Genomic DNA, 57,671 nt, shown 5'->3' with positions numbered 1-57,671 from the left:
ACCACTTCCTTATAAATTATATCGAAATTTACCAGTAATCCCTCTCTCTTTAGAAATCCCATTAACTTTGCGGAATTCTTCTACTGAACCTACCTTAGAGGAAATCGGTCATTATCTTTGGTACTCATTTGGTTTAACACAATTATGTCAGCCTACTACTAACCTAGAAAATAATAAAACAACGACTCTATTTCGAAGATTCATCCCTTCTGGGGGTGCTTTATATCCAAATGAATTATATATGTATTTAAAAATTGATCATTATCCAGACGGCATTTACCATTACGACGCCGCGCACCACCGTCTTATCTTACTTCGTGAAGGAAATTTTGATTCTTATCTTACAGAAGCACTCGGCAATCGTTGTAACATACATTCTTGTTTTGGTGCTGCATTTGTATCCACTATGTTTTGGAAAAACTTCTTTAAATACAATAACTTTTCGTATCGTCTTCAAGGATTAGATAGCGGTGTTCTCATCGGTCAATTACTTGAATGCGCAAAACAATTTGGTTATACAAATGGTGTATATTTTCAGTTTCTAGATCGGGCAATGAATCATTTACTTGGACTGTCAGAAGGTGAAGAAAGTGTGTATGCTGTTATTCCTTTAAGTACAGAACCGAATACAGATTGGTTTCATGATGATCATCGTAAAAATAAAACCATTACTTCTCATGACTTGTTGCAGCAAATCCCGCCGTTAACACATGAGCATTTCGTTCGCTCAAAATATGTAGATGAATATCCGATGATAAAAAAAATAAACGCGGCATCTATGATTGAATCAACAGAACACTTCCAAACATTTACCTGTGAAGAACGACAACAATATAGTGCACACGCTATGCAGCTACCTAAAGTGGAACGTTTATCATATGATTTTTTACAACTTTGTAAAAAACGATATTCACCTGATTCTGACTTCATTTTAACGAAATGGGATGCAGCCGAGCTCGCTACTTTACTACAAGAAGCGAGCCTCTCCTTCCCTTATTACAACGACCTTGATGGCAAGTATGTAAATGAAAACGCACGAGTCTCACTATATGGATGCTTTTATAACGTAAAAGACATAGAAAACGGCGCTTACGCTTATAACAGTAGGACACATTCCATACAGCCACTTCGGTACGGAGACCTTCGTTATTCTCTGCAATCCAGTATGACGATGGATAACGTAAATCTTTTTCAAGTACCACTTTGTCTACATGTAATCGGAAATAAAGATTACTATAAAAATAAATTAGGTTATAGAGGATATCGAATTCATCAAATGGAAGCTGGCATGCTCGTTCATAAACTCGTTTTTGCAGCGACTGCGATGGGAATGGGTGGGCATCCTTTACTTAGTTTCGATACAAATTCATGCGATCAATTGTACGGGATAGATGTTGGAAAAGAAACGTCACTTATTCAAATTCCTGTTGGGGCGTATCGAGCGCGAAATTGGCTAAAAGGGTCCTTGCATAATTGAAATTGCACCCTTTGTTCACACAAAGGGTGCAATTCAAATATACACGCGTTCAAAATAATTTTCTTTATTAAACTCTAAAAAAGAATCGAATTTAACATGTGCATGGTTAAACAATAAGTTTTTCGTTAATTTTGTTGGTATCACAATACAATTTAATCCGGCCCTATAAGCTGATTCTAAACCTATTGGAGTATCTTCAAAAGCAATCGTATTAGAAGCAGAAACATTTAATTCAGATAAAGTTTTTATATAGACTTCAGGATTAGGTTTAAAATTCGTTACATCATTTGCAGTATTTATAATATCGAAAAAATCTAATAATTTTAAATGCATTAAAAAACTAAGTACCCAATCTATGTCTGAGTTAGATGCTAAACCTATTTTCACGTTGCTAGCTTTTAACGATATTAGTAAATCTTTCACACCCTCTCTAGGTTTTTCATCGCTTAATAAAGAATAGAACAACTTTTTACGTTCCCTATGTAATTCTTTTATATTTACATTGTAACCTAATTTTTTTTCTAAAAACATATAGGGATTAGTTTTGTGACGTGAGCCTATATTGTTTAACCATAAATCTTTTGGAAACTCTTCATCAAAACATTTATATAGCTCTTTAAAGCTTTTATATTCATGTTTTTCCGTATCAAAAATAATACCATCAAAATCAAATATAACTGCTCTTTGCATTTCTATTCCTCCACAGTTTTTAAATTCATATAATTATTTAGTTCTTGATAGATAGATTGAGAAGTGGCTAATACTGAGCTTTTATTATTGATAGTAAGTTTCTTACCATACGCTGTTGTTATAATACCCCCTGCTTCTTCAATCAACAATTTTCCTGCTACAAAGTCCCAGGGTTGTAACCTGTCATATAAAAATATATCTAATCTACCAGCCGCAATATAAGCTAATTCTAAAGATGCACTTCCTAATTGCCTGATTCCTCGTACGTTAAATGGTTGTTTAAATGGATTGTTTTTTTGATTCCAACAAACATTAAGCAAGCACTCTTGTAGCGAGTTTTCATGTTTCATGAAAATTTTTTTATCATTTAAAAATGCCCCTTTATTTTTAATAGCATAAAAAAATTCATCTCTAGAAGGATCGTAAATTCCCGAAATCATAGGTTCATTATTTTTACATAAAGCTATGGCAATTGTAAAATTTATTTTTTGATGTACATAGTTTACTGTTCCATCTAAAGGGTCAATAATCCAAGAATAATTAGAATTCTGTACCACACTCAAATCTGTATTATTCTCTTCTGAGATTATGTTATGATTTGGATAATACCTATTTATGCTACTCTCTAAAAAACAATTAATATCTCTGTCCATACTCGTAACAATATCATTCAGCCCTTTATTTGTTACTTCTAAATTTTTTTTAGTTTCTAATGACATTTTTCCTGCCTTTTTAATAATTCTCCTTATAAATTCAATAAATTCGATATACTCCATACTTCTCCATCTTCCTTACTTATAAATTTTATAGCAGTATTATAGAGTTCTTGGATAAATTCAATTGACTCACTTATTCTGTTTGGGGTAGATAAAATTAATAGATACGCCAATTCCAACTTATATATTTGCAAATATATAAGCATGTTTTTTTGAAAAATTTCAGGATTTATACCATATCCTCGATAAAATATTTCTTTATATTTAAATTGAGGAAAGATAAACATTTCCAGAACTCTAAAGTCATATATAGGATCTCCAATTAAGGACCATTCAAAATCCAAAATACCTATTCTTTCTTCCGAGGCAAAATCAACTACGATATTATTTGGATAAAAATCCCCATGTAAGAGAGCTAAATTATTAGATTCTCTCATTTCATCTATTAAATAATGAAAATACTTTCTAAGAACAACTAAATAATTAGACATACCATTTATACAAATTCTTTGTTTCTTTATTTCACATATCCATTTATCTATTCGTATCCTTAGAAAATCTTTCCAGTTGAATACTGTAGAAGCATTTATATAACCGATTTTTTCATTTGTCCTAATAGAATGAATCTTTTTTAATGTCTTCCCCATCTTAAAAAAGATTCTTGGTAAGTTCTCTACATTATTTTCTAAATATATTCCTAAATTAGATCCTTTCATCCCTTCTGTAAGTATGAATTCAGTAGATTGATTATTATATTGAAAATTCCCATGTTGCAATATCTTAGGAACAATTAGACCATTTTCACCTAAGATCTCCAACATGAAAATTTGGCGTTTCTTTTTATGTGAAATATGATACTTATTTAACCATAGGTAGAGAATTTTATTTTTTAACTGAATTTTAAAAGCTTGATTTGAATAACTGCCTTTAGCTAATTGAATAGATTCTATTGGTTCATCTACCATTCCATTTAATAATTTTTTTAAGTCGTCAATCATCTTATCCCCCTTCTAAAGAATAAATAAAGTCCTCCCATTTCTTTTTGTAATACTCATGGTGCTTGTATATGGTTAGAGTTATCTTTATTTGGTTATTTATTACCCTTAATAGTACATCTACATTTTTATCATTGAACCATCCTTGCTCTTTTAAACTCTTATTAACCTCTAGTTCAGCTTTTCCCTCAATTTTTTTTTCTATTTTATGAATTTCTTTCACAGTTAAATACGGTTTGTATTTGATAGATATATATTGACTAATTGATGTTTCAATTAAATTTTTCACTTCTTTCGGTACCCCTGGCAAGAAAATAAGCATCGTACTATTAATAAAAATTGAAAAAGCTGGCGAAGTTCCTAAATCATTTAAGAATATTTCTGCTTCTTTTGGCACTACAAGCTGTTTAGAAATCCCTCTAGGCCACCTACAATTCCATTTTGAATAACATTTTTTGATTTGATCCCTATACATTTTCCCTAAAATCTTTGGTGGCGTATTAGATAGTTCCAAAGCCACTTGTCTTGTAACGTCCAAATCACTCCCTCCCATCCCACCTGTAATAATCACGAAATCGTTACATCTAGAAATATCAATTATAGTTTTTCTTATTAATTCAATTTTGTCATTAATAATTCTAATTTCTTGACACTTATAACCGCAGCCTGAAAAATAGTTCGTTAACCAATAACCATTTTCATCACGTACTCCAGTAAACAATTCTTTCCCCGTAATAATTATTGAAAAATTCATCATACTAGTTCTAGCTCTCTACTACTGTCTGATTGTATTTTAATTAAATGTTCTATGGCCTTTTCTAATGTATTCCCTACCACTATCTCACCGTGATCTCTAGCAATGGCAAAATTACTTTGCAGGGATTGCATTTTATGTATAATTCCTTTCCCAAATTGGAAAGTTCCATATCTTAAATATGAATTGCTTCGATATCTATCTAAAAAAGTTGCGTATGTTAAAGACGGACAATGACTATGTATGACAGATTTCATCTCAGTATTAGCATAAACTTCATAGTGCAAAGGTGTTTCACTCGAAGGTGAATTAATGCCTTTCCAATATACTTCATTATTTAAATGATCTACATGTTGTACCCATACAAGTTCTTCCATTTTAATATTTCCAAGCTCACATCCTGAGGAAGTGATTACAAATCCTTTTTCTACTCTTTTACTAATACACCCCTTTGAACCATTAGTTAAACCATACGTAACTAATTTTCCACCTACTTCTTTAAATTCTTCATATACATTCTTTATGGTACGATGCCAAGTGAAAGATTCATCTGTATCATCATTCAATACCTGAATTGATTTAAATCTAATTTTATTAAAATCATATATTATACTATCATTTACCTTTTCACCGAACGCCATCGTACAGTAAGACCCTTCTATTCTAGGATGGATCATTTTCACACCAATTTTAATTAATTTTTGAAGATTTTGTTGTAAAATTGGACTTCTCCATAGATCAATATTCATTGAAGGCGCTAAATAAATAGGTGTATTTCTTCCAATTGCTGCTGCAATACAAGAAGTAGCAAAATTATCAGCAATTCCTCCTGCTATTTTGTTTATTGTTGAATATGTTGCAGGTGCAATAACTATTAAATCTTCAAGCGGAAGTGATTCACCGTCTTTTTTATCAAATGAATCTCTGATGAAGTTTCCACTGGCCTCTTTTAACAACTCTAAATCTACCATCTGATGCGCAGAAGGAGTTAAAATAACAAATACATTCGCACCTAAATCCGATAACTCCTTTATATATCGATAAGACTCCTTAGATTTTCTAGCCCCAGTTAAAATATAATATATATTTTTACCCTTAATAGACACTGTTCTCACCTCTCCCAAGTTCTAATCCCCCATTAGAAGGAATATATAATGTATTCCCTAAAACTTCCTCTATTTTTTCAGTCCATTCTATTGAACCACCCGGTATCCAAAGACTATTAATTAGGCTGTCTCGAAATTTAATTATATTATTTTGATTCAATTCTCTATATTGACTTTCAATTGACCTTGCAATAAAGAATGCTATGAGTCTTGCTTCAGAATATTGGTTTTTAGTTCCAATTAATTCCTGGTAACTCCATCTCATTTCATTTATATCCTGATTTACTAGCAGAAATTTAAGATCATTTTCAAATTTTATTTGATTTATATTCTCGCCACCATTTTCATATATCTCAATTTTAGTCATAACTGCTGAACAGATGCGCCTAATAAATAATAAATAGTACTTATTCCATATTTCAAGGGCTTCATAATATTCATTTTCACTTAGTCCTATATAATGAAGTAAAAATTCACGACTCTTAGCCAGGGATTCTATTGTTTGTGCCATCCCTTCTGTAAAGGCTGTACTTTCTCCTTGAAATAAGAAATTATCATACCTTATATATTCTGCATGAAGGGCATGACCAAATTCATGAAAGATAACTTCTAGAATATTTAGATTTTTCAATGAAGGGTTTATTAATATTTTAATCTCAAATTTATTCTTAAACATTGTGACCGCAGGAAAATTCGACTTACCCAAATATTCTATTTGAATATTTGATTTATTTTTCAAAAATCCATAATCAGATAAAAAGTTTTTTATTTGTAATATTATTTCTGTTGAATCTATATTTAGTAATGGGTGTTCAAATTCTTTTCTACTAAATAAATGCATCAAATCAAAATGTCTTACTTTTTTCAAGCCAAGATTATCAGATTCTTTTTTATAATAATAGGTATATAGCTCTCGAGTCCGTTCTTCAAAACTCATTATTAACGCCTTGAGTTTTGGGATTTCCATCCCCTGATTTTCTAATAATAAATTAGAATAAAAATCGAATTTATTCTCTTTTGCTATTTGATTTTGAGTCTGAACTAGCTCTTTAATATGCTTCTCTAATTCTCCCCCCATCATAGGTAAATTTCCATATAAGCATTTTCTTTTTAAAGCGCTGGCTTGAAATCTCATCTCGTTTTCAAATTGATTTACAGTAAGTTTTATTTTTTTATAGTGATTACTAGCTATTAAATTTATTTTTTTTTCTACTCTAAATAAATATTCAGAGTTCAAAACTTGCTGTTCAACATATAACCTTTTAAGTGCCTTTACTTTCTGTTTCACATTTACATCTATATTACTAAATTTACACTCTACTATATTTTTATAAAAACCACTTGAATTAATTAATTCGGCTTTAATTTTTTGTAGTCTTCTTGTTTTTTGAATATCAACTTCCTCATCCTTAGCAAAATTATAATAAATATCAATATGAGCTTCTTTAATTTCAGAAAGTAAATTTTCCACATGATCAACATAACTATATAATTGTTGGTGACTATTTGGTGAGAAATCTAATAACTCTTTATATGGCATATGCATTATTTTATTATCTTTCAACAAAATCATTCCTAACTAATTTTCATATTATTAGTAGTAGCTGCATCCAAGCTTCTAAACAATTTAGAGATAACTCTTTCAATATTTTCTTCTGAAACCTCCATTTCTTGTATAATATTTCTTTCAAAGAAAGGTATTAAAACATCAGATATTTCTAAATCTTTTTTAGAATAAAAAATTTCTATATTATAATTGGATTTTTTATTAATTTCTAAAACATCCCTAAATTCATCTGGAATGATAACAGGGTTTTGAGTAATTAAATTTATAGATTTCATCCCCCCGTATAGTTCTTTAAGCTCATTTTGACTACCGTCAAAAAATATTTGTCCATCATCAATAAACATAATTCTACTACAAAGCTTTTCAATATCTGACATATCATGTGTTGTAAGGATAACAGTGACCTTTTTTTCACGATTCATTATCTTTATAAACTCTCTGATTTCCTCTTTTGCTTCAATATCTAATCCTATTGTTGGCTCATCTAAAAACAATACCTTTGGATTATGTAGCAAACTAGCTGCTATATCACAGCGCATTCTTTCGCCAAGACTCATAAGACGAACCGGCTTATTTAAAAGCGACTGCAAGTTTAAAACATCATCAAATTGTGATATTTTCCTTCTAAATTCTTGTTCCGATATTCCATATATATCTCTTAAAAGTTTGAAAGAATCTATAAGAGGAAGGTCCCACCAAAGTTGTGTCCTTTGACCAAAAACAACTCCAATTTCTGATGATATTTTTCTTCTGTCAATGTAAGGGTCAAAACCATTAATCTCAATAGCACCGTTTGATGGCATTAAAACACCTGTTAACATCTTAATAGTCGTAGACTTTCCTGCCCCATTTTTCCCAATGTAACCAACTATTTCTCCCTGTTCAATATCAAAACTAATATTTTTGACAGCATCAATTTGATTATACTTTCTATAAAATAAACTCATTGCTTTTTCAATTTTATTGGTTGTGGGTTTTGGTACCTTATAGCTTTTACTCAAGTTCTTCACTTGAATGACCTTCATAGTAACACACTCCTCTTTTATACTATGATCCTGTTGCATCGTATTTTCGTAACATTAAATTCCATATTTTCCATGTGAATATTAAATAGAAAAAACCCAATCCTGGAGATATACCAATTAATATATCGGGAAAATCTACCAATTGTTTTCCTAATATAAAGTGAATCGGTATGTACGCTACTATCCCATATGGGATTAATAAAACAAGAATCCATTTCAGATACCAAGGATATATCAACAGTGGAAATCTACTCATTTCTTTTGATACCCCAATTGTATTCTCAAATGTTTCAGTAGTATCTATTTGTTTAAAAGCCATACTAGAGTTTAAAATAAATGTACCTGCAATTGTAGCTGCTCCACCGATAGTACTATATATTAAGAAAATAACATCTATTATTGTAAAATTTATACCTATAGATAAAGCTCCCCATATAAACATAATGATAGAGGATAAAGCAACACCAATCGTACTTATGGGTAAATTACTTGAAATATAATAATAAAGTGGTGAAATTGGACGAATTAAGTATTTTATAAAATTGCCATCTCTTACTTCAAAAATTAAAGTTGCCACATGAATACAAAAAATCGAGGCTATTGCCCATGACATATAGAATAATGAAATCAATAACAATATTTCCGAAAATTCCCACCCTCCAATTGTTCCATACTTAACCATCGCAAATTTTATGCCAAATAACCAAACACTTACTGACGAAAATACCCCTATCAGCTCAAGTATAAAGTTAAAATGAAATGAAAATCGGCCTTTCAAGTGAGCTAGTTTCAATGTAAAAAACAACCTTAAATGATACCTCACATTACTATCCCCCTTGAATTATCAACTTTTTAAACATTACTCTCCATAAAATTATATTTGTAATATATAACACTACTATCCATATAAATCCTGTCACTAATTCTGAAAGTACGTCCTCTTGCGATATAATTCCATTAAATATACTTGTTGGAACATAGTATAAAAATTTAAGTGGTAATAGTTGTATTACATATTGTATTTTTTCTGGATATATCCAAATTGGAAAAGGCATTCCTCCCAAAAAAAACGTCAGTGAATTAAAAAGTACCCAAACTCCACTTGTTTCAACATATTTCATCATAAGCAGACAAAAATTAATATTAATAAAGAAACCTACAAGTATACTAATTATTGTAGCTACTAAAAAAGATAAGAATACTTTAGCTTCCGGGATATACCCAGTACTTAAAAACACTACAAAACTATAAATTGGAAGTACAATAAAGAAAAAGAAGATTAAAACTGTACCTATTCTTTCAAAAAAAAGTTTCCTTATAAAATTACCTGGTCTTAAAATATCAAAGACAATATTCCCATTTCTAATTTTCTCATTAAATGGATGTCGCATTCGCATACTATGTAATTGTGGAATTAATATTGCATATGATATTGCCATATACGTAATCATCTGACTAATTGAAATTCCATCGATTTGTTCTTTTCCTTGATATAATCCCTTCCAAAAAAAGATCCAAAGGACAAAGGCTATTATCATCCCAAATACATTTAGCCAAAGATCACCTTTATATACTAACTGTTGCTTTATTCCTATTTTTGAATAAGCTATATACTTTTTCATAAACTTCACCCCATGTAACCATTGTTTTAATTAGTTACATATTCTCTTTTTATCTCTTGATATTTTTCTAAGCTATGTATAAGAGCTTTTTCTTTTCCAAGAAAATACGTATTATATTTCATGAAGCTTTCCCATACACTATCTAAAACTTCAAATTGTTTTATTTCGTGTTCTTCTTCATCTTTTAGTTGTTCGACTATATAACTTAAAGTTTCTACTGTAAATTTAGCTAGGTATTTATTCCACTCTATTAATTTCTTTAACTCTTCATGAGATTGTTGATGATTTGGATTTTCAGAAATTCGCTTTAAGCAACTAGTTCTATATTTTTGATTAATTAATATTTGGCGTCCTATTTCACCTCGAACAAGTCCACATGCATGAGCAATTGTAGCCAATTTAGAATTTTGATAAATAAAAGCTTCGCTATGATTTCGCTTTAGAGCATGTTTATCAACATTTTCAATATGTTCAGCACTTTGGTTATACAGAAATCCCTTTTTTGTGTATTCAAGATGGGATGGTGTTCCTTCAGTAACAAAAAGCACCCCACCTATCAATTTTTCAGGTTTAGAAAATAGCCATCCTTTAGTCTTACAAATTTCTTTAAGATTCACAATATTTTCTTCTAGTTCTTCAATGGTTGTTTCAGCATCAAATAATATAAATCCAGGATGTATATATATATCATATTTCTTACAAATATCAATCGCTCGCATATTAGTTTTTACTTTTGTTCCTTTGGTATATCTGTTTAATTGCGTTTGGCTAAATGATTCTAAGCCTAACAGTATGGTAGTTAATCCTGCTTCTTTTAGTATTTTGATTGTTTCGTCATCTACAGTATCAGCACGCGCGTAAAGGAAAAATTTGACATCTATATTTCTCCTCATAATTTCTCGCGCAATTTCTTTTGCGTATTTTTTCCCCTTTTTTCCTGGTCCAATAAATAGTGGATCACCAAAGTAAAAAAATTTCACACCATACTCTTTATTTACATTTTCTATCTCATCTACTACGCGCCCTGGTGACATAATTCTCCAATTATAACGTTCGTAAAAATCTGCGAAGGACTGGACCTGACAAAACGTACACTTCCCATAACATCCATAGCTACTTCGAATAAGACATAGTAAATTGTTGAATGGCTTCTTTTCTTTCTTTAAGTTTTCAAATTGATATCTTTTGTAGTAAGGTAGCTCATTCAATTCTTCTTGGCTTGATAATGGTAATGGCTTATTAATTTTAATAGATCCATTTTGTAAAAATACAGTGGCTGGAGAATCTTTCACACAATTCTCCAAAACACTACTGACATATCTCACAATTGATTGTTCTTCACCAATATTACCTAAATATAGAGAATCTACTATTCCATCTATAAGATATTCATGAAAATGATTTGGGCTTTGGATCCAAAGAGAGAGATGTGTCTCTTTAAAAGCCTCTTCTTTACTTATTAATTCAATTAATTTTTTGTTAGGTTCCCAATCATAACTATTTAGATGTGTAAATACAATAATTAGTTTGGGCTTCTCATTAATCAAATCTTGAATATTATATTCTTGAGGGTTCAAATTAAAATCATATACTTTGACGTCATAATTATGCTTCTCTAAAACTGCAGCGCCAAAAGATAAATAATGATTTTCTACTTGGAACACCTCATTTTCTACATAATGTCTCCCTGATACAAGCATTAAAATATCAGCCATTCCCTATCACCTTCCATTCCTTATTTTAACAATTTATTGATATTAATTTCTTAAACATCGTAAGCCACAACACACCTAAAACTCTCCTTATGATGTGGCTTATGATAATTTATGAATTTATGTAAATCTCAATTGATTACATAGATGTCATTTCACCCGCTAATACAAAGGCTAAAGTATGCATTGCTGTTGCATCTTCTAATGACAATTCTTCTTGACTATTCGTTTCTACTTCCTCAAGAATCGATTCTAAGTACTCTTCCATTTCTTTCACCTCCCTTCACTTAGAAGATACAACACTACATAGATGTCATTTCACCCGCTAATACAAAGGCTAAAGTATGCATTGCTGTTGCATCTTCTAATGACAACTCTTCTTTACTATTTGTTTCTACTTCTTCAAGAATTGATTCTAAGTACTTTTCCATTTCTTTCACCTCCCTTCACTTAGAAGATACAACACTACATAGATGTCATTTCACCCGCTAATACGAAGGCTAAAGAATGCATTGCTGTTGCATCTTCTAATGACAACTCTTCTTTACTATTTGTTTCTAATTCTTCAAGAATTGATTCTAAGTACTTTTCCATTTTTTCACCTCCTTTCAATAAATAAATAGTTTTATGAATTTGAATACGCCACCAATACACATTAAACGCATGTGTATAATATGAATTAATTGTACATATATCTCTTTTTTATCATTTTTATAGTATTTATGGTAATAATAAAAGACGCTAATAAAAAACCCTTCTCTAAATAAGGAGAAGGGTTTTTTTATTAAAAATACTTCTTCTTATTTTTTAGGATATACATCCTACAGGAATTAGCACCTTCTTTTAAACACAAGGTTGCTGAGGTGTCATAGGGCCAGTCCCTCTACCTCTCTTAATAAGAATTAATCTTTATATTCAATTTTATAGCTTACAAAATTTAGTATATACAAAATATAAAGAAATTGCAATATCTTTAGAAAATTATTTTTAAATAAATTTTCAGATATATATAACCTATGAAATTTTATTTTTTTATTTAATAAACTCTACTCACTCATTATTCCAGGCATTATAAATCTAACGTTAAAACTTAATACCATTTCATTTACTTTTAGGAAACATTTGTTCGAAATCGTTACTTATACCCTGAAGTATTATCAGCACTTGTTTCTTTATCTACAACCTAAAAAAGCAGCCCCCTTTGAGGCCTGCTTTTTCACTAGATTACTTTAAAAATACTCTTAATTTGTCTCGCAAATAACCAATTTTTCGTACCGTAGTTATCATTTAAACTATCTAAATTGATAGATTGTCCATTAGCAAACTTTAATTCTAACGTTGTATTTTTGTCATTTGTTTTTAAGTTGCTATTTGTAATGTTATCATACTTTAATTTTTCAATCTCAATATACTCTTCCTTCTCTTCTCCGATAACGACGTGATCTTGGAAGAAGAACAATACTTCTACTTTCTTACCGAAACAAAATACGTTTTTCGTATAAATTAATGTCGCGTTATCAAGTCCGACACATACTTCTTTCATCTCTTCAACAACGTTTCCTAAGTCTTCTTCGTTTCTTGCATTTGATTCAGCAATCCATTCTTCGATTGTATTCATGTTAATTGCCATACTGTGCCCCCTGGTTCGTTCATTGCTTTATTAAAAAATAAATACTATATGACAATATAAGCGATACGCACTATGTTTTCAAGGGTGAACGGTATATTCACAATAAAGTGAAACTTTATTTATTCCCCTTTCACAAAAAAAATAGCACTTAAAAAAGTGCTATTCCGCTCTCCTTGCTGCTTGTTGAATTGGATCCCAAACGCTGTTATATGGTGGTGCGTAACTTAAGTCGACATCTTCTAAATCGTGAATACTCATTTTATTGAAAAGTGCCATTGCGATAACATCAATACGTTTATCTACACCTTCTTCTCCAATTACTTGTCCGCCTAATAATTGTTTCGTATCGGCGTGATATAGTAATTTCAAGTGAAGTGGCGAAGCACTCGGGTAATAGCCTGCCATATTTGTTGAATCTACTTTGACCGTCTTATACGGGATGTTTAGCCCTTTTGCTTCTTTTTCATTTAAACCTGTTCTTGCGAGCGTCAGATTCATAAATTTAATAATGCCTGTGCCGAGAGTGCCTTTAAACGCTCTTCGTTTATCAACCATATTGAGTCCAGCAAGTCGCCCTTGTTTATTCGCAGTCGTTCCAAGCGGGATATGGTCATGAATTTCCTTTATTACATGGTAATGCGTTGCACAATCCCCTGCTGCATATACGTCTTGTACATTCGTTTGCATATAAGCATTTACTTCAATTGCACCTTTATGAGTTTTACGTATATTTGTCCCTTCAAGAAAATCAGTATTTGACTGTACACCGACAGATACTAAAACGAGATCTGTTTTATACGTACCTTTATCTGTTTCAATTTGTTCCACTCTCTCTTTTCCTTTAAACGCTTTTACATTTTCATTTGTTAAAATTTCAATATTATGTTTATCTGCTTCTTTATGTATATATTCCGCCATATCCGCATCATAAATTGTGCCAATATGATCGTTTCTCTCAATCATTCTTACTTTCTTTCCTAGTTCTACAAATGTTTCTGCCATCTCTAGACCAATTGCACCGCCGCCAATAATAGTTACATCCTTAACTTTATTCGTTTCTAGCGTTTTTAATATGCGCTCAGCATCCGGAATTGTTTTTAAAAGATGAACGCCTTGCAAATCTCGCCCTTCCCATTCTGGCATAACAGGACGCACTCCAGTCGCAATTAATAAACGGTCATACGGAAATTCAAATACATCTTTTGTCTTCGTATGCTCCGCATACACAATTTTCTTTTCCGTATCTACTTTCGTTACTTCATGACGTACTTTCGCATCAATTCCATATTTATCACGAAACGTCTTTACATCGCGTGCAATTAACTTTTCAGTAGAAGCAATAACACCACTAATCACATACGGTAATCCGCACTGAGCGTATGAATAGATTTCACCTTTTTCTAACGTTACAACATTTGCAGTTTCATCGTTTCTAACAATTTGCATTGCTGCACTCATACCAGCGGCATCTCCGCCAATAATGACATAGTTCACTTTACCACTCCTTCTTTTTTACATACTCTTTACGATTTCCATATTTTATAGAAATAACACCTACTTAAATTGTAAAGAAAAAGAATTTAATCTACAAGTTTGGTGCACAAAACTATGCCTTAATAGGTATCCGTCGTGTCTTATAAACAAGATGTTTAATATGCTATAACAGCAACTATTGAAAGTAGGTGAAATATACATGTGCGCCGGCCTTCTCGTCCAGCTTCCAGAGGAACCGATAGAACCGGGACCCGCCCTCCCGCTTGAACAAGAGTTTACCGTTAGTGTAACTTTATACAGTGCACGTGCTTGGTTATCTGATAATGACACTTTCTCACAAACTATTTGGAAATCGACTCGCTTTGCTTCTGCCTCACACGCTCGCAAATCCATCTTCCCAGTTGGTACTGTTAAAATTGTGAACTTTTCTGAGGATACAATAACGGTTACTATATCATCAGAATCAGATGATGCACTCAAAATAGTCGTTCCCCCTCGTTCTGAAGCTGCTTTAACGTCTAGTTCTTTATCTGATGTGCAAGCAAGTACATCAGGAGGAGCAAGTAAAGTCACATTCCTCTTTCACATCTTTTTCTCAAGGGATCCTGGTCCAGCTAAACAACCATAGAAAAGGTACAGTAATATACACTGTACCTTTTTCATGCACTCTATTCTCTTGATTTAATCAGTTCAACATTATAAGATTCCACACTCGTTAACGTTCCTGTAAAATACGGATTTTCTCTGTACCAAGACTGTTTTAAAAAATACGCTTGCATATCTTTCGTTTGAAAGCAACGTCGTATAATACGTCTTCGCTTTCAATTTATACCGATCAAATAAAAAGAAATACTTCCCGTCTTTCGTTAAAGAAAAATCTGCTCTTTCTATTCCATCCCCTCGTTTTTCACCTTGCCTCAAATATTCGTTCAATTCATTCACTTGAGACTCCCACGACTAAAGTCGCAAGCCCGAATCCTTATGGAATTACGGGTGGGATTCTTGAATGACTAAACGTTCGCAGTCCATTTCTGTTTTGAACAGCCTTCAAGATGAGGGCATCTCATTGCCCCTCCTAAACCAGACCATATAGGTGCTTAGGCTGATTGACTGTTACCATCAATCACAGTTGCATAGCGAATATTCATCGCCCCAACGATATCACGATGTGTCTCAAACCTACATGGACACTTGTATTTTCTGTCTTGTGCCTTATTCTTTTCAGCACATTTCGGACAGCTTTGACTTGTATAAGCCGGATTCACATATTCAACCTGAATACCAACTAATGCTGCTTTGTATGCAATAAATCGTGATAAACGATAGAATGACCAAGTGTGTAGGTTTTTTTCGTTTTTACGGCTTGTTCTTGCCGTCTGTCTTATATTCGTTAATTGTTCTAATCGAATGACAGAAATATGATTTGCAATCGCAAAATTAATAATTTCACGACTTATTTTATGATCTTTATCTTGCATCCATCTTTGTTCTTTATCATCCAATCGCCGAATCGCATTCACTTTTTTGTCTTTTCCTAACTTCTTACGCACACTACGAAACTTACGCTTCCTATATTTGTTTTGCCTACCATTTCCAAAGAAACGAACCTTGTCATCATCTGTAATCGCTACCGCAGGGACTTTGAGGCCTAGGTCTACTCCTAAAATTTTCGTCCCTGCTCTTTCATTTGTAGGAACCATGACAGATATTTGGGCCATCCACTTATTCGATTTCTTTGTGATGCGAAGTGTACCTAACTTATGTTTTAGCAAATCCAAATTGCGATTGTTTTTATCGATTAATAAAGCTCGGACCTTTAAACGAGTGGCCTTTCCATTTACCTTAAACGGGATTGAAATATGAGTGGCGTCAAACGAATAATTTTGATTGTTCCATATACAAACAGGCCTCTTTAAAATCGGAATGATTTTATAATTGCTTTTCTTTACTTTTGTAGCAAACAAACTTTTCGCGTCTTTGATTGCTTGATTCTTCACCGCACTTGGGATATTTGCTTCAATATCTTTTGTGCTTTTTTTCGTACTTGTCTTTGCTTTAACCATTTCCGATACAAGTGTATTTATAACTTTGATATATTCATGACTACTTTGTTCTAATAAACGGATTTGCTCTTTTGTTGGAATCAATTTCACTTTCACTGTTAGGGTCTGTGACATGCGTTTCATCCCCTTGTTTTTTGATTTTCAACATCGTGCATTTGATACATTTCTAGCAATAGAAACAAAATGAGAACGTGTCCATAAACTTTACAACTACATGAGGTGAGGAGATTTTCCTCTCAAACACTTTGAAACGTACTGCTATCATCATTGATTCTAGTTACAATGTATCATTTACTTTCGAAAAATTACAACAAAAAGACTCGAAGAAACTCCCTATATTTTGGATACTTAAAGTACCACGAACCTTGCGATTTTTAGTGGTACTCCGTATCCAACCTCACTTTCATCCCATGCCTAAAGGCAATGCTTTCTCGTTCGGAAAGGGCTGTAAGATGGATTTTCTTTTATATATGAAAATAGAGGCGTTACACTCTCTCTTGTGACAATAACGGCTGGATCATCTGCCGTGGTGATCTCAGCTAATTTCTCCCCGTCCCTCTCTTGTAAAACAGTAATAATTCTCTCTACTTGCGATGATTGTGAGTAATATGAAGATCCATACGCATATAATCCGCCCAATACTATAATAAAAAATGTTAAAAGTGTAATTCCAATTATTGTCCCTTTGCTCATTTTCTGCTTCTTTACTACAGGATCCCGCCTCTTCGTCCCGCAGTTTTGACAAAATTGCACACTGTCTTCAAAATGAGTCCCGCACTTTGTGCATACATTCATCCGTTCAACCACCTTTTCGTTAGAAGCCTGTTAATCCCCCGATAAAGGTTTGGATTATCGTTTTAATGTAAGACCAAAACACGATAAACGTTGCAATTCCGATTAAAACATTTGCGATAATAAGTGTGTACACAGGATCTAATCCGCCGTTGTCTAGTTTTAATATAGCTACAATTATACTAATTACCATATACGTTGTAGCTATCCATAGTAATATTGGTAAGAAAAAGATTAATAAAAAACTAAAAAGAAAAGAAAGAACTAGTATAGCAATAGCTGGCGTCGCTATCGTCCCCCATATACCGAATGCTTCAAGAAAAGAAAAAGATGATTTCATCATCTTACCACTTACAAAAATAATAAATCCGACAAATAAAGTTAAAATTAATAAAAAGAAAAAGACCATTACAGATTCTCCAAAGAAAGTAGGAGTAGATACATCTGGCACTAATGTCCTCGTAACAGTCGCCGCTGCGCTCATCATTCTATAAAAAATACACGCTCCTAAAAAACAAATAAGCACAAGACTTACAATTCCATTTCGCACTTCAATATTTCCACTTTCCATAATGGCCGATGGTGATTTAAAAGCATTTTTAAAGAACTGAAAATAGCCACTTGCAAATTGTTTCGCTTGCTCTACCGTTTCATTCGGACGAGTTTCCTTTACTCGTGCCGGGCGCGATAGCTGCCCTTCTTCCTGCCCACCACTCGCTACCACTTCTTCCGTTAACGAATGTCCACAATTCCCGCAAAACCTTGCTTCCGCTGCATTTTCAGTATTACATGCCGGACATTTCATTCTCTCATCCCTCCTTAAGCATATACCTTATAGGGTGTTACAAATTCAATATATGACTTTGTACATAAAACATGACTACAAGAAAAAGAATATGAAATCCTTCTTTTAAACGAAACTATGTGTGCTAGTATTATAGAAAAATAATGGTATTATGAAACAGAGCAAATAAAGTGAAACTTTAAACAGATTGGATGAAGACAGTGGAATTTGTAAACTCGATTTTTCAAACACTCCTTACAAGCGTGATCCAATTATTTTCTTTAATTGGTGTCATCATTGTAATTGGATTTATATTAGGTTATTTAGAATCTCTCACACGAACGTATTGGTCGAGAGCTTTTGGTAGGAAAGGCTTTCTTTTGACTGCGTGGATTGGTGTTCCTATTCATGAACTTGGACATGCAATTATGTGTCTATTATTCCGCCATAAAATTGTAGCAACGCAGTTCTTCCCGACAGATACAAGTCAAGGAGCTTTAGGTTACGTCCAACATCAATACAATCAAAAAAGCGTATATCAACGAATCGGTAATTTCTTTATCGGCATCGGTCCTATTATTTCTGGTATTACTGCCTTAATACTTTTAATGCGCTATTTCGTACCAGAGTCATATTATTTATTTAATACGAATCTGGAAAAAACTGTTGCATCGACTTCTATTAACTTAGACATGATCCAAAACATGCTACTATCGACATTTGTATTATTGAAAAGCTTATTTACATTTAACAATTTATTGAATCCTTCATTTTGGTTATTTTTATTTATCGCTATTTGTATTTCTGCACATATCGCTTTAAGTAAACCCGACATTAAAGGATCAATAGACGGTGTTATCGTCATGTTTATCATGTTATTTTTATTCAATATAATTGCAGGACTTTTTCAGTACGATAGTAACCAACTCATCGGAAAAATGATGAAGTATAATATGTATCTCATCGCATTTTCTAGTGTGGCGCTTCTTTTCTCTTGTATTTCTACACTTGTGAGTTTTGTGTTTTATAAAATAAGAGGAGGGCGTTCATTGTGAACGCCCTCTTCCCATCAATTATTTCTCTTATAATCACAATGCTCAACCGGAACACGAGCATGCCCTTCTTCATCCGTACACCATGACTGTGACTGAAAGGCAAGAAAAATACCAATCCACTCTTCCTTCTTCTCAAAGTGAATCAATATCCCACCGTCTTGCCATTTGCCATCATCACCTTGCCATTTCTCTACATTCCCTTGATTCATATGAATATCGTGTATACCGTTTCCAGGTGTAAAGTGGAAATACGAATCCGGAACCTTTTCTTCTGGTCCCCACCTTTCACCAAACGCATAAATAATCGCCTTTTCTTCTATTGCTCGCTTTATATAACGCTCTATCTTTTCATTTAAATCATTATCAACTCCTGCTTTTTCAGCAGGTAAAGGAATCATTTGCTTTGAATCAAATAAATTACCTCTTACATAATCTAAAGCTATTTTCGGTTCATTATTTTTTATTTCTGTAAAACCGAACGGTAATGTCGGTAAAATATGAATCGCCTCTGATCGAATATCGTCGCTCGCAAAATATAAAACTTCCGATGGATAACTTTGCGATTTCACGTTAATTGCAATGCGATAATCTACTCCTGCTTCACCTTGTAAATGAACTTGATAATGAGGTGTTTTGCCTTTTCCAATCTTAGATTGTATAACTGTACCTTTTAATACACCGTAGTTTTTTAAGGGCATACCTTTCATCTCCTATTCATTTAGTAGAAGCTTTTCATATTTAAAACATTATCCAGTCATAAAGAAAATCCTCCTATGTTAGGAGGATTTTTAATTTCTCAATATATACCAAAAGAAAACTTCCACTACTACAAGTAACACCGCACCAAAAATCATTAACGTCGTCTTCTTTAATAGTTCATTTTCACGATACGGGATATTGCATAAATACGCGCCTAGTGTAATCCGTGATGGACAAGCGATTGTCGCTACTGATGATGCGGTGTTTTGGAGCGTTGTGACGTATTGCCACGGGAGTGCTACGTTTTGGGCTGTTTGCATTTGTAGCTTTATAAACATCGCATTTGATCCTGCGTTACTACCAGTTAAAAAACCGCCAATTCCGCCTATGAATGGAGCAACGAAAACGAAAAAGGTACCAAAGGTTTCACCAGCTGTTTTTGCGAGTAATGAATGCATACCAGATGCGCCCATTAGTTCTGAAATTGCAATGAACATCGTCGTTGTAATAGCGAAAGGAATCCATTGTTTTATCGTTTGCGAGAGTGATTGTTTAATAACATTAGATGGAATGCGGAAGAAAATAATTGTAAATAAACAAGTCATGGCGAGCCAAAATCCTGGCGAATATAGTAGCTCTAGTTTGTAAGAATATGATTTTAAATCGAGAACTGCATATGACCTAAGAAAATCATGTAATGCTGGAACGAGGCGAGAAAGTAAAATACAAACTGTTAAGAATATATAAGGGCTAATAATTTTTATAATCGATACTTCTCTCTCCGTAGCCGCCGCATGTTCTGTTAAAAGGTTTTGCTCATCTTTTCCTTTTAACTTAATGATTAAAAAACCAAATGAAATGGTAACGATAGAACTTAATATCCCTGCTAGTTCAACACTTACGTATGCGTTAGAAAGATAGATTCCGAGAGAAAATAATAGAAAGAATCCTACTCCTTCCTTCCACTTTTCTATAACTGCCTGCCAGCCACCGACAACGTATAAAGAAAGGAAGATAAAGTATGCGAAAATCGGGATGCTTAATAATGCTGTATTTGTACCAAGAGTTGTGAGCGGCATGTTAATAAGCTGAGAACCGATAATCGTACCCGTTGCCATTGCGCCCCATGAACTTGCAAGTAAACCGATAAACGATAGTAGCACAGCTTGAAACGGTTTATAACCGAGCGAAAGAAAAATAGGTGCTGCGACCATAAAACCAATTCCGAATCCACTCACTGATTCAATAAGTGGACAAATACCAAAACACATAAGAAGCATTTGCAATAATCGATCGCGCGTGACTTGTTCTAGAAATCGTGCTACTTGATCGATGTATCCCATTTTGTTCATGAGGTGAAATAAAAAAATACCGAAAAATAAAACGTATCCGACAATGAAACAAATTAACCACCCTTTAATTGTTGCGTGTACAGTTTCACTTATCCCTAATTGAAACGTTGGCGAGAGTAAAACGATTCCGACAGAAACGGTATAAGAGATTAATGAGGCTCTTAATGACGTTTGTTTAAACAAAAACAAACAAATAAAAATCATCATAATCGGGATAAGTGCCAACAATATGGCCATGCTATCATCTCTTTTCGTAAAAATTGCAATTTTTAACTATTATATAACAGATGTTATGATTTTCAATTATTTTTATAACAGATTTAAAAAAGGAGCCGCTTGGCTCCTTTTTTGAATAACTAATATTTTATCTTTTATCCTGAAAAACCGTCTGCTGTCCAATCATTTTTTCTAGCACAACAAACACAATATAAGCACATATTACTTGCAATACAATATTCCCAAGTTTTATTAATTCAAATGAATGGATCCATTGGAATAATTCACTTAATAATACAATCGAAACGATACTAAATAGTTCTATACTAACCGAAAATATACATACTTCTAAAATAGATTGCTCTTGTATTCGATTTAATTGGGAAAAGATGAATACATATCCTAAAAACAGAGCCATCAACTCTATTTTCGTCATGCTAATGAGCCAAGCGTATAATGGTACAGTTAAAAGAAGATATAATAGTTTACGTCTTAGCATGCCTTCTCACCCTCTAAGTTATAAGTATTTTCTGTATATTTTAACATTTATTACACAAAAGAAACAGAAGAGACTTAAGCCTCTTCTGTTTCTTTTACTGCATGTATTAACTCACAAATTTCTTCTCGCTTTTCATTTTCTAACAGCTCAATGACTTTACTTCCAACGACAACGCCGTCACATATTGTAATCATTTCTTCAATTTGCTCTCGTGTTGAAATACCGAATCCTGCGACTACTGGTAAGTGGACGTGTGCTTTTACTTTTTCTAAGTAACTACGAATCTCATCTTTAAAGTTTTGACGTACTCCCGTTACGCCCGCTACTGTAACGGCGTAGACGAATCCTTGTGATTCACTCGTAATTTTTTCGATTCGTTCAATAGGGCTCGTTACGGTAACGAGTGGAATTAAAGCGATATTCGCCACGCGAAGGAGCGGTGCAATAATGTCTTGTTCTTCATACGGTAAGTCTGGAACGATAATACCGTCCACCCCTGCTTCAAGACAGCTCTCAATGAAACGTTCCTTTCCGAATGCGAGTACTGGATTTAAATATGTCATAAGTACAAATGGAATTTGAACTTCTTGCCTCACCTCTATTAATGCTTGAAAAATACCTTTCAATGTTACACCGCTATCTAATGCTCTTTTTCCTGCCCTTTGAATAGTTGGACCGTCTGCGACTGGATCTGAAAATGGGATACCAATTTCAACGATGCTTGCTCCTGCTTCATCAAGAAAACGAATTCTTTCTTTTAACTTTTCAAGTCCACCATCTCCGCCCATTACATACGGAATAAATGCTTTCTTGCCATTTTCAAACGCTGCTATAATTTTTTCTACTCCCATTTTTTACACCTCTTCCATATAACGTTTTATACTCTCTACATCTTTATCACCGCGGCCGGATAAACAAATGACAAGTCCTTCGTCTTTCTTCATTTGCGGCGCTAGTTTTAAAGCGTATGCAACAGCATGTGAACTTTCTAATGCCGGGATAATCCCTTCTTTTTTCGTTAATAATTGAAATGCTTCTAACGCTTCTTCATCTGTAATGGAATGATAAGAAACGCGGCCAATATCTTTTAGCAAGCTATGTTCTGGCCCAACACCTGGGTAATCCAGCCCTGCCGAAATAGAGTGTGCTTCTTGAATTTGCCCTTCTTCATTTTGCAGAAGGTACATCATCGATCCGTGTAAAACACCGACACTTCCTTTCGTTAAAGTGGCTGCGTGCTTTTCTGTGTGAACACCTTTTCCAGCTGCTTCAACACCGTAAAGAGCAACTTCTTCATCGTGTACGAACGGATAAAACATTCCCATTGCATTACTACCACCGCCAATACAAGCAACGACTGCTTCTGGTAATTTTCCTTCTAACGCTTCGTATTGCTTTTTCGTTTCTTTCCCAATTACACTTTGGAAATCACGAACAATTTGCGGGAATGGATGTGGCCCGAGAACTGATCCCATAATGTAGTGCGTATCGTGTACATGTGAAACCCAGTAACGAAGCGCCTCGTTTACCGCATCTTTCAACGTGCCGCTACCTGCCGCAACGCTTTCTACTTTTGCTCCGAGTAATTCCATTCGAAACACGTTTAATTTTTGTCGTCTCACATCTTCTTCTCCCATGAAGATGACGCATTCTAAACCGAAAAGTGCACATACAGTAGCTGTTGCAACTCCGTGTTGTCCTGCTCCTGTTTCAGCGACAACTTTCTTCTTACCCATTCTTACCGCAAGAAGTGCTTGACCGATTGTATTGTTAATTTTATGAGCTCCCGTATGGTTCAAATCTTCACGTTTCAAATAAATCTTTGCTCCGCCGCAATACTTCGTCATATTTTCAGCGAAATAAAGCGGTGTTTCTCTTCCAACGTACGTTTGTAAATAATGATCTAATTCCTTTTGAAACGCTTCATCTTGCATCGCTTCTTTATATGCTTCTTCTAGTTCTAATACGGATTGCATTAACGTTTCTGGAACGTATCGTCCTCCGTATATACCGTAATGCCCTTTTTCATCTGGATATGCATAATTCATTTGGAACACTCCTTCGCTTTTTTAATAAATTGTTTTATTTTCTCCAAATCTTTCTTTCCTTCTGTCTCTACTCCGCTGCTCACATCGATCATATATGGCTGAACGGTTCGAATTGCTTCTTCTATATTAAGGATGTTTAATCCGCCAGCTAATATCGTTTTCTCTCGCAATGCTTTTGGCATATGTGCAAGTAACTCCCATGAGAATGTCTTTCCGTTTCCTCCGTGGAACTTTTCTTTCGGGCTATCAAATAACAAATAATCTGTATCGTATTTTTTCGCACATTCAATATCTTTCTCTAAAGCTACTCCTACCGCTTTTATAGACGGAATATTCAATCTTACGATTTGATCATTGTCTTCATCCCCATGTAGTTGCACATGCGTTAACCCGCACTCCTCTGCAATTTTCTGGATCACTTCTACTGATTCATTTACGAAAACACCGACCTTGAAAACGTGGGCTGGAATTTCCCCAATAATTTCTTTCGCTTGCCCTGGAGTGATTTGGCGTTTACTTTCTGCAAAAACAAATCCGATTGCATCTGCGCCATATTCACACGCACTTTGCGCTGTTTCCATATCAGTGATGCCGCAAATCTTCACTTTCATATGCTCACCTTACAGTCTTCGAAAAAGTTACTTATAGAAGATGATGTCATAAGCGCTTCTCCGACTAATACGCCTTTTGCACCAGCTCGTTTGACGCGAATGATATCTTCTTTTGAATGAATGCCGCTTTCACTAATCCAAAGTAGGTTTTCCTCATTCAGCCGTTTTCCGAGCTTTTCAGTTTGGCTTAAATCTACTTCAAATGTTTTTAAATTACGGTTGTTAATACCGATAACGTGCGGATTTAATCGGATTGCAATTTCTAATTCCTGTTCATCATGAACTTCAACAATCGCTTCTAATCCTTTTTCTAGCACGTAGTTATAAAGCTCGTTTAATTTCTCTTTTGACAATGCTGCAACAATTAATAAAATAAGATCTGCACCAGCTTCATACGCTCTATCAATTTGGATTTTATCGATTATAAAATCTTTACATAAAAGCGGAATGTTACTTTCTGCTCTTGCCGTTTGTAAGTCGTGAAACGACCCTTTAAAAAATTGACCGTCTGTTAAAACCGAAACTGCTCCAGCACCGCATTCTTCATATGTTTTCACTTGTTTTGGCACATCAACGTGTAAATTAATATCGCCTTTTGATGGAGACGCTCGCTTTACCTCTGCTATTACAGTAAACTGCTCTAAAGCTTTTACAAGTGAGTGTGTTTTCCTTTTTTCTTTCACTGGTGAATATGTTTCATATAACTCCGCAACTTCTACTTTCTTTTGCACTACAATTTTGTCTAAAATCGTCCCCATTTTAATTCACCCTTTCTAATTTTTCATGGCTTGCTGCAATTAATAAGTTTAGTTTGGCTAATGCTTTTCCAGAGTCAATGCTATGTGCCGCTAGTATAATTCCTTCTTCAATCGTTTCTGCTCTTCCATTTGCGAAAAGGGCTAGACCTGCATTTAATAAAACAGTATCGCGATAGACACTCTTTTCTCCGCTTAATACTCCGAGCGTAATCTTTGCATTTTCTTTTGAATTCCCACCTCTAATTTCTTCATTTTTCACTCTTGAAAAACCATACTTTTCTGGATCAATACTCATTTCTACTATTTCATTATCTTTTAAAACGACGACATGATTTTCTCCCTGTAATGATGCTTCATCTAAAAAGCCACTTCCGTTTACGACGAGCGCTTGTTTTCTGCCAAGTTTCTGCAATACTTCCGCTACCGGCAATAACATATCTCGCTTATAAATACCGACAAATTGTGTTTCTAAATTAACCGGATTCGTCAACGGTCCAATTAAGTTAAAGATCGTCGGAACGTTTAATTCTTTTCTTATTTTCATAATGCGTCTTAATGCTGGATGCATCGCTGGTGCGAATAAGAAGGCAATACCTACATTCTCTAATAAATAGTCAATCTCACCCGGCGTGCAGCTTATGTTTACACCGAGTTCTTCTAATAAATCAGCACTTCCTGTTTTACTAGAAACAGCGCGGTTTCCATGTTTCGCAACCTTTACACCAGCTCCGGCAAGTACAAATGCCGATGTTGTACTAATATTGAATGTTTGTGCACCGTCACCACCCGTTCCGCAATTGTCCATCGCGCCTTTTATATGATTTGAAAACGGTAATGCCTTTTCTCGAAGAGCACGAACGAGACCGTATATTTCTTCTGCTGTTTCGCCTTTCGCTTTCAACAATACTAAGAAAGCTGCAACTTCACTTTCCAATATGTTGTCACTTAATAAAAGAAGTCCCGCTTCATACATTTCTTCTTCTGTTAAATGTTGTCCCTCTACTAATTTTCGAAGATAACTGTTCATACTCTCTCCTCCTCTTTCACTTCTGCTAAAAAGGCACGTATTAACTTTCCGCCTTCTTCTGTTGCAATTGATTCTGGGTGAAACTGTAATCCGAAGAGCGGATAATAGTTGTGACGAACTGCCATGATTTCTCCGTCATCCATCGCTGTCGCAAGTATGTCAAAGCATTGTGGTAAACTATTTTGCGCTGCGACGAGTGAATGGTAACGCATTGCCGTTAGCGGCTGCGTAACGTACGAAAAGATTGACGTTCCGTTATGTTTCACACGCGACGTTTTTCCATGTTTAATGCGCTCTGCTCTAACAATTTTTCCTCCAAATGCGGATATGATTGCTTGATGGCCAAGACAAATTCCTAAGATGGGAACGTTCTTATAAAAGTGACGAATAACATCGATACAAATTCCAGCATCTTCTGGTTTCCCAGGTCCTGGTGATAGCACAATTCCTTTCGGCTTCATCTCCTCTAATTGTTCAATTGTTATTTGATCATTTCTTACGACAACAATTTCTGCCTCGTACTCGCCTAACAGTTGATACAAGTTATATGTGAATGAATCATAATTATCGATAAGTGCAATCATTTCATAACCTCCAAAAGCGCTCTCGCTTTATTTAATGTTTCTTCATACTCAGCAACCGGGTCTGAATCGTAGACGATACCCGCTCCTGCCTGAACGTACGCTTTCTCATCTTTCACAACCATCGTTCGAATTGCTAGCGCCATATCAAGATTTCCTGAGAATGAAATATATCCAACTGCTCCGGCGTATACATTTCTTTTTTCATGCTCTAACGTATTAATAATTTCCATCGCTCTAATTTTCGGAGCACCTGATACTGTACCAGCTGGTAAACAATACGCTAATGCGTCAAATCCACTCGTTTGTTTTCGCAATGTTCCGTAAACTTCAGATACAATGTGCATAACGTGAGAGTATTTTTCTACTTTCATATATTTATCTATCGTCACAGAGCCAATTTCACTTACTCTGCCAATATCATTTCGTCCTAGGTCCACAAGCATCATATGCTCTGCTCGCTCTTTCTCATTTCCTAACAGTTCTTTTTCGATTTCCTCATCTTCCTGCTTCGTTTTCCCTCTCGTCCTCGTACCGGCAATTGGGTTTGTCATCACCTTATCGTCTCTTACTGATAGTAAACTTTCTGGTGAAGAGCCAAGTACAACATAATCTTGAAAATCGATATAGAACATATATGGTGATGGATTTGCAATTCGAAGTTTCCGGTATAATGCAAATGGATCTCCAATACATTCACTTTGCAAACGCTGGGATAATACAACTTGAAAAATATCTCCGGACCGAATGTATTCTTTCGCTGTTTCTACCATTTCACAAAATTCTTTTTCAGTTATGGACGAAGTGAATGATAACGTTGATTGTATTTCATTTACTTCCGCTTCTTCTCCCTTTAACACTTCCTCTTTGTATACTTGCAATCTTTCGTATACTTCTTCATAAGAAGCTGAATCGTCTTCCCTGCATACATATACAAACAACAACTTTTGGCGTAAATGATCGTAAACGGTAGACTCACGATATAGTAAAAGGTGTACTTCTGGAATATTTAATGGATCGTGTAAATCTGCTCCAATGTTTTCATACTGCCGAATGACATCATAGCCAATATAACCAACTGCTCCTCCGCAAAATGGGAACGGACTGTCTACTTGCAATGGTGCGATTACCTCTTCTAACACTTGCAGTACGTTAGCTTGCAACTTTTCTGTTTGCCCATATGTCGTTCGTTCGACTTCCATACCAACGCTTTTCACTTCTCCATAAGGATTACACCCTAAGTAAGAATAGCGCCCTTTATCTTGATGAAGCTGCGAGCTTTCTAGTAAAAACTTTTTCTTCCCCTTCATACGTCTATATAAAGAAATTGGCGTAATGCTATCTCCTTCTTCTTCAGCGATTACTAAAAATGTGTTTCTTTGTTCTTTTTGCTTCATAAATTCCTCTTTTGTCATCATGCCTTTCACCTCACTCTGAAAAATAAAAAAGTCCCCTACATATCGAAATATGTAGAGGACGATAAATTTACCGTGGTACCACCTCAGGTTGGACGCAAAAGCATCCCGCTTTATTCAGGTACAAAATATATACCTTATCCTTTTAACGGCGGAACCCGGGTTGCCTACTGAATAGAAATTGTTCAGCATACCTCTCGTAAGCCCATTCCGTATATGGCACCGTACCGGGCTCCCACCTGCTCCCGGCTCTCTGTAACGTCTCCAAATATACGTACTCTTCTTACTTAAACGATTTAGCTTATTTAATTTTTTATACACAAAAAGGGAGTACTCATCCTATAGAAAGGACGGGTACTCCCGTGGTGCCACCTTAATTCGTTACGAATGTAACGCACTTTGCCGTATCAAAAATAATACGTGTCTCTTATATCGATGAGATCATGTCGCCAAAGCCTACTTCTTTCGTTTCGGTTTGGAAGCTCCGAAGCCCATTCCACATCAATTCCATACTGATTCGCACCAACCATCAGCTCTCTGACATGTTCATCATGTGTACTCTTCTTCATCAACGCTTGCATTTTTTTAAGTTGCACTCATTATAGACCTAACTTTTTTCACAAGTCAATACTTTTTTCAAAAAAATATTTCTCTCTTCTTTCAATATTATATTGACAAAACAACGTGTTTTTATGTAAATATAATAAATACTCTATTAAAATTAAGGTTTTTTTGTCTGAAATTTATATATTAAAAAAGTAAAAAGATGTCAAAAAACGCTTACATTTCTGAAAATTCGTATTTCTGTATGGATTTTTCAGAATAATCATGATAGATTATAAATATGCATAACGCATCAAAAGACATGACAAAAGGAAGGGGAACTACATGAGTACGCAGATGTTAACTTTAACTTCTATCTCTATTTACATGCTCGGGATGTTAGTAATCGGCTATTTCGCCTACAAACGAACGTCCAACTTAACAGATTATATGCTTGGCGGGCGCACACTAGGCCCCGCAGTAACAGCATTAAGTGCTGGAGCATCCGATATGAGTGGTTGGCTTTTAATGGGATTACCCGGTGCAATGTTTAGCGTTGGATTAAGTAGTAGTTGGATTGCGCTCGGCCTAACACTAGGCGCATACGCAAACTGGCTTTATGTCGCTCCTCGCTTACGTACCTACTCTGAAATGGCAAACAACTCTATTACTATCCCAGAATTTTTGGAACACCGCTTCCACGACAAATCTCATATGCTACGCTTAGTATCCGGACTTGTTATTATGATTTTCTTTACTTTTTATGTAGCTTCAGGACTAGTTTCAGGTGCTGTATTATTTGAAAATTCATTTGGTATGAACTATCATGTTGGATTATTCATTGTCGCAGCAGTTGTCGTGGCTTACACATTATTTGGTGGTTTCTTAGCAGTAAGTTGGACAGACTTCGTGCAAGGAATCATTATGGTAATTGCTCTTATTCTTGTTCCTATCGTAACAATTATGAATTCGAACGGACTTGGACCTGCGTTTGATACAATTCGATCTGTAGATCCAACACGTTTAGATATTTTTAAAGGTGCCTCTACTTTAGGAATGATTTCTTTATTCGCATGGGGCCTTGGTTATGTTGGACAACCTCATATTATCGTACGCTTTATGGCTATTTCGTCTGTAAAAGAAATTAAAAGCGCACGAAGAATTGGTATGAGCTGGATGATTTTCTCTGTTGTCGGAGCTATGTTTACTGGTCTGATCGGTATTGCTTACTATTCACAACAAGGGTTGACATTATCTAATCCAGAGACAATTTTCCTTGAACTTGGAAAAATTTTATTCCATCCACTTATTACTGGATTTTTATTAGCAGCGATTTTAGCAGCGATTATGAGTACAATCTCATCTCAGCTTCTTGTTACTTCTAGTGCTATAACAGAAGATTTATATCGTACATTCTTTAAACGTTCTGCTTCTGATAAAGAGCTTGTATTTGTCGGTCGTATGGCTGTACTTGTTATCGCCTTAGTCGGGTGCGCATTAGCGTTTAAACAAAATGATACGATTTTAGCTCTTGTTGGATATGCTTGGGCTGGATTTGGTTCTTCATTTGGACCCGCTATTTTATTAAGCTTATATTGGAAACGTATGACGAAATGGGGCGCACTTGCTGGCATGATTTCAGGTGCAGCCACAGTAATTATTTGGACACAGTTTAAATTCTTAAAAGATTTCTTATATGAAATGATTCCTGGTTTCGCTATTAGTTTAATAGTGATCGTAATTGTTAGTTTACTAACACAGCCTTCAAAAGAAGTTGAAGAGAAATTTGAGGATTTTGAAAAACAACACCGTAATAATCTATAAAAAGAAAGCTCTGCTGTTATCGCAACAGCAGAGCTTTCTTTTTACAGTTCGACAATCTTCTTCTCAAATTTAACAAATTCTTTATGTTTCGTTAAATTTAATATAACACTGCTCCTTTATAGTATTAGTATCAGCACTTATACAGAAAGGGGACTCCAACATGTTAGCAGCTTTCCAGCAACAACACATAAGAAAATTTTCACCTATTACAAATACTTCTGCTTCTCGTTTAAACATTCAACCTAATCCATCCAAAATTTCAATTGCTCCTTCTGTTATATCTGTAATTGGTATTCATATACAGAAAAATAAGCTTAAAATAAAAACCGGACAAAGTGCCGATTTATCAGCTTCCGTTTTGCCAATGCAGGCAAAGAATCAAGAGCTTATTTGGACAAATATGAACTCCGACGTCATCACCATCTATCCGAAAGGTGAGACAGTAACGATTACTGGAAAAAGTGCAGGAAGAGCAGTCGTAATTGTCACAACTGCTGAAGGAAAATTCCGCGACTTATGTGTCGTTCACGTGCAACCTTATATGACAAATCCAAAGTAACATAAAGAGAGTAGATATGAATCCACTCTCTTACTTTATTTCAATCCCAGGATTTTTTCTTTTTAACAACAAAATAAATTCTTCTTTATTTCTTGGAGAAATAAGTTCTGTTTCATATGATCCGTAAACAATTTCTAATCGATCGAATGATAAAGTGAAACTTTAATCAGTGGGGGGGGTGTTCATCCCCCACTGATTATTAGTTGAACCAATCGGGCGTTTACGGGGCGTTTACGGGCAGTTGACCTCACACCTAACTTCTTTGCTTCAGCCGAATTTTGAGGTGGGAGTTTTACTGCTCGTTAATGCGGGATAATGCACGAGCTGCTATTGGATTTTTCGTATTTGAAATTTGTTTTATATCTGGTTCTGGTGCAAAAACTTAAGGACAATTGCAATGAATCTATAAATCTTGGACATACTGTTACTATTACTTTAAAAAGGGTACGTGATTGGTATGGAAAAGGAAAATGTATTCAAATGGAAGCATTATCTGCCTGATATTATTTTGTTAACAGTAAGATGGTACCTACGGTACAACCTCAGTTTTCGTGATTTGGTGGAAATGCTAGAAGAACGGGGGTTATCCATTTCTCATACAACGATTATGCGTTGGGTTCATCAGTATGGTCCTGAATTGGACAAACGAATCCGTCGTCACCTCAAACAAACAAATGACTCTTGGAGAGTCGATGAAACATATATCAAAGTAAAAGGTCAATGGATGTATCTGTATCGTGCTGTTGATTCGAAAGGAAACACAATTGATTTTTTCCTAAACAAAACAAGAGACCAGAAGGCTGCAAAGCGCTTTTTCAAGAAAGCTTTACGGTCTTTTCATGTTTCAAAACCACGTGTTATAACAGTCGATAAGAACCCGGTTTATCCTATAGCAATTGAGCAGTTGAAAAAAGAAAAAAGCATACCTGATGGTATGCAACTTAGACAACAAAAGTACTTGAATAACATAGTAGAACAAGATCATCGCTTTATAAAGAAGCGAATCCGTTCTATGCTAGGGCTCAAATGTTTTGACACAGCTACATCCATTCTTTCTGGAGTAGAAGCCATGCATATGATTAAAAAAGAGCAGCTTGATTTACGGGACCAGTCTGTCCAAAATCAGAAAGAATTCATCCATCAATTGTTTGGACTTGCAGCATAAGATACGATTCCGTTAGGAATATATGTGCTTTATTCTCTTGTATTTTATTTTTGCACCAGAACCCTTCAAGACCTTAGCTTGATGGACATGTGGCGGCACACCTAATTATCTTTTTCTCTATAAATAGAGTTTAGATTCATTCTAGCAAACGAAGATTTATCAACTTTCATCTTTTGGTATTTTGCTTCAAACGATGATCTTTCCCCACTTTTTTTCTTATCATTAGAAATAAAGCGTGTATTGTACTGTTCTTTTATACCTTGAATCATAAGGTGTAGAACAAATATTGAAATTGTAAAAAATAACAACGGAGCTAGTACAAGCCAAGGTGCCATTAATAATTCATTTTTATTTAATCCAATTAAACTTGACCACTCATTCGTAAGTGAAAACACTTTTAAGTCACTTGACATTCGCCTTCCGCCAATCAAAATTTCAAAAAATGCTAAATGAATCAATAAAGTAAATAATTGAACAAACTGTTGCAGGAAAAGAATAACAAGTATTTCCTTTAAGTAAAGCCAAATATGCCTTCGAAACAAATAGAATTTTGAAGCCCCTAACAAAACTGAACTTATAATGTATTCATTTTTCATGAACAGATTTATTTCTTGACTAATATAAATAATAACCGGTGGTAACGTTACGATACAAAGGATAAAGAATTGTTTCCCAATAATAGACATGCTAAGCCCAGTTTGCTGGCTTTCCAACATTAATGGAGCCATCCACATAATACCCCACAGCACTGTTGGAATGAAGAAATAAGGTTTAAATACTTTTTGAACAAAACTTTGCAACTTAGATGATGTATAGGCTAAAGCCCCACCTAATAATGTTCCTATTAGAATTTGAATAAGACAAATCCCCAAAACAAATAAGATAGTAAATTTCGCTCCAATGATCAATTGAAAAAACAAATTATATCCACTTCTATCTGAACCAAATGGAGGCATAATTAACGGATTGAATGGTGCAGCTTGAATGACATCCCCATCTTCATTTTTTAATAACAGTTGCGTATTGGAATATAAATCTTTTCCAAACCATGTAAATAAATAACTGATGATTACAAGTCCTATAAAGTAGGAAACCCCGAACCAAAAACGTCTGGAACGAATAATGCTATGACTCATTTGCAATTCCTCCCGTAATACGATTTACTCGATAATGAACAGCTATGAATATTAAATAGAATGGAATAAATAACAGTAGTGTCCACCACACCATCGTTAAAGGAGTTAAAGCGCCTGGTTTCACCAAAAATGACATATATCCGTGAATGTTGAAAGCTGCCTCTACCATTAAAAGACTTGAAATCATAAATAAGAAAATAGATTGCAGATGATTGAGTAAGTGATACATTATATTTCGAAATAAATGAACAAATAAGATATATCTGTTACTTAACCCCTTTGCACGAGCAAATTCTACATAAGGTTTATGCTTTTCATCCAATAAGAACAGAACAATGATTCGAAAAAGATGAAGCGTAGGAACAATAGTCATACAAAGGATCGGTAGAAAATACACTTGCTTACCATTCATTGCATAAATATTAACTATATTTGACCCTGTTTGTTTAAATACCCATACGAAAAACAGTTGTAGTACAAATATTAATAACAAATCAGGAATGGATTCAATAAAAATTAAACACCGTTCAATTCCCTTTTTTATTCTAGAAGATGATAGTAAATAAAAAAATGAGAGACAAGTAGCAAATAAAACAGCCAAACAAGTGGATACAGCCAGAATAGTAATCGAATAAACATAAGGATCCAAAATATTTTCTAGGAAAGGGACTGGACGCATTAAGGTTCTATTAAAATATAAAATATCTGCTGGAGAACAAAGTTGTTGTAAATAAGCAATAAAACTAAGCGTGTTTCCTTTCAAAAAGATAAACGGTAGATAACTAATAACAATGATTACTACTATACAAATAAAAAATTCAATAATTTTCTCACTTAAAAACTTCTTCATTCCAACCCCCTTAATGATTGCCGAAAAATACACAATCTTTAAATAATTTTACCTGGAGATTTCCATACATTCAAATTTATCTTTTTTACTCCACTCCTCTTTCATTATTAAAATTTTGTTACGATTATAAAACATATGCCTCTAAGGGGGAGTGTCACATCGCAATCAGGCTAAGGTTTTACACTACCCAAAAAGCAAAAAAGGCGTTATCCTTTCTGTAAAATTATAAGAAAGGATGGCGTTTTTTTATGAATCTTTCAATTCTTGATGAACTTCAACCGATTGCTGAAGAATTACAACGACATATGTCTTCTCATGTTCTAGAACACCTAGCCAAAGAAAAAGGATTCGTCCAGCGAAAGAGTAAATATCAAGCACAGGAGTTAGTCGCTTTATGTGTATGGATGAGTCAAAGTGTAGTTTAGTTTAGAAAACTTTGCAACAGGACCATTCTGTATATGTCAAGTGAATATATGGATAGTTACTATTTATCAAGAGAGATTCGCACATTAATTTTTATCTGTTTTATTTTTCGAATACTCTAAATCTTCTTCTTCTACTTTTAATTCAGCAGAATTAGTAATTTCAATCATTCCTACTTGAGTTTGGAATCTATTTAGAAAATCAGTTACTAATTTAATTAATAAAAAGAAAACAATCATTTGAATAATCATACAAGTCCAAAGAAGATAATCAGACCAGTTCAAGTTCATCGCTCCTTTATTTGTTTTGCTAATTTTAAAAAGTTATTCATGCTCGAACGAATAAAAAATAGTGAATTTAAAATAGAAATAAAGAAAAGTAAAAAAATTGATATTAAGACTGATAGTACTGCATTACTATTAAAAATAAGATTAGGGTCTTTTGGATGAATTAATACAGCGTTTAAGCTGAGAAGATTTGTTTGGTTCTTTAAAAGAAAATAAACTACAGTTAATAAGACTATATTACGAAATACTAAAAACCAAGATAAATGGTGATTACCTGCTATTCCTCCACAACCACATGATATAGTGGTTCTTTTCTTTAATAAATTGATTACGATACCTGTAGTGTACAAAACTAATAAAATAAATAATACTAATCCGGAAATAACAGGAAATAAGCCTAGTAATAGCAAACTGGCACAAGAAAATTCTAAAATGACTTCAAAAATAGAAAAGGATTTTGCTAATTTTTGAGGAATAATTTCATATTCCTTTACAATGATAACATGTTTTTTAAAATCTGAAATTTTACTTATAGCAGTTGATAAGAAGAGAATGCCGATCATTACTCTTAATATTAAAATGATTTCACTCACGTGTAATTCTCCCTCTATAATTAGTAGTACATCAATATTTTAAGTTGCTTATTCGTAAATTCTAGATACTATTTCACATTTTATAGAAATAGCATCTAGTCAGTTTCTAAGGGATTACCGTTCGGAATATTCACGTATCTTGTTGTCATAGAATTCTGCTTGAGTGGTATATAGTTCATGATACTTTCCCTTTTGCAATACTAGCTGTTCGTGGGTACCAAATTCAACTAACTTTCCATTATCTAATACAATGATTTTATCTGCTAGTTTAGCTGCTGACATTTTATGTGAAATCAAAAGTGTTGTTCTTTCTTCTGTTAATTGTTTGAATTTATCGAAAATTACCCTTTCAGATAAAGGATCTAAAGCTGCGGTAGGTTCATCTAAAATCATAATAGGGCTATTTTTAAATAAGGCTCTCGCAATCGCTACTTTTTGCCATTGTCCACCGGAAAGTTCTTCTCCCTCATATAAAAATCGACCTACATATGATTGATATTTATTTGGAAACTTTGTTATATCTGTATGGATTCCTGATTGTAGAGCAACATCCTGGATTTTTTTCTTATCGTTTCTTTCTGATATATTTCCAAAAGCAATATTTTCTTCAATTGTAAGGAAATATTTGGTGAAATCCTGAAAAATAACAGTGATGTTATCTCTAAGGGAATTTAATTGAATTTTATTTATAGGTACGTCATCAAAATAAATATTTCCAGATGTAAGAGGATATAGACCAAGTAAACATTTAATTAAAGAGGTTTTTCCCGATCCGTTGTGACCAACAATCGCTATTTTCTCTCCAGGTTTAATTGAAAATGATACATTCTTTAAAACTTCTTTTTGACTATTTGGATAGGAAAATGATACATTTTCAAATCGAATCCCTTGGTATAACTTACTAGGAAATGTGATTGTGTTTTTAGTATTAGATTCATTTTCTTCAAATGAATCTATATAGTTAAAATAATCATGAATATATAGTGTATCTTCATATAGTAGTGCAATACTTGCAGAAATAGAATGTAAAGAATTTTGAGTACTATGCACAGCTTGTCCAATAGAAACAAATTCTCCGATTTTAACAGCTGACTTTTTTATTAACCAAATAATGATTCCTGCAGAACTGCAATATGAAATAGCTATGATACCATCTAAAAATATTTCAGCTTTGCTTTTTGTTTTCAAGAAAGACAGAGAGATTTTCATATTTTCTGTATATTTCCGCTTCCATCTATCTATAAAATGGGGATATAAATTAAACACCCTTACTTCTCTAGCCGATTCTTTTTCCATAATCAAATTCTCAATATAACTAGCTTCTCTAACAATAGGAGTTAAATCTTTTTGGAGTTGAAAGCCCTTATTTCCCAAATAAGATTTGATTAAAAGAGTTGGTATGAAAGCAAAAGTACTAATCAAGGCCAAGCTCCAATGAATTGAAATTAAAAAAATAATTAAAGACGTAAGAGCTATTAATGATTGTATTATGGAAAATAAATTATTAATTGGTGACAAAAGGCGAGGTCCTGTATTTGATCTAACACGATTGGTGTAATTGTAAAAATTAGGATCATCAAAATTAGAATACGGTATTTTGATAGATTTATTAGCAATTTGTTCTGTTAGCAATCTATTAAGTTTAAAAGATAACTGTTGTTCGAGATACGTTTGAAATTGTTTAATAACTGTTTCCAATATTAAAAGCATGAATTGTGATATAAGCAATACAATGGCTAAAGTATTACTTTCACTTTTATTTTCTATTAATAGTGCTATGTTATTTATTAATTCTTTTGTAATTAAAATTGTTCCAACCGGTAGCATTCCTAAAATTAATATAAAAAAGCTAGAATAAAATAACCAAAGTTTATCAACCTTCCAAATCAGCTTGAATATTCTTAGTATGTATGAAATTAACATATTAAAATCACCACTTCTTTTAATTTCTTTGTAGGTTTCTTTTTGTATTGGAAAGATAGAATTTTGTTATATCATTAGTATTTTCAAATAGCAGAGAGAAAGGTGCATTGATTTTGTTATTCTTAATATTATGATTAAAAGAGAAATAGGAGATACAGGAGATCAGTAATAAAAAGTTCCCCTATCAAATGTATAGCATGTTGTGCCTCAAATTTATAATATCTGGAACAAATTTTTTATAAATTTCAACCTGAAGTTACTTAAATAAGTTTATCTGCTATTGTCGAATTTCTTGTAATAATTCCTTGTGAATCGATATGTATAAAAGCTGGGAAAGCAAATACTCTTAACTTTTTTTGTTGAACAATAGATAACGGATAAACAGGCATGGTACTTTTAAAATGGACATGTTCAACAAATTGATTGTAAAATTCTTTGTTTTTAGAATCTATGTATAAAATTAGGTTATGAGACTTATGTTTGTTGTTATCAATTATTTCGTCTAACTTGTCATGACAAAACATACATGTTGGGGACATTACCATAATAATAGATTCTTTATGGTGCGTGTAAGAACTAGGTAATTCCAAAATTTTTTTTATATCTTGCCCTATTAACGGATCCTTGTATTCACCAGAGAGATAAACTTTAGGGAGCTGGTGTATTACTTGTTTTAGTTTAGTGATTTTTAAAACTAATATCAAAAGTAAAGATATCCATAATAAAAATAAAATAAAATATATAATCATATGATGCACCTTTCTAGATATAGTAGAGCCCAAAGGACGAATGTACATTCGCCCTTGGGTTTCTACATAGTTTAGCAACAACCATTTTTGATTATTTTTCCATTTATAAACGTATATCTCTGTGGATACATATATCCATCTTTCCCTTTACATAAAATATAAGAGTCACATCCAGTTTCAGTATATTGCGGCTTATCAACTTCGACTTTTTTAACTCCAAATAATTTTTCTAGTAAATTACTCATAGAAAATCCCTCCTTTAATGTTATATATTACAAATGAATAATAACACAAAATAAACAAAAAGTTAATTGAATTTTATGCTTTTATCAAATAATCAGAAAACTACTACGGTACAAAAATAAAATAGATGTTTAAAAAATGGTATTAATTAGAATTTATACTTTTTATCCTGTATGATAGAAATAAGGATATTCTGGTATTTTTATAGTTAAGAAAAGGCTTATTCTAAGAGGGGGAGATCAGATGACGGAGAAAGAAGAAAATAGGTTCTGGTGCAAAAACTTCAGGACAATTGCAATGAATCTATAAATCTTGGACATACTGATACTATTACTCTAGAAAGGGTGCATGATTTGGTGGAAATGATGAAGAAACGGGGGTTATCCATTTCTCATACAACGATTATGCGTTGGGTTCATCAGTATGATCCTGAATTGGACAAACGAATCCGTCGTCACCTCAAACAAACAAATGACTCTTGGAGAGTCGATGAAACATATATCAAAGTAAAAGGTCAATGGATGTATCTGTATCGTGCTGTTGATTCGAAAGGAAACACAATTGATTTTTTCCTAAACAAAACAAGAGACCAGAAGGCTGCAAAGCGCTTTTTAACGAAACCCGATCTAATAGTAATTGTTTCTTCTCCAACAATATATTTTGTTAAAAACCAACTCCAACTAAACAGTATAGCTAATGGAATTATAAAAAATAAGAGAAAATATTCTCTCCCTGCAAATATTGGAGCGAAACAGGCGCCTAAAACAATGAAAAAGATTGGATATAACCATACAGCTTTTTTTGATGGAAATTCCATTACGCTCTCTCCTCTCTTGATTTAAGTCAATGACTTCTCCTCCTTCCCTTATTAAAATAAAAGTAATATTGAAATAGGAGGACGACATATGAATGAACGAAAGTTTGCCTTATTTACTGGTGCTTCTCTTCTTATTATGGCATTTGCTGCATTTTTTTCTTACGGTTTTGTTCACGGAAATCTCGTTGTACAAGGAGATGCGAGCACGACACTCCATAATATTCAAACTTCAAGTTCACTTTTCAAAGCAGAAATTTTCGGATGGATTATCATTTTCATTACGGATATTATCGCCTCGTGGGCTCTTTATTTCTTTCTAAAACCTATCCATACTAGCCTCTCATTACTAGCTGCCTGTCTTCGTCTTATGTATACAGCTATACTTGGGATTGCTATATTCAATTTAATATTTGTATTACTTCTTTCAAAAAACACAGTTGCTAATTCAGAAGCATATACAATGTTATTTCTAGAAGCTTTTGAATACATTTGGTCTGTAGGATTAATCATTTTCGGCTTACATCTTCTCACCTTAGGATACGTAACCTTTCAATCTAAAAACATACCGAAAACTATTAGTATATTACTGCTCATTGCTGCAATCGGCTATATCATCATTAACGTAATGAATACGATGTTTTCACAATATGATGCGATTATTTCCATTCTTAACGTTGTCTTTCAACTACCGATGATCGCAGGTGAACTAGGATTTAGTATATGGCTATTGCTTAGAGGTGGAAAAAACTCTACTGTTTGAGTCGTTTCTTAATTCTGCTTAATGATTCTGGCGTAATACCTAGATAACTTGCCAATTGATATTGAGGAACACGATCGATTAAATGCGGTCGTTTTTGTAATAATGATTTGTAGCGCTCTTCTGGTGTCGATGCAATAAATAATGTAAGTTCTTCTTGTACTTCACCAAAATTGTATTCAATCATTTGGCGCGTCATTTCTTCTAACTGTGAATATTTCTTATACATGTCCTTTTCACTATACAGATCGCCAACTACAACTAGACAATCTTCTAGGCACGTTAACGTATGTGGGGATAATTTATCTTGTTTATGATGATTGAAATTTACGATTGCTTGTTCTTCTGTATAAAAATTTGATGTAACTTCTTTTCCAGATTCATCTATACAATGTTGCCTCACGCATCCTTTTAATACAAAATAACATTTAGACGGAACATCTCCTTGCCCTAGGAGCACTGTTCCTTTTTTATACTCTTCAATTTGTAATTCTTCTACGATCATGCGCTGCTGTTCTTCACTTAATGTTGTAAGATTTGTCATGTATTTCATTAAAATCTCTTTCATTTGGTCTCTCCTTCCCCTTCCCCTTCTATATTTGTATGAGAAACGTATGATGTAACTCCACTATATATTATCTTTTTTCATGCTATATGGAGGGGATTCCTCCTATTGATTTGTTTTATTTTCTGCATAGAACAAAAAAAGAGAAGTTACCAATAACTTCTCTTTTCGTATATTAGAATAGGCTCGTTATAATTCCTGTGTATAAGCCGGTTCGTTCACCACATTTTTTGCTGTTCGTTTTTGTTGCTGTAGTAAGAAAACAGATACACCAAACAATACGAGCATGCTACCGATAATTTGCATTGCATTTAATTTTTCTCCAAGTAAGAAGAACGCTAGTATAGATGCCCCAACTGGTTCTCCTAAAATGCTCATTGAAATCGTTGTTGCATTTACGTAATTTAATAACCAATTATTAATGACGTGTGACACTGTCGGTACAATCGCAAGTAAAAGAAAAATACTCCAATCCCACTTCGTATAGCCTGTAAATGGCACTTGAAGTATAACGTTATAAATCGCTATAAATATACCAGCGAAGGCAAATACAGTGAAACTATAAATCCAATGAGATACTTTCTTTACTGTCGTTTGTCCGATAAATAAATAACCGACAACTGCTATTACACTTAAAAAGGATAATATATCCCCATAAATTGCTTGCTTACTTAGCCCTAAATCTCCCCAGCCAATACACATTACGCCTAGTATCGCAATTCCCATCGTCGCAATTGCTGAATAGGTTGTTCTTTCTTTAAATAAGAAAAAACCTCCCACTAAAGATACGATCGGTTGAAGTGCTAAAATAATCGTCGAACTAGCAACTGTCGTATGCTTTAAGGATTCAAACCATAGAAGAAAATGAAGAGCTAAAAAGAAACCAGATCCAATTAAAAATCCCCAATCTTTTATTTGAATCCTACTAAACTCTTCCCGTTTTTTCCAAACGATCGGCAGCATAATAAGTACGATAATCCATAATCGATACATACTTAAAATGGAAGATGGTGCTGAGGACATCTTTGCAAAAACAGCTGCGAATGAAATTGCTATAATGGAAATTGCTAGTGGTAGTGCGATTGATCTTTCTTGTTTCAAATCCTGTCTCCCCTCTCACCTGTAAAAAATCCCACTTCATTATATCCGTTTTCTTTCACAACTTAAATACTAATTTTTTAGATTCTTCGTACCATTATGGTAAAATAGAAATTAAGGCACCTATTAGTGATTATTTCTTTCCTTTTCACTACAAGCGTCGCTCTTACAATCATTACAGTAAATTTTTATTTAGGGGGATATACATGAATCAAACAATAGGGAGAATTGAAGAAATTTCATTTTTTAGTACATCACTTCAAGAGGAGCTTACACTTCTTGTTTATTTACCAGTAAATTACACACCTCTCCATAAGCATACGGTTGTTATTGCACAAGATGGTAGAGATTATTTTCAGCTTGGTAAAGCCCACCGTGTAATTGAGCGTCTTCGTGAAACTGAAGAAATCGACCGCACAATTATTGTCGGTATTCCATATAAAAATGTACACGATCGTAAGGAAAAATATTTCCCAAATGATGTAAAGAATGCTGCTTACATTCGTTTCCTTGCTCATGAGCTTGCCCCATATATTGATGCAAATTATCCAACGTATCAAATGGGTAAAGGACGCGTTTTAATTGGAGATTCTCTCGGCGGTACAGTTTCCTTCATGACCGCACTTATGTATCCGCATACATTCGGTAAGGTCGTTATGCAATCACCATTTGTTGATGAAACAGTCATGAACTTAGCAAAAGATTTCAAAAATCCGGGGGCGCTAGATCTTTATCACGTAATTGGGACCGAAGAAACAGCTGTCAAGCGTACAGACGGACAAGTATCTGATTTCGTAGAACCAAATCGCGAGTTAAATAAACTACTTACAGATAGAAATTTCATCACGCATTATGAAGAGTTTGAAGGGAATCACACATGGAAATATTGGCAAGCAGATTTACCAAAAGCATTTTCTCACATTCTATCAATGAAATAATAGAGAGCGGTATTCAGAATAATTTGATATAATAGATAAAGAGATTTATTCTCAAAATCTAACTAGACTTGCAAAGGGAGGAATTGGAACATGAAATTAGGAATTGTAATTTTCCCATCAAAAATGATTCAAGATAAAGCGAACGGATTACGTAAACGTTATGATCCGCATTACGCATTAGTTCCGCCACATATTACATTGAAAACACCCTTTGAGACGCAAGATGAACAATTAGAATCGATTGTGAATGAGTTACATACAATCGCAAATAAAACGAACCCTTTCACCCTTCATGTTGGGAAAGTCGGTTCATTCGCACCTGTTAATAATGTTCTTTATTTTAAAGTAGAAAAAACACCTGAACTTACTTTCTTAAATGAAGAAATGCATAATGGTTTCTTTACACAAGAGCGCGAGTACTCTTTCGTACCTCATTTAACAATCGGTCAAGACTTATCAGACGCAGAGCACGCTGATGTATTAGGTCGATTACGTATGAAAGATTTCTATTATGAGCAACCAATCGATCGTTTCCACCTTCTATACCAATTAGAAAATGGAACGTGGACTGTACATGAAACATTCCACCTTGGAAAGGAGAGCAACTAATTTGCACGCACAAATCGTACAAACGGACGAACAACTAAGAGATGCATTCTCTGTACGTAAGCAAGTATTTGTGAATGAGCAACGTGTTTCTGCAGAAGAAGAGTATGATGAGTTTGAAGAAATTTCAACACACGTTGTTATATATGATAATGATGTTCCAGTTGGTGCTGGTCGCTTCCGCATCGTTGATGGAGTTGGAAAGATGGAACGCATTTGCGTACTAGCTTCCCATCGTAAAAAAGGCATTGGCAAAATCATTATGGATGCACTTGAAGCGTATGCGAAGGAAGAGTCTCTACCGAAATTGAAACTCCATGCTCAAACACATGCTGAATTTTTCTATAAAAAGCTAGGATACGTGACGGCTTCTGATGTGTTTATGGAAGCAAATATCCCGCACGTCGTAATGATAAAAGAATTATAAAGTGAAACTTTAATCAGTGGGGGTTTTGTTCATCCCCCACTGATTATTAGCCTTCACCAATCAGGCGTTTACGGGCACCTGAATTTTGAAGTGAGAGTTTTACTGCCCGCAAATAGCGGGGTAATTTTGTAGCAGGAGGTAACCCCTCCTGTTTTTTACATTGCTATTTTCTTTTTCTTCCGCTAAAGTTAAATGTTGATGCTATAGTTTTGAAGGTGAATATATGACACAAGAAAAATTTTCACAAAAATCGTTAACACACGCTGGTATTCCGCAAGCGACGTATCATATTCCGAAAACATCTACCCATTTAATTATGGAAGAAGATGCAGATGCGGCGTATTTCCGCGCTTTAGAACAGCAAGGTGTTTATTTAAATGAAAAACAGTTAGAAGCAGTGCAAACGACAGAAGGACCTGTCCTTACACTAGCTGGTGCTGGAAGTGGTAAAACATCTGTTTTAACAACTCGCGTTGGTTATTTAGTTAATGTAAAACATGTCCATCCGCGAAATATTTTGCTGCTGACGTTTACACAAAAAGCAGCTGAAGAAATTCGAAGCCGTGTAGCGAATTTACCTGGTATGAATCATGCCGCAAGTAGCTATGTCGTTGCTGGTACATTCCACTCTGTCTTTTTAAAATTGCTTCGTAGTCAAGGATATAATCAGCAAATTTTAGCAAATGAAAAACATAAACAAATTATGATAAAGAAAATTTTGAAAGAATTGCGCTTAAAAGACGATTATGATGCCGAAACGATACTCGCTATGATTTCACTTGAGAAAAACAAATTGAATCGTCCGAAAGATGTAAAAGCGAAAACACCGGTTGAACAAGAGTTCAAAGAAGTATACGAACGTTTCGAAGAGGTAAAACAACGACACAATTATATCGATTTTGACGACATCTTATTAGAAATGTATTATATGTTAGAAAATAACGCTCCCCTGCTTACTCAATTACAAGAGCGTTTTCATTACATTGAAGTAGATGAGTTTCAAGATACGTCGTATGCACAATATGAAATTGTAAAATTGTTAGCCACGCCGAGAAATAATTTATTTATCGCAGGTGATGACGATCAAGCGATTTACGGCTGGCGAGGGGCAAGTCACCAAATTATTTTATCTTTTCCAAAGGAATTTGATAATACAACGATTATCGCACTTAATACGAATTATCGATCTAATCCATTTATCGTCGGACTTGGAAATGAAGTTATTAAGCTAAATCAAGAACGTTTTGATAAAGAGCTATATTCTGTTCGTGAAGAAGGTGTACAACCATTTTACGCACGACCAGCTACAACTCTTGATGAAGCAAATCAAATTTTGCAACTCATTCAGGAAAAAGTAGATAGTGGTGAACGAAATTATAAAGATTTTTGTTTATTATATCGTACACATTCTGTAAGCCGTTCTTTACTTGATCAGCTTACAATTCATAAGATTCCATTTATTAAACATGGAGCGAGCCAATCGTTCTACGAACATTCTTTAATTAGGCCCGTATTAGATCACTTACGACTCGTGCTTGAACCGTTCCGCCTCGAATCACTTTCAAATATATTACCAACAATGTATATTGGCCGTGATGAGTGCATTTCATTTATTGAACGTGAACAATGGAAATATGGTGAGGGCCGTTTCCCTTCTCTTCTTCATTTTCTATTACTAAACCCGAGCTTGAAACCTTTTCAAGTTAAAAAAGTAAATGAGCGAATCGATTTTATTAAGTTTATAAAAGAACTTGAACCGAAAAAAGCATTGAAAGAAATTATTCATGGTAAAGGAAAGTATTTAGAGTACTTACAAAGTAATGATCGTTCTTCCTTTACGATGCATAAGGACATACAAGAAGAAATGTTAGAAGAATTGATGGAATCAGCAACTCGCTTTACGGATATTCCAGCTTACTTACAATTTATTAACGAGGCCATTCAAGGTCAAAAAGAAATGGAAGCATTAAAAACAATGCCGCAAAAAGATGCCGTATCGCTTATGTCAATTCATAACGCGAAAGGCCTTGAGTTTCCATGCGTCTTTTTACTCGGAGCAAGCGATGGTATATTGCCGCATACTTCTTCTTTAAAAGATGCAAATGACCGTGTAACTGAGACTTCTGAAGCATTAGAAGAAGAAAGACGATTACTCTATGTCGCCATTACACGCGCAAAAGAAGAACTTTACATTTCCTCCCCGCAATTTTTCAGAGGAAAAAAACTAGATATATCTCGTTTTTTATATACTGCGCGAAAAGATTTACCTGAAAAGACACCCATTAAATAAGGGTGTCTTTTTGCATATCACGTTATGTACATCCCCTCTATATAAATTCCCTGTTTCTATCCTGAGAATTAACGTAATATCAATCATATCCCGTTCATATTGTAATAGTGTATGTCAGAACTCACGATAAGGAGTGAACATAATGAGCTGCAATTGTAATGAAGATCATCATCACCATGATTGTGATTTCAACTGTGTATCAAATGTCGTTCGTTTTATACATGAACTACAAGAATGCGCAACTACAACATGCGGATCTGGTTGCGAAGTTCCATTTTTAGGAGCACATAACACTGCATCAGTAGCGAATACACGTCCTTTTATTTTATACACAAAAGCTGGAACACCTTTTGAAGCATTTGCACCATCTGCAAGTCTTACTAGCTGCCAATCTCCAATTTTCCGTGTAGAGAGTATAGATGATGATGACTGTGCTGTATTGCGTGTATTAACTGTAGTTTTAGGTGATGGTACCTCTGTACCACCTGGTGACGATCCAATCTGTACATTTTTAGCTGTACCAAATGCAAGATTAGTATCAACCTCCTCTTGTATTACTGTTGATTTAAGTTGCTTCTGCGCTATTCAATGCTTACGCGATGTTTCTATATAAAACTGAATACTAATTTAAGCATGGATTGGGTGGCAGATGATTCTGCCACCCAATCCATGCTTAAAAGGTATTATTATGTATTTTTTATAAAATTGGGAACTTGTCTAGAACATAGAACCTGTCCTTTTCATTAACTGAAAGTAGAAACAGATAAAGGAGTGAAAAACATGTTCTCTTCTGATTGCGAATTTAATAACATTGATTGTGAGGCGAAACCAGCTAGTACACTACCTGCCTTCGGTTTTGCTTTCAACGCTTCTGCACCTCAGTTTGCTTCATTATTCACACCACTACTATTACCTAGCGTAAGTCCAAACCCAAATATTACTGTTCCTGTAATAAATAATACAGTAAGTGTCGGAGCTGGCATTCGAATTCAAGTAGCTGGTATTTATCAAATCAGTTATACATTAACAGTGAGTCTTGAAAATGTTCCTGCGCCACCAAATGCCGCTCGATTCTTCTTAACATTGGACACACCAGATAACATTATTCCAGGATCAGGAACGGCAGTCCGGGCTAACATTGTCGGTACTGGTGAAGTAGACGTTTCCAGTGGTGTTATTCTTATTAACTTGAATCCTGGCGACTTGATTCAAATCGTACCAGTTGAATTATTTGGAACTGTAGACATTCGTGCTGCAGCATTAACAGTTGCACAAATTAGCTAGTAAAAAGCGGTATTTCTTAATTGAAATACCGCTTTTTATTTTTACAATAAAAAACACTCACAGTAACATGAGTGTTTCATTCTTCATATTGTTTTATTTTATTTTTCTTTTTCCCACAGTTGCATCCCTTTTTTTTCACAAACCCTTGTTGCTGTAACTGTTCTTGATATGCCTGTTGGTGTGCTTGTTGCTGTTGCTGTATGTTATACCACTGCTGTAGATCATATGAATTTTGCCTTGGATTATTGCTCACAGCAAACATCTCCTCTACTGTCAATTCTGTCTATTTACTATATGAACAACTCCTTATTTCCGTTCCCGCATCCTCTTAAACTCCGCTTTTTCTAACATCATGAAGATTTATCACGATTGGTGCGGGCTAATAGCAAGCCGGCAATGCCCCCACTGATTAAAGTTTCACTTTATTATTCTCCCATAAAATATCCTGTAATTGTTTCAATGATCGCTGCTGCACCTGCAATGGCTAATAATGCTAGTACAGGCTCTGCAACAATAGGAATCCATTTATATAAAACTAATAAAAAAGCACTAACCCACACACCTGTACACCAATAGCAGCTTAATAATTCTCCAATCCACTTTCTTAATCCTTTCCCTTTCACCTTTGTAAAAGTCGATACACTTCCATCAGGCTCTGTAATCTCTAACTCATCAATAAACGGTCTTCGCAAAAAAGCTGTAATTTTATCATAAACAATAAGACGAGTTAACCTAAATGCAGCTAGCGCAAAAATAAAAAATAAAAGCCAGCTTGTAAATAACATAATTCCACCTTCCCTATCCTCTTTAGCCTATTTAAAAAAAAAGGTCTTAAGATTGTGACCAAATCTCCCCCACTCCAATATCTTATTAATGTAAATACAAACAAGAAGATAAGGAGTGACATTAATGAGTTGTAACGAAAATAAACACCATAGCTCTTCTCACTGCGTAGTTGACGTCGTAAAATTCATCAATGAACTACAAGATTGCTCTAGTTCAACATGTGGTTCTGGTTGTGAAATTCCATTTTTAGGAGCACACAATACAGCAGCAGTAGCAAATACACGCCCTTTTATTTTATACACAAAAGCTGGAACGCCATTTGAAGCATTTGCACCATCTGCAAGCCTTACTAGCTGCCAATCTCCAATTTTCCGTGTAGAAAGCGTAGATGACGATAGCTGTGCTGTCCTACGTGTGTTAACTGTAGTATTAGGTGATGGGTCTCCTGTACCACCTGGCGACGATCCAATTTGTACGTTTTTAGCTGTACCAAATGCAAGATTAATCTCGACATCTACTTGCATTACTGTTGATTTAAGCTGCTTCTGTGCTATTCAGTGCTTACGCGACGTTTCTATAGTTAAGTAAACTAAAAAACTATTGGGGTGGTAGAAGCTTTCTACCACCTTTACATATTTAAAAACCGGCCATATCAATCGTTTTGATGTCTTCTATAGATAACCGAACATCTCTCATACTATTTGGTGGCATAATGGATACAATGCCATTACGATAAGATATAATCGATCCTATATATGAGACGGTAGTCGTTCTTATTCTACATCTTACTTTCGGAATGTAATGAGGACGATTTAATAAAAAATGAATTTTTTCTTCATTATTCATATCCTTAAAGGATTTATTGTAAGGGACCGTTCTCACTTGCTCTTCCTCTACTTTTTCTTCCACCTCCACTTGAGGCTCCTCTCGTGGTTCTTGTTTCTCTTGTTCTACCACTTCTTCCACAGCACTACTTACAATACTTACAATACTTTCATTTCTATTACTTTGCTCTTTTTGATCCTCATCTTCAAAATTCGTTAAAATAATTCTTTTTATTTTCGGTGCAGCGAGTTCTAAATTTACTTGTGCAATATATAACAACGGTTTTCCAACTGTTGAACTTTTATTTTTATTCTTCACACTCGTCCCTCCCACTTCCATACGTAGCTGGATAAATCGTGTACTATTATAGTTATATTCATAACGTGGCTAGAACTTTCGTTAAAAATCGTTCTTTCTGGGAACAATTAAAAAGGACAGTCTCAACGTTTAGAGACTGTCCTTTTTAAACTTTAATTCCTATTATATTTATCCTAAAATATGATATCCTGAATCAACATGAATGTTTTCACCTGTTACTCCGCGTGCTAAATCACTGAATAAGAATACTGCTGTATCTCCAACTTCTTCTGGAGTCGTCGCACGACGAAGTGGTGCGCGCTCCTCAATTTCTTTTAAGATTGAGTTAAAGTCGCCTACACCTTTCGCAGATAACGTACGAATTGGTCCTGCAGAAATAGCGTTAACGCGAATGCCATGTTGTCCTAAATCGTTCGCTAAATATTTCACGCTAGCTTCTAATGAAGCTTTCGCAACACCCATAACGTTATAGTTTTTCACAACGCGCTCGCCGCCAAGGTATGTTAAAGTTAAAATATTTCCGCCTTCTGTCATCACTTTCTTCGCTTCTCTTGCTACAGCTGTTAAAGAGAATGCACTAATATTTTGTGCAAGTAAAAATCCATCGCGAGAAGTATCTACAAATTCGCCTTTTAAATCATCACGATTTGCAAAAGCAATACAGTGTGCAACACCGTGAATTGTACCAACTTCTTGCTTAATAGTTTCAAAGCAAGCTGTAAGTTCCTCATCATTCGTTACATCACAAGGTAATACAAGTGATTCTTGTCCTTCTAATGTTTCCGCTAGTTCACGAACGTTTCTTTCTAAACGCTCTCCTGCATATGTGAATATTAATTTTGCACCTGCATTATGCAAAGAGCGAGCAATTCCCCATGCAATACTTCTTTGGTTCGCAACGCCCATAACAACAAATGTTTTCCCTTGTAATAGTTCCATGATATATCCTCCCAGAAATACTTATACTTGTTATTAGTACCTGATACTATAATTATAGTACCATAAAACCTCTTAAAGGCAAACAAAAAAGTCACTAACATAAATTTTTGTTAATGACTTTTTGTTTCTATAAAAAACCTTTCTAATCCTTCTTCCCAAGTAGGCATTTGTAAAAAACCATTTAATCGTAGCATGTTATGTTGAAAGATAGAATATTTTGGTCTCGCAGCCGCCGATCCGAATTCTTCAGTTGAAACAGGTAATACATTCACTTTCATATTTGCATACGAAAATATTTTTTGGGCAAATTCAAACCAAGAACATGATCCTCTATTGGATACGTGATACGTACCGTATAAAGAAGTGTGAATGAGCTTATTAATCATCATATTTAAATCTGCCACGTACGTAGGAGAGCCAATTTGATCCGCTACAACAGATATGTTTTCTCTCTCTTTTCCTAATCGTAGCATCGTTTTCACAAAATTATTTCCATACTTACCATACAACCACGATGTACGAACTATAAAATATTTATTATGTAACTCTTTTACGAACTGCTCTCCTGCAAATTTAGAAGCTCCATATATATTTATCGGTGCTGGATTATGAAATTCATGATAGCCATCCGGTTTGTCACCTGGAAATACATAATCGGTACTGACATACACTAACTTAGCCCCTACTAATTGTGAAGCAACCGCTATATTTCGAGCTCCAATCGCATTTATTAAGTAAGCAAGATCCTGTTCTTTCTCAGCACCATCTACCTTCGTATACGCTGCACAATGAACAATTGTATGTGGCTTTATTTCTTGTACCACTTGCTTAATTCGGGATATATTTGTTACATCTAATAACTTTTTATCAAATGGATATATGTCATATTCCTCAGAATTCAACTCTTCTTGTAGTTGCTTCCCTAGCTGACCGTTCGCTCCCGTTATGATAATCCGTTCTTTCATCTACATGCCCCTTACTTTTCTTTTAGTGGTTTCCACCAGTCCACATTGTTTTTATACCATTCCACCGTTTCTTTTAATCCTTGTTCGAACGTATACTTCGGTTCCCATTCAAACTCATTCTTCATTTTTTGTGCATCAATCGCATAACGACGGTCGTGACCTAAACGGTCTGTTACAAATTCAATATCTTTTTTCGTTTTTCCTAAAAGTTTTATAATTTGTTCCACAACATCTACATTTGTTTTTTCGTTATTCCCGCCGATATTATATACCTCTCCTACACATCCCTTATGCAAAACGGTGTCAATTGCACTACAATGATCCGTTACATGCAGCCAATCCCTTACATTCAATCCATCACCATATAATGGTAGTTTCTTTCCTTCAAGCGCATTCGTAACCATTAACGGAATTAATTTCTCAGGATATTGGTACGGTCCGTAGTTATTAGAACAACGCGTTATAATAACTGGTAATTGATACGTTTCATAATAAGATAAGGCTATCATGTCGCTACTCGCTTTACTTGAAGAATACGGACTATTTGGAGCTAACGGGGTTTCCTCAGTAAACTTTCCTGTTTTCCCTAAAGAACCGTATACTTCATCTGTTGATACTTGCACAAGTTTAATATGTGAATATTTTTTCACTAACTCCAACAGCGTGACTGTACCTATTACATTCGTATCATAAAAAGGAATTGGGTTTTCAATACTACGATCCACATGTGATTCAGCTGCGAAATTTACAATTACTTGCACATCACGTTCCTTAACAACATGTTCCAGCAGCTCTCCATTTTGGATTTTCCCTTTTACAAATGAGTAGTTAGGATTTTCTTGAATAGACTTTACATTATTTAAATTCCCGCTATATGTTAATGCATCGTAATTAATGATTTTATATGTTTCATAGTTTTTTAACATATAGTGAATGAAATTACTTCCAATAAATCCAGCTCCACCTGTAACTAATATATTCATAAACAACTCTCCTACTTAAAAACTATCTTCATATTCCTGAAGTAATGGTAATATTCGATCCTTATCGGACAAGATAGGATTTGTTACCGGCCATGGAATTGATAATTCTTTATCTTCCCAAAGCAAACCGGAATCGTGATCAGCACTATAATACTCATCTACTTTATACATAACAATTGTATGAGGTACAATTGTACAAAAACCATGAGCAAATCCTTTCGGCACTAATAATTGCCTATGATTATCTGCGCTTAAAATATAACCTCTCCACTTTTTAAATGTAGGTGAATCTTTTCGCAAATCAACGATAACATCATATATTGCACCTTGCATAACTTGAATGAGTTTCGTTTGTGCTTTCGGATTTTTTTGAAAGTGTAGCCCTCGAATCGTCCCCGAATGTGCTGAATAAGATACGTTATCTTGCACAAATGAATGCGTAATCCCTAACGTTTCTAGCATCTTCTTATTATAACTTTCAGTAAAAAAACCTCGCTCGTCTTCAAACAATCTTGGTTCTAACAATTTCACATTGGTAAAATTTGTTTCTACAACTTTCATATTTTCACCTATTCTCCATTAAACTGTTTCCCAAAGTTTATATCCCGCGCTAACGTATTCGCTCTTTGAAGAGAAGCATGCGTTCCCGCATCAGTCCACCAGCCGCTCATTTCATTATAAGTAAGTACTCCTCGTTTTAAATACCAATTATTTATATCTGTAATTTCAAGTTCCCCTCTTGCGGAAGGTTTTAATTCTTTTATATAAGAAAAGACTTTCGAATCATACAAATAAATTCCCGTAACAGCATAAGAACTTTTCGGCTCATTCGGCTTTTCTTCAATTCCAATTATTTTTCGGCCTTGAATATGCGCTACACCAAATCGCTCGGGATCTTCTACAGATTGAAGCAGCACTTTAGCCCCTTCTTTTTGACTTGTAAACTCTTCAACATACGGGCAAATATCATCTGAAAAGATATTATCTCCTAATATAACTACCATCCGATCATTTCCTACGAAATCTTCACAAAGTCCTAGCGCCTGCGCAATCCCGCCCGCCTTATCTTGCACACGATACGTAAAGGACACACCAAATTCTTGACCACTTCCTAGGAAGCTCACAACATCTCCCATATGCTCTTTACCGGTAATAATCATAATATCTGTAATTTCACATCGCTTCAGCTTATATACCGCATGATAAATCATCGGATACCGCCCAACGGGAAGTAAATGTTTATTTGTTACTTTCGTTATTGGATATAATCTCGACCCTGTCCCGCCTGCTAAAATAATCCCTTTCATCCTTCATCTCTCCCTTATGATGGAGATAGCACATCTTTATAATGTTCCACAAAAATTTCCCGGTATTTCTCATATGTATCCGCATCAAACTCATCTCCGTTGTAATGAATACACCATAGATTTGCTTGATTAGGGATACCAATTAAATATCCAGCCTTTTGAAATTCTAAAGACTGTGACACATCATAGAAATGGAATCCTTGAAACAAATCCTCTCGCCACGGAATATCATACTGCGTTGCCATGAGTAAACCATCGATTGCTTGCATTGACATAAAAGATTGATTTCCATAAAATCCCTGATCCAAATTTAATAATTGATAATTCTGTCTTCTGTATTCAATCACTTTCCCTACTAAATTTTCCCCTTCCCACCATATCCCGTTACTCGGTAAAAACTGAGCACCAGCTACTCCAATTAAACCAAGCTTTTCATTTTCTTTAAAAAGAGAAATAAGTGTATAAAACATATCACGATTAATAAGGTAAGTATCTTGATGTATATATACTTTATATTTCGCTGGATATGAAAGTGCTCGATTGTACGCACTTGCCATACTTTTCGCATCTCGTATCGGAAAAATTTGCACTACATAGCCAGGGGGAACAAAAATGTTTCTTATTTGTCTCTCACATTGCTCGAAAAGCTCTTCATTATTTACACAAACAACGACTAATATTGTATGATCTTTCATTTTGTAGCCCTCTATTCTTCTTTATTCACATCTGACATATAGTTCTCTACAAATACTTTTCTATACTTTTCATAGTTCGTCATATTCACATCAAAATGATAATGAATACACCAAGCATCACGCTGCACAGGGACACCGACTGTATACCCAGCTTTTTTAAATTCAAAAGATTGGGATACATCATAAAAATCAAACCCATCAAATAAGTCCTCTCGCCACGGAATATCATATTGTGTCGCCATCAATAAACCGTCAATACATTGCACAGGAATAAACGTTTTTGATTCATGAAATGGTTGCTCTAAACTTGCCATATAAAACAAATCGTTCATATAACCAATGACTTTCCCGACAATCCCACGCCCTTCGTTCCATACACCATTTGGAGGAACATATTGGGATCCAACCATCCCAATCATCCCAAGATGTTCATGCTCCTCAAATAATTGAATTAATCCGTATAGAAAGGCTCCATTTATAATAAAGACATCTTGGTGTAAATACACTTTATACTTCGCTGGATGTAAAATGGCTTGATTATATCCGCTCGTCATACTTTTTGCATTTCGAATCGGCATAAATTGTATAGTATACCCAGGAGGTACTGCCAATTTCAATATATGTCGCGCACATTGTGCATACAATTTCCGATCATTTATACATGTAACAAATAATATTGTTTTTTCTGCAGCACTCATAATTGTGATTTTTCTGCTTCAATAATATATTGAAATACAACTGTCTCAGCCATGAAGCCACTTCCAAGACGATACTTTTTACAAATTCCATATAACTCTTCAATAAGTGGCTCATATATTTTATGATCAACATATACACGATCTACTTTACTAATAGAATATCCTGCTTTTAAAAACATTCTTAGCATTTCATTAAAAGTAAAGAAACGAATATGCGTTTTATCTAATAAGCCATATTCTGTATACGTCCAATTTCCAGCGAGTAAGGGAGCTAATACTGAAATGTGCGCAACGTTTGGTATGCTAGCTAAAATCACACCATTTTCTTTTATATATGGCTTTACTTTCTTTATGACAGCCCACGGATCAAATAAATGCTCTAATACATCCCCGAATATGACACAATCAAATTGTTCCTTCTCATAAGGAAGATCCATTGTTTCTATATCACCTAAAATAACATGATCTAATTTTTCTTTCGCTTTTTCGGCAGCCTCTGGGAACGCCTCAATTCCTGATACACGTGCTCCATTTTCTTTTATAGCCGCTCCTAATGCACCGCTCGAGCAACCAATATCAAGAACTTCTTGCCATTCCTTTTTTATATGCTTGAATAAATTAGGATTTATCGCATTATAATAATGTTCAGATTTTTCTTCGTATAAAGAACTTTTCTCCCGATTCATTTCACACACTCCTTATGCAAATTGAATTTGAAATAGAAACAAAAGATATTCTACAAAGGATGCCATCTCTATTGGTTGCATTACCGATACTCTAATATATAGCCATTCTACTATCATTAGAATAGCGACAAGTCATTTCCTAAAAATAGAACAAATTACATTTTATATTGTTTATCATAGACGCCTCTAAAATATTTACGGTTATATTCAATCGCAGCATTATTCGGAACATAAGAAGCTGCCAATTCATTATAATAATAAGCTTTATCTTGATCTCCTAATCTGCTATAACAAATACACATTTGTAAATATGGAATCCACGTATAACTAGCCGGACTGTGAAAAGGACTATCCTCTGCTAGCGGCACTTCAGTTGCTAGCTTAAACCAAAATATCGCTTCATTATACTTTTGTTGTTCCATATATATATATCCTATTCTTGTACAATTCTCTCCCCTAGGAATACCATAACGAAACGACTTCGTACAAGTTTCAACTGCCTTCTCCCAGTCTCCTAACTTCGCATAACAATCTCCTAACTTACCACATGCATAAATTTTCTCTTCATGCCATCCTTCCTCTTGATTAAGAAATGTTTCATACAGAAGAACCGCATCGTCGTATTTTTGATTATCCATGGATTCATTACCGTAATAAAATAAATCTCTCGGGCTTAATTCTTCTCCAGCTGCTACAGCATTTTGAAAAATTTTCAAATTACGATTCGTTATTTCTTTTTCTTTCTTATGTGTAATGGCGACATTACTATTGTAAATTTCACCAGAAACAGCTAAATACTCATGCACCTTTCCAAACCATTGAAATTGTTTTTCACGCTTTACAAGTCGATATCTTCTTGTGCAATATAAAGGTTTCCCATTAGAATCCATTACAAGATAATAAGGCATAGAAACAGCGTCAACTTTACCATCTAACTCTCGTTTTAATGTTTTCAGTGATTCTTGAGCTTCCTCTAATAACACATCATCAGCATCTAACCATAATATATATTCTTGCGTTGCTTTTGAAAACGCAAAATTTCTAGCTGCCGCAAAATCATCAACCCACGGAAAATCGTGTATGTTAGAAGTGTATTTTGCTACAATTTCCTTCGTTCGATCAGTGGATCCTGTATCAACTACAATAATTTCATCAACAATTTTTTCTACCGCGTCCAAACATCGATCTATTGTATTTTCCTCATCGCGAACAATCATACATAGACTAATTGTAATTCCTTGCTTGTTCAACATAATCACCCTCTTCCAACTCAATCATATGTTATACATACAATAAACTTTCCATTTTTTTAACTTGTTCAAGCTATTTAAGATTTCTTTTTAATAATTCAAATGTCCGTGTCATTTTCTTGCGATTTTGCATCTACTATATAATGAAAGCTTTATGGAGGTGAATTTATGTCAAATAATAATTATTCAGATGGCTTAAATCCTGATGAATTCTTATCAGCTAGTGCATTTGATCCTAATCTTGTAGGTCCAACTTTACCACCAATACCACCGTTTACACTTCCAACCGGGCCAACTGGGCCTACTGGGCCTACTGGACCTACTGGACCTACTGGACCTACTGGACCTACTGGAGACACTGGACCTACTGGGCCAACTGGAGACACTGGCGCAACTGGACCTACTGGGCCAACTGGAGACACTGGCGCAACTGGACCTACTGGGCCAACTGGAG

The 57,671-nt window shown here is 34.5% G+C and carries 64 protein-coding genes, 7 pseudogenes, 1 riboswitch and 2 other annotated features (1 of these 74 running past the window's edge); of the genes and pseudogenes, 17 read left to right on the top strand and 54 right to left on the bottom strand.

The window, feature by feature from the left end; all coding sequences use genetic code 11:
• Positions 1-1,477 carry the 3' portion of a SagB family peptide dehydrogenase gene (locus DET63_RS20805; protein ID WP_113937728.1) on the top strand. The gene continues 86 nt to the left of window position 1, outside the view, so 1,477 of the gene's 1,563 nt are visible here — the last part of the coding sequence; its start codon lies off the left edge, out of view; the stop codon is at positions 1,475-1,477.
• Between the two features lie 33 nt (positions 1,478-1,510).
• Here DET63_RS20805 and DET63_RS20800 read toward each other — a convergent pair whose 3' ends face one another.
• From DET63_RS20800 to DET63_RS20745, 15 genes are all read right to left on the bottom strand, one after another.
• A complete protein-coding gene (locus tag DET63_RS20800) occupies positions 1,511-2,167 on the bottom strand; it encodes an HAD family hydrolase (RefSeq protein WP_113937727.1) in 657 nt (218 codons plus the stop codon).
• Positions 2,168-2,169: 2 nt separating this feature from the next.
• Positions 2,170-2,943, bottom strand: a complete 774-nt coding sequence (locus DET63_RS20795) for an inositol monophosphatase family protein (RefSeq protein WP_113937726.1) — start codon at positions 2,941-2,943, stop codon at positions 2,170-2,172.
• Complete coding sequence (locus tag DET63_RS20790; RefSeq protein WP_113937725.1) at positions 2,913-3,881, bottom strand: aminoglycoside phosphotransferase family protein; 969 nt, start codon at positions 3,879-3,881, stop codon at positions 2,913-2,915. The genes DET63_RS20795 and DET63_RS20790 overlap by 31 nt, the downstream gene beginning before the upstream one ends.
• Position 3,882: 1 nt before the next feature.
• The gene (locus DET63_RS20785) at positions 3,883-4,635 is read right to left on the bottom strand and encodes a molybdopterin-binding protein (protein WP_113937724.1); all 753 of its coding nucleotides are present in this window, start codon (positions 4,633-4,635) and stop codon (positions 3,883-3,885) included.
• Positions 4,632-5,747: a class II aldolase/adducin family protein gene (locus tag DET63_RS20780; RefSeq protein ID WP_235661788.1), complete on the bottom strand. Its 1,116-nt coding sequence runs from the start codon at positions 5,745-5,747 to the stop codon at positions 4,632-4,634. Before DET63_RS20780 ends, DET63_RS20785 begins: the two co-directional genes overlap by 4 nt.
• Entirely contained in the window at positions 5,728-7,302 is a 1,575-nt protein-coding gene (locus tag DET63_RS20775) for a hypothetical protein (protein ID WP_113937722.1), read from the bottom strand. Before DET63_RS20775 ends, DET63_RS20780 begins: the two co-directional genes overlap by 20 nt.
• Positions 7,303-7,313: 11 nt before the next feature.
• Positions 7,314-8,330 carry an ABC transporter ATP-binding protein gene (locus DET63_RS20770; RefSeq protein ID WP_181777942.1) on the bottom strand — a complete coding sequence of 339 codons (1,017 nt, stop codon included), beginning with the start codon at positions 8,328-8,330 and terminating at the stop codon, positions 7,314-7,316.
• A 22-nt stretch (positions 8,331-8,352) separates the two neighbouring features.
• Entirely contained in the window at positions 8,353-9,153 is an 801-nt protein-coding gene (locus DET63_RS20765) for an ABC-2 family transporter protein (RefSeq protein WP_113937720.1), read from the bottom strand.
• A 4-nt stretch (positions 9,154-9,157) separates the two neighbouring features.
• Positions 9,158-9,952 (bottom strand): ABC transporter permease, encoded by a 795-nt coding sequence (locus tag DET63_RS20760; RefSeq protein WP_113937719.1) that lies wholly within the window; start codon positions 9,950-9,952, stop codon positions 9,158-9,160.
• A gap of 26 nt (positions 9,953-9,978) precedes the next feature.
• The gene (locus DET63_RS20755) at positions 9,979-11,667 is read right to left on the bottom strand and encodes a B12-binding domain-containing radical SAM protein (protein WP_113937718.1); all 1,689 of its coding nucleotides are present in this window, start codon (positions 11,665-11,667) and stop codon (positions 9,979-9,981) included.
• Positions 11,668-11,803: 136 nt separating this feature from the next.
• A complete protein-coding gene (locus DET63_RS30770) occupies positions 11,804-11,932 on the bottom strand; it encodes a hypothetical protein (RefSeq protein WP_258550642.1) in 129 nt (42 codons plus the stop codon).
• Between the two features lie 34 nt (positions 11,933-11,966).
• Complete coding sequence (locus tag DET63_RS30765) at positions 11,967-12,095, bottom strand: hypothetical protein (RefSeq protein WP_258550641.1); 129 nt, start codon at positions 12,093-12,095, stop codon at positions 11,967-11,969.
• A gap of 34 nt (positions 12,096-12,129) precedes the next feature.
• Positions 12,130-12,258, bottom strand: a complete 129-nt coding sequence (locus DET63_RS30760; RefSeq protein ID WP_258550640.1) for a hypothetical protein — start codon at positions 12,256-12,258, stop codon at positions 12,130-12,132.
• Positions 12,259-12,461: 203 nt separating this feature from the next.
• Positions 12,462-12,566: riboswitch (SAM riboswitch) on the bottom strand.
• Positions 12,567-12,883: 317 nt separating this feature from the next.
• On the bottom strand, positions 12,884-13,294 hold the full coding sequence (locus DET63_RS20750; protein WP_113937717.1) for a DUF3908 family protein: 411 nt from the start codon (positions 13,292-13,294) through the stop codon (positions 12,884-12,886).
• A gap of 159 nt (positions 13,295-13,453) precedes the next feature.
• Complete coding sequence (locus tag DET63_RS20745; protein WP_113937716.1) at positions 13,454-14,788, bottom strand: FAD-dependent oxidoreductase; 1,335 nt, start codon at positions 14,786-14,788, stop codon at positions 13,454-13,456.
• Positions 14,789-14,987: 199 nt separating this feature from the next.
• On the opposite strand from DET63_RS20745, the gene DET63_RS20740 reads away from it, so the two are divergent.
• Positions 14,988-15,416, top strand: a complete 429-nt coding sequence (locus DET63_RS20740) for a hypothetical protein (protein ID WP_002135033.1) — start codon at positions 14,988-14,990, stop codon at positions 15,414-15,416.
• A 40-nt stretch (positions 15,417-15,456) separates the two neighbouring features.
• Here the strand turns inward: DET63_RS20740 and DET63_RS30755 are convergent, their stop codons facing one another.
• From DET63_RS30755 to DET63_RS20720, 5 genes and pseudogenes are all read right to left on the bottom strand, one after another.
• Complete coding sequence (locus tag DET63_RS30755; protein WP_235661787.1) at positions 15,457-15,567, bottom strand: YARHG domain-containing protein; 111 nt, start codon at positions 15,565-15,567, stop codon at positions 15,457-15,459.
• Between the two features lies 1 nt (position 15,568).
• Positions 15,569-15,736, bottom strand: a pseudogene (locus DET63_RS30750) (zinc ribbon domain-containing protein); the annotation flags it as partial.
• Positions 15,737-15,885: 149 nt separating this feature from the next.
• On the bottom strand, positions 15,886-16,965 hold the full coding sequence (locus DET63_RS20730) for an RNA-guided endonuclease InsQ/TnpB family protein (RefSeq protein WP_113937715.1): 1,080 nt from the start codon (positions 16,963-16,965) through the stop codon (positions 15,886-15,888).
• A 333-nt stretch (positions 16,966-17,298) separates the two neighbouring features.
• A pseudogene (locus tag DET63_RS20725) lies at positions 17,299-17,646 on the bottom strand (TcaA second domain-containing protein); the annotation flags it as partial.
• Positions 17,647-17,665: 19 nt separating this feature from the next.
• On the bottom strand, positions 17,666-18,448 hold the full coding sequence (locus tag DET63_RS20720; protein WP_113937714.1) for a zinc ribbon domain-containing protein: 783 nt from the start codon (positions 18,446-18,448) through the stop codon (positions 17,666-17,668).
• Positions 18,449-18,648: 200 nt separating this feature from the next.
• Here DET63_RS20720 and DET63_RS20715 point away from each other — a divergent pair, with 200 nt between their 5' ends.
• Positions 18,649-19,482 (top strand): hypothetical protein, encoded by an 834-nt coding sequence (locus DET63_RS20715; protein ID WP_113937713.1) that lies wholly within the window; start codon positions 18,649-18,651, stop codon positions 19,480-19,482.
• A gap of 14 nt (positions 19,483-19,496) precedes the next feature.
• On the opposite strand, the gene DET63_RS20710 is transcribed toward DET63_RS20715, so the two are convergent.
• The 10 genes from DET63_RS20710 to trpE all read right to left on the bottom strand — a co-directional run bounded on the left by DET63_RS20710 (position 19,497) and on the right by trpE (position 28,691).
• Entirely contained in the window at positions 19,497-20,180 is a 684-nt protein-coding gene (locus DET63_RS20710) for a DUF2278 family protein (RefSeq protein ID WP_113937712.1), read from the bottom strand.
• 90 nt (positions 20,181-20,270) lie between these two features.
• Positions 20,271-21,770, bottom strand: a complete 1,500-nt coding sequence (locus tag DET63_RS20705) for an L-lactate permease (protein ID WP_113937711.1) — start codon at positions 21,768-21,770, stop codon at positions 20,271-20,273.
• A 127-nt stretch (positions 21,771-21,897) separates the two neighbouring features.
• Positions 21,898-22,248 (bottom strand): DUF4029 domain-containing protein, encoded by a 351-nt coding sequence (locus DET63_RS20700; RefSeq protein ID WP_002086916.1) that lies wholly within the window; start codon positions 22,246-22,248, stop codon positions 21,898-21,900.
• A gap of 74 nt (positions 22,249-22,322) precedes the next feature.
• Positions 22,323-23,099: a tryptophan synthase subunit alpha gene (trpA, locus tag DET63_RS20695; protein WP_002011422.1), complete on the bottom strand. Its 777-nt coding sequence runs from the start codon at positions 23,097-23,099 to the stop codon at positions 22,323-22,325.
• Between the two features lie 3 nt (positions 23,100-23,102).
• Entirely contained in the window at positions 23,103-24,296 is a 1,194-nt protein-coding gene (gene trpB, locus DET63_RS20690) for a tryptophan synthase subunit beta (protein ID WP_002086917.1), read from the bottom strand.
• A complete protein-coding gene (locus DET63_RS20685; protein ID WP_113937710.1) occupies positions 24,293-24,907 on the bottom strand; it encodes a phosphoribosylanthranilate isomerase in 615 nt (204 codons plus the stop codon). Before DET63_RS20685 ends, trpB begins: the two co-directional genes overlap by 4 nt.
• Positions 24,904-25,665, bottom strand: coding sequence for an indole-3-glycerol phosphate synthase TrpC (gene trpC, locus DET63_RS20680; RefSeq protein ID WP_113937709.1), 762 nt, complete (start codon positions 25,663-25,665; stop codon positions 24,904-24,906). The genes DET63_RS20685 and trpC overlap by 4 nt, the downstream gene beginning before the upstream one ends.
• A gap of 1 nt (position 25,666) precedes the next feature.
• On the bottom strand, positions 25,667-26,692 hold the full coding sequence (gene trpD, locus DET63_RS20675; RefSeq protein ID WP_113937708.1) for an anthranilate phosphoribosyltransferase: 1,026 nt from the start codon (positions 26,690-26,692) through the stop codon (positions 25,667-25,669).
• A complete protein-coding gene (locus tag DET63_RS20670; RefSeq protein ID WP_113937707.1) occupies positions 26,689-27,276 on the bottom strand; it encodes an anthranilate synthase component II in 588 nt (195 codons plus the stop codon). Before DET63_RS20670 ends, trpD begins: the two co-directional genes overlap by 4 nt.
• On the bottom strand, positions 27,273-28,691 hold the full coding sequence (trpE, locus tag DET63_RS20665) for an anthranilate synthase component I (RefSeq protein ID WP_113937706.1): 1,419 nt from the start codon (positions 28,689-28,691) through the stop codon (positions 27,273-27,275). Before trpE ends, DET63_RS20670 begins: the two co-directional genes overlap by 4 nt.
• A 51-nt stretch (positions 28,692-28,742) precedes the next feature.
• Positions 28,743-28,989, bottom strand: a binding site (T-box leader).
• Positions 28,990-29,031: 42 nt separating this feature from the next.
• Positions 29,032-29,269, bottom strand: a binding site (T-box leader).
• Between the two features lie 307 nt (positions 29,270-29,576).
• On the opposite strand from trpE, the gene putP reads away from it, so the two are divergent.
• The gene (gene putP / locus DET63_RS20655) at positions 29,577-31,055 is read left to right on the top strand and encodes a sodium/proline symporter PutP (RefSeq protein ID WP_113937705.1); all 1,479 of its coding nucleotides are present in this window, start codon (positions 29,577-29,579) and stop codon (positions 31,053-31,055) included.
• A gap of 160 nt (positions 31,056-31,215) precedes the next feature.
• Complete coding sequence (locus DET63_RS20650) at positions 31,216-31,614, top strand: Ig-like domain-containing protein (RefSeq protein WP_113937704.1); 399 nt, start codon at positions 31,216-31,218, stop codon at positions 31,612-31,614.
• Positions 31,615-31,644: 30 nt separating this feature from the next.
• Here the strand turns inward: DET63_RS20650 and DET63_RS20645 are convergent.
• Positions 31,645-31,767: pseudogene (locus DET63_RS20645) on the bottom strand (PH domain-containing protein); the annotation flags it as partial.
• Between the two features lie 304 nt (positions 31,768-32,071).
• On the opposite strand from DET63_RS20645, the gene DET63_RS20635 reads away from it, so the two are divergent.
• Positions 32,072-32,779 (top strand): IS6 family transposase, encoded by a 708-nt coding sequence (locus DET63_RS20635; protein WP_113937703.1) that lies wholly within the window; start codon positions 32,072-32,074, stop codon positions 32,777-32,779.
• Positions 32,780-32,880: 101 nt separating this feature from the next.
• Here the strand turns inward: DET63_RS20635 and DET63_RS20630 are convergent, their stop codons facing one another.
• Both DET63_RS20630 and DET63_RS20625 read right to left on the bottom strand, forming a co-directional pair.
• The gene (locus tag DET63_RS20630; protein WP_113937702.1) at positions 32,881-33,915 is read right to left on the bottom strand and encodes a hypothetical protein; all 1,035 of its coding nucleotides are present in this window, start codon (positions 33,913-33,915) and stop codon (positions 32,881-32,883) included.
• Positions 33,905-34,765 (bottom strand): ABC transporter permease subunit, encoded by an 861-nt coding sequence (locus tag DET63_RS20625; protein WP_113937701.1) that lies wholly within the window; start codon positions 34,763-34,765, stop codon positions 33,905-33,907. The genes DET63_RS20630 and DET63_RS20625 overlap by 11 nt, the downstream gene beginning before the upstream one ends.
• Before the next feature lie 248 nt (positions 34,766-35,013).
• Between DET63_RS20625 and DET63_RS20620 the strand changes: the two are divergent.
• Positions 35,014-35,184 (top strand): annotated as a pseudogene (locus tag DET63_RS20620) (IS4 family transposase); the annotation flags it as partial.
• 90 nt (positions 35,185-35,274) lie between these two features.
• Here DET63_RS20620 and DET63_RS20615 read toward each other — a convergent pair.
• The 6 genes and pseudogenes from DET63_RS20615 to DET63_RS30350 all read right to left on the bottom strand — a co-directional run bounded on the left by DET63_RS20615 (position 35,275) and on the right by DET63_RS30350 (position 38,985).
• Positions 35,275-35,472 carry a hypothetical protein gene (locus DET63_RS20615; protein ID WP_113937700.1) on the bottom strand — a complete coding sequence of 66 codons (198 nt, stop codon included), beginning with the start codon at positions 35,470-35,472 and terminating at the stop codon, positions 35,275-35,277.
• 2 nt (positions 35,473-35,474) lie between these two features.
• Entirely contained in the window at positions 35,475-36,068 is a 594-nt protein-coding gene (locus DET63_RS20610) for a MauE/DoxX family redox-associated membrane protein (RefSeq protein WP_061676103.1), read from the bottom strand.
• Between the two features lie 114 nt (positions 36,069-36,182).
• Entirely contained in the window at positions 36,183-36,953 is a 771-nt protein-coding gene (locus DET63_RS31140; RefSeq protein ID WP_420196574.1) for an ABC transporter ATP-binding protein, read from the bottom strand.
• A 186-nt stretch (positions 36,954-37,139) separates the two neighbouring features.
• Positions 37,140-37,991 (bottom strand): annotated as a pseudogene (locus DET63_RS31135) (ABC transporter transmembrane domain-containing protein); the annotation flags it as partial.
• A 260-nt stretch (positions 37,992-38,251) separates the two neighbouring features.
• A complete protein-coding gene (locus tag DET63_RS20600) occupies positions 38,252-38,740 on the bottom strand; it encodes a hypothetical protein (RefSeq protein ID WP_061676105.1) in 489 nt (162 codons plus the stop codon).
• A gap of 71 nt (positions 38,741-38,811) precedes the next feature.
• The gene (locus DET63_RS30350) at positions 38,812-38,985 is read right to left on the bottom strand and encodes a hypothetical protein (RefSeq protein WP_154696180.1); all 174 of its coding nucleotides are present in this window, start codon (positions 38,983-38,985) and stop codon (positions 38,812-38,814) included.
• A 348-nt stretch (positions 38,986-39,333) separates the two neighbouring features.
• Here DET63_RS30350 and DET63_RS20595 point away from each other — a divergent pair.
• Positions 39,334-39,604, top strand: a pseudogene (locus tag DET63_RS20595) (IS6 family transposase); the annotation flags it as partial.
• Here DET63_RS20595 and DET63_RS30345 read toward each other — a convergent pair.
• A pseudogene (locus tag DET63_RS30345) lies at positions 39,588-39,800 on the bottom strand (PH domain-containing protein); the annotation flags it as partial. The pseudogenes DET63_RS20595 and DET63_RS30345 overlap by 17 nt on opposite strands.
• A gap of 88 nt (positions 39,801-39,888) precedes the next feature.
• Between DET63_RS30345 and DET63_RS20590 the strand changes: the two are divergent.
• Positions 39,889-40,560 (top strand): DUF4386 domain-containing protein, encoded by a 672-nt coding sequence (locus DET63_RS20590; protein ID WP_113937698.1) that lies wholly within the window; start codon positions 39,889-39,891, stop codon positions 40,558-40,560.
• Here DET63_RS20590 and DET63_RS20585 read toward each other — a convergent pair.
• Both DET63_RS20585 and DET63_RS20580 read right to left on the bottom strand, forming a co-directional pair.
• Positions 40,550-41,125, bottom strand: a complete 576-nt coding sequence (locus DET63_RS20585; RefSeq protein WP_113937697.1) for a Crp/Fnr family transcriptional regulator — start codon at positions 41,123-41,125, stop codon at positions 40,550-40,552. The two genes, DET63_RS20590 and DET63_RS20585, sit on opposite strands and share 11 nt — an antisense overlap.
• A gap of 186 nt (positions 41,126-41,311) precedes the next feature.
• Complete coding sequence (locus DET63_RS20580) at positions 41,312-42,223, bottom strand: DMT family transporter (RefSeq protein WP_113937696.1); 912 nt, start codon at positions 42,221-42,223, stop codon at positions 41,312-41,314.
• A gap of 203 nt (positions 42,224-42,426) precedes the next feature.
• On the opposite strand from DET63_RS20580, the gene DET63_RS20575 reads away from it, so the two are divergent.
• The 6 genes from DET63_RS20575 to exsF all read left to right on the top strand — a co-directional run bounded on the left by DET63_RS20575 (position 42,427) and on the right by exsF (position 47,765).
• Complete coding sequence (locus DET63_RS20575) at positions 42,427-43,158, top strand: alpha/beta hydrolase (protein WP_002030493.1); 732 nt, start codon at positions 42,427-42,429, stop codon at positions 43,156-43,158.
• Positions 43,159-43,248: 90 nt separating this feature from the next.
• Positions 43,249-43,767, top strand: coding sequence for a YjcG family protein (locus tag DET63_RS20570; RefSeq protein WP_113937695.1), 519 nt, complete (start codon positions 43,249-43,251; stop codon positions 43,765-43,767).
• A gap of 1 nt (position 43,768) precedes the next feature.
• Positions 43,769-44,191 carry a GNAT family N-acetyltransferase gene (locus tag DET63_RS20565; RefSeq protein ID WP_044437812.1) on the top strand — a complete coding sequence of 141 codons (423 nt, stop codon included), beginning with the start codon at positions 43,769-43,771 and terminating at the stop codon, positions 44,189-44,191.
• 223 nt (positions 44,192-44,414) lie between these two features.
• Positions 44,415-46,481, top strand: coding sequence for an ATP-dependent helicase (locus DET63_RS20560; RefSeq protein ID WP_002135005.1), 2,067 nt, complete (start codon positions 44,415-44,417; stop codon positions 46,479-46,481).
• Positions 46,482-46,623: 142 nt separating this feature from the next.
• Positions 46,624-47,094, top strand: a complete 471-nt coding sequence (cotY, locus tag DET63_RS20555; protein ID WP_113769138.1) for a spore coat protein CotY — start codon at positions 46,624-46,626, stop codon at positions 47,092-47,094.
• 167 nt (positions 47,095-47,261) lie between these two features.
• Positions 47,262-47,765: an exosporium protein ExsF gene (gene exsF / locus DET63_RS20550; protein ID WP_113937694.1), complete on the top strand. Its 504-nt coding sequence runs from the start codon at positions 47,262-47,264 to the stop codon at positions 47,763-47,765.
• Positions 47,766-47,841: 76 nt separating this feature from the next.
• Here the strand turns inward: exsF and DET63_RS20545 are convergent, their stop codons facing one another.
• Both DET63_RS20545 and DET63_RS20540 read right to left on the bottom strand, forming a co-directional pair.
• Entirely contained in the window at positions 47,842-48,027 is a 186-nt protein-coding gene (locus tag DET63_RS20545; RefSeq protein ID WP_002064286.1) for a hypothetical protein, read from the bottom strand.
• A 163-nt stretch (positions 48,028-48,190) separates the two neighbouring features.
• Complete coding sequence (locus DET63_RS20540; protein ID WP_000899658.1) at positions 48,191-48,550, bottom strand: DUF1360 domain-containing protein; 360 nt, start codon at positions 48,548-48,550, stop codon at positions 48,191-48,193.
• Between the two features lie 124 nt (positions 48,551-48,674).
• On the opposite strand from DET63_RS20540, the gene exsY reads away from it, so the two are divergent.
• The gene (gene exsY / locus DET63_RS20535) at positions 48,675-49,139 is read left to right on the top strand and encodes an exosporium assembly protein ExsY (protein ID WP_002135000.1); all 465 of its coding nucleotides are present in this window, start codon (positions 48,675-48,677) and stop codon (positions 49,137-49,139) included.
• A 48-nt stretch (positions 49,140-49,187) separates the two neighbouring features.
• Here exsY and DET63_RS20530 read toward each other — a convergent pair whose 3' ends face one another.
• The 10 genes from DET63_RS20530 to DET63_RS20485 form a co-directional block, all read right to left on the bottom strand.
• Complete coding sequence (locus DET63_RS20530) at positions 49,188-49,715, bottom strand: CotO family spore coat protein (protein WP_181777941.1); 528 nt, start codon at positions 49,713-49,715, stop codon at positions 49,188-49,190.
• A gap of 147 nt (positions 49,716-49,862) precedes the next feature.
• Positions 49,863-50,633, bottom strand: coding sequence for an enoyl-ACP reductase FabI (gene fabI / locus DET63_RS20525; protein WP_002011384.1), 771 nt, complete (start codon positions 50,631-50,633; stop codon positions 49,863-49,865).
• A 110-nt stretch (positions 50,634-50,743) separates the two neighbouring features.
• Positions 50,744-51,598, bottom strand: a complete 855-nt coding sequence (gene rfbD, locus DET63_RS20520; protein ID WP_002134996.1) for a dTDP-4-dehydrorhamnose reductase — start codon at positions 51,596-51,598, stop codon at positions 50,744-50,746.
• An 11-nt stretch (positions 51,599-51,609) separates the two neighbouring features.
• Positions 51,610-52,581 carry a dTDP-glucose 4,6-dehydratase gene (rfbB, locus tag DET63_RS20515; RefSeq protein ID WP_002125972.1) on the bottom strand — a complete coding sequence of 324 codons (972 nt, stop codon included), beginning with the start codon at positions 52,579-52,581 and terminating at the stop codon, positions 51,610-51,612.
• 15 nt (positions 52,582-52,596) lie between these two features.
• Positions 52,597-53,142 carry a dTDP-4-dehydrorhamnose 3,5-epimerase gene (rfbC, locus tag DET63_RS20510; RefSeq protein ID WP_113937692.1) on the bottom strand — a complete coding sequence of 182 codons (546 nt, stop codon included), beginning with the start codon at positions 53,140-53,142 and terminating at the stop codon, positions 52,597-52,599.
• An 8-nt stretch (positions 53,143-53,150) separates the two neighbouring features.
• Positions 53,151-53,888, bottom strand: coding sequence for a sugar phosphate nucleotidyltransferase (locus DET63_RS20505; protein ID WP_002030415.1), 738 nt, complete (start codon positions 53,886-53,888; stop codon positions 53,151-53,153).
• A 14-nt stretch (positions 53,889-53,902) separates the two neighbouring features.
• A complete protein-coding gene (locus tag DET63_RS20500) occupies positions 53,903-54,583 on the bottom strand; it encodes a glycosyltransferase family protein (RefSeq protein WP_113937691.1) in 681 nt (226 codons plus the stop codon).
• Between the two features lie 11 nt (positions 54,584-54,594).
• Positions 54,595-55,281 carry a glycosyltransferase family protein gene (locus DET63_RS20495; RefSeq protein ID WP_113937690.1) on the bottom strand — a complete coding sequence of 229 codons (687 nt, stop codon included), beginning with the start codon at positions 55,279-55,281 and terminating at the stop codon, positions 54,595-54,597.
• Positions 55,278-55,967, bottom strand: coding sequence for a class I SAM-dependent methyltransferase (locus tag DET63_RS20490; RefSeq protein WP_002125965.1), 690 nt, complete (start codon positions 55,965-55,967; stop codon positions 55,278-55,280). Before DET63_RS20490 ends, DET63_RS20495 begins: the two co-directional genes overlap by 4 nt.
• A 155-nt stretch (positions 55,968-56,122) precedes the next feature.
• Positions 56,123-57,220, bottom strand: coding sequence for a tetratricopeptide repeat-containing glycosyltransferase family 2 protein (locus DET63_RS20485; RefSeq protein WP_002064275.1), 1,098 nt, complete (start codon positions 57,218-57,220; stop codon positions 56,123-56,125).
• 165 nt (positions 57,221-57,385) lie between these two features.
• On the opposite strand from DET63_RS20485, the gene DET63_RS30745 reads away from it, so the two are divergent.
• On the top strand, positions 57,386-57,671 hold a 286-nt coding region (locus DET63_RS30745), incomplete at its 3' end, for an exosporium leader peptide-containing protein (RefSeq protein WP_258550639.1).

Origin of the sequence: Bacillus sp. DB-2, assembly GCF_003315125.1 — a bacterium.
In the GTDB taxonomy this organism is placed as follows: domain Bacteria; phylum Bacillota; class Bacilli; order Bacillales; family Bacillaceae_G; genus Bacillus_A; species Bacillus_A mycoides.
This window is presented reverse-complemented; position numbering and strand designations above follow the sequence as displayed.

Bases quoted from the DNA above. Each gene is read 5' to 3' on its own strand.
- DET63_RS20800 (WP_113937727.1), bottom strand. From the start codon at position 2,167: ATGCAAAGAGCAGTTATATTTGATTTTGATGGTATTATTTTTGATACG.
- DET63_RS20795 (WP_113937726.1), bottom strand. From the start codon at position 2,943: ATGGAGTATATCGAATTTATTGAATTTATAAGGAGAATTATTAAAAAG.
- DET63_RS20790 (WP_113937725.1), bottom strand. From the start codon at position 3,881: ATGATTGACGACTTAAAAAAATTATTAAATGGAATGGTAGATGAACCA.
- DET63_RS20785 (WP_113937724.1), bottom strand. From the start codon at position 4,635: ATGATGAATTTTTCAATAATTATTACGGGGAAAGAATTGTTTACTGGA.
- DET63_RS20770 (WP_181777942.1), bottom strand. From the start codon at position 8,330: ATGAAGGTCATTCAAGTGAAGAACTTGAGTAAAAGCTATAAGGTACCA.
- DET63_RS20760 (WP_113937719.1), bottom strand. From the start codon at position 9,952: ATGAAAAAGTATATAGCTTATTCAAAAATAGGAATAAAGCAACAGTTA.
- DET63_RS20755 (WP_113937718.1), bottom strand. From the start codon at position 11,667: ATGGCTGATATTTTAATGCTTGTATCAGGGAGACATTATGTAGAAAAT.
- DET63_RS30770 (WP_258550642.1), bottom strand. From the start codon at position 11,932: ATGGAAGAGTACTTAGAATCGATTCTTGAGGAAGTAGAAACGAATAGT.
- DET63_RS30765 (WP_258550641.1), bottom strand. From the start codon at position 12,095: ATGGAAAAGTACTTAGAATCAATTCTTGAAGAAGTAGAAACAAATAGT.
- DET63_RS30760 (WP_258550640.1), bottom strand. From the start codon at position 12,258: ATGGAAAAGTACTTAGAATCAATTCTTGAAGAATTAGAAACAAATAGT.
- DET63_RS20750 (WP_113937717.1), bottom strand. From the start codon at position 13,294: ATGGCAATTAACATGAATACAATCGAAGAATGGATTGCTGAATCAAAT.
- DET63_RS20740 (WP_002135033.1), top strand. From the start codon at position 14,988: ATGTGCGCCGGCCTTCTCGTCCAGCTTCCAGAGGAACCGATAGAACCG.
- DET63_RS30755 (WP_235661787.1), bottom strand. From the start codon at position 15,567: ATGCAAGCGTATTTTTTAAAACAGTCTTGGTACAGAGAAAATCCGTAT.
- DET63_RS20730 (WP_113937715.1), bottom strand. From the start codon at position 16,965: ATGTCACAGACCCTAACAGTGAAAGTGAAATTGATTCCAACAAAAGAG.
- DET63_RS20720 (WP_113937714.1), bottom strand. From the start codon at position 18,448: ATGAAATGTCCGGCATGTAATACTGAAAATGCAGCGGAAGCAAGGTTT.
- DET63_RS20710 (WP_113937712.1), bottom strand. From the start codon at position 20,180: ATGCCCTTAAAAAACTACGGTGTATTAAAAGGTACAGTTATACAATCT.
- DET63_RS20705 (WP_113937711.1), bottom strand. From the start codon at position 21,770: ATGGCCATATTGTTGGCACTTATCCCGATTATGATGATTTTTATTTGT.
- DET63_RS20700 (WP_002086916.1), bottom strand. From the start codon at position 22,248: ATGCTAAGACGTAAACTATTATATCTTCTTTTAACTGTACCATTATAC.
- trpA (WP_002011422.1), bottom strand. From the start codon at position 23,099: ATGGGAGTAGAAAAAATTATAGCAGCGTTTGAAAATGGCAAGAAAGCA.
- trpB (WP_002086917.1), bottom strand. From the start codon at position 24,296: ATGAATTATGCATATCCAGATGAAAAAGGGCATTACGGTATATACGGA.
- DET63_RS20685 (WP_113937710.1), bottom strand. From the start codon at position 24,907: ATGAAAGTGAAGATTTGCGGCATCACTGATATGGAAACAGCGCAAAGT.
- trpC (WP_113937709.1), bottom strand. From the start codon at position 25,665: ATGGGGACGATTTTAGACAAAATTGTAGTGCAAAAGAAAGTAGAAGTT.
- trpD (WP_113937708.1), bottom strand. From the start codon at position 26,692: ATGAACAGTTATCTTCGAAAATTAGTAGAGGGACAACATTTAACAGAA.
- DET63_RS20670 (WP_113937707.1), bottom strand. From the start codon at position 27,276: ATGATTGCACTTATCGATAATTATGATTCATTCACATATAACTTGTAT.
- trpE (WP_113937706.1), bottom strand. From the start codon at position 28,691: ATGATGACAAAAGAGGAATTTATGAAGCAAAAAGAACAAAGAAACACA.
- putP (WP_113937705.1), top strand. From the start codon at position 29,577: ATGAGTACGCAGATGTTAACTTTAACTTCTATCTCTATTTACATGCTC.
- DET63_RS20650 (WP_113937704.1), top strand. From the start codon at position 31,216: ATGTTAGCAGCTTTCCAGCAACAACACATAAGAAAATTTTCACCTATT.
- DET63_RS20635 (WP_113937703.1), top strand. From the start codon at position 32,072: ATGGAAAAGGAAAATGTATTCAAATGGAAGCATTATCTGCCTGATATT.
- DET63_RS20630 (WP_113937702.1), bottom strand. From the start codon at position 33,915: ATGAGTCATAGCATTATTCGTTCCAGACGTTTTTGGTTCGGGGTTTCC.
- DET63_RS20625 (WP_113937701.1), bottom strand. From the start codon at position 34,765: ATGAAGAAGTTTTTAAGTGAGAAAATTATTGAATTTTTTATTTGTATA.
- DET63_RS20600 (WP_061676105.1), bottom strand. From the start codon at position 38,740: ATGATTATATATTTTATTTTATTTTTATTATGGATATCTTTACTTTTG.
- DET63_RS30350 (WP_154696180.1), bottom strand. From the start codon at position 38,985: ATGAGTAATTTACTAGAAAAATTATTTGGAGTTAAAAAAGTCGAAGTT.
- DET63_RS20590 (WP_113937698.1), top strand. From the start codon at position 39,889: ATGAATGAACGAAAGTTTGCCTTATTTACTGGTGCTTCTCTTCTTATT.
- DET63_RS20585 (WP_113937697.1), bottom strand. From the start codon at position 41,125: ATGAAAGAGATTTTAATGAAATACATGACAAATCTTACAACATTAAGT.
- DET63_RS20575 (WP_002030493.1), top strand. From the start codon at position 42,427: ATGAATCAAACAATAGGGAGAATTGAAGAAATTTCATTTTTTAGTACA.
- DET63_RS20570 (WP_113937695.1), top strand. From the start codon at position 43,249: ATGAAATTAGGAATTGTAATTTTCCCATCAAAAATGATTCAAGATAAA.
- DET63_RS20560 (WP_002135005.1), top strand. From the start codon at position 44,415: ATGACACAAGAAAAATTTTCACAAAAATCGTTAACACACGCTGGTATT.
- cotY (WP_113769138.1), top strand. From the start codon at position 46,624: ATGAGCTGCAATTGTAATGAAGATCATCATCACCATGATTGTGATTTC.
- exsF (WP_113937694.1), top strand. From the start codon at position 47,262: ATGTTCTCTTCTGATTGCGAATTTAATAACATTGATTGTGAGGCGAAA.
- DET63_RS20545 (WP_002064286.1), bottom strand. From the start codon at position 48,027: ATGTTTGCTGTGAGCAATAATCCAAGGCAAAATTCATATGATCTACAG.
- DET63_RS20540 (WP_000899658.1), bottom strand. From the start codon at position 48,550: ATGTTATTTACAAGCTGGCTTTTATTTTTTATTTTTGCGCTAGCTGCA.
- exsY (WP_002135000.1), top strand. From the start codon at position 48,675: ATGAGTTGTAACGAAAATAAACACCATAGCTCTTCTCACTGCGTAGTT.
- DET63_RS20530 (WP_181777941.1), bottom strand. From the start codon at position 49,715: ATGGAAGTGGGAGGGACGAGTGTGAAGAATAAAAATAAAAGTTCAACA.
- fabI (WP_002011384.1), bottom strand. From the start codon at position 50,633: ATGGAACTATTACAAGGGAAAACATTTGTTGTTATGGGCGTTGCGAAC.
- rfbD (WP_002134996.1), bottom strand. From the start codon at position 51,598: ATGAAAGAACGGATTATCATAACGGGAGCGAACGGTCAGCTAGGGAAG.
- rfbB (WP_002125972.1), bottom strand. From the start codon at position 52,581: ATGAATATATTAGTTACAGGTGGAGCTGGATTTATTGGAAGTAATTTC.
- rfbC (WP_113937692.1), bottom strand. From the start codon at position 53,142: ATGAAAGTTGTAGAAACAAATTTTACCAATGTGAAATTGTTAGAACCA.
- DET63_RS20505 (WP_002030415.1), bottom strand. From the start codon at position 53,888: ATGAAAGGGATTATTTTAGCAGGCGGGACAGGGTCGAGATTATATCCA.
- DET63_RS20500 (WP_113937691.1), bottom strand. From the start codon at position 54,583: ATGAAAGATCATACAATATTAGTCGTTGTTTGTGTAAATAATGAAGAG.
- DET63_RS20495 (WP_113937690.1), bottom strand. From the start codon at position 55,281: ATGAGTGCTGCAGAAAAAACAATATTATTTGTTACATGTATAAATGAT.
- DET63_RS20490 (WP_002125965.1), bottom strand. From the start codon at position 55,967: ATGAATCGGGAGAAAAGTTCTTTATACGAAGAAAAATCTGAACATTAT.
- DET63_RS20485 (WP_002064275.1), bottom strand. From the start codon at position 57,220: ATGTTGAACAAGCAAGGAATTACAATTAGTCTATGTATGATTGTTCGC.